Source organism: Pseudomonas floridensis, assembly GCF_002087235.1.
Classification (GTDB): Bacteria; Pseudomonadota; Gammaproteobacteria; order Pseudomonadales; family Pseudomonadaceae; genus Aquipseudomonas; species Aquipseudomonas floridensis.
Window position 1 is genome coordinate 1 of sequence record NZ_MUIO01000060.1, and the last position, 43,687, is coordinate 43,687.

32 protein-coding genes are annotated in these 43,687 nt (G+C 61.0%); 8 read left to right on the forward strand and 24 right to left on the reverse strand.

Features of this window, described 5'->3' with window-relative positions; all coding sequences use genetic code 11:
- From BZK31_RS15420 to BZK31_RS15445, 6 genes are all read left to right on the forward strand, one after another.
- A partial coding sequence (locus BZK31_RS15420; RefSeq protein ID WP_083183824.1) for a sugar ABC transporter ATP-binding protein occupies positions 1-1,149 on the forward strand: 1,149 nt, incomplete at its 5' end.
- A 10-nt stretch (positions 1,150-1,159) separates the two neighbouring features.
- Positions 1,160-1,924: an SDR family oxidoreductase gene (locus BZK31_RS15425; RefSeq protein WP_083183825.1), complete on the forward strand. Its 765-nt coding sequence runs from the start codon at positions 1,160-1,162 to the stop codon at positions 1,922-1,924.
- Positions 1,925-1,966: 42 nt separating this feature from the next.
- A complete protein-coding gene (locus BZK31_RS15430) occupies positions 1,967-2,770 on the forward strand; it encodes an SDR family oxidoreductase (protein ID WP_083183826.1) in 804 nt (267 codons plus the stop codon).
- A 93-nt stretch (positions 2,771-2,863) separates the two neighbouring features.
- Positions 2,864-3,811, forward strand: a complete 948-nt coding sequence (locus BZK31_RS15435) for a sugar-binding transcriptional regulator (protein ID WP_083183827.1) — start codon at positions 2,864-2,866, stop codon at positions 3,809-3,811.
- Between the two features lie 314 nt (positions 3,812-4,125).
- Positions 4,126-5,373 (forward strand): pectate lyase family protein, encoded by a 1,248-nt coding sequence (locus tag BZK31_RS15440; protein ID WP_083183828.1) that lies wholly within the window; start codon positions 4,126-4,128, stop codon positions 5,371-5,373.
- A gap of 125 nt (positions 5,374-5,498) precedes the next feature.
- Positions 5,499-5,936, forward strand: coding sequence for a response regulator (locus BZK31_RS15445; RefSeq protein WP_083183829.1), 438 nt, complete (start codon positions 5,499-5,501; stop codon positions 5,934-5,936).
- Between the two features lie 60 nt (positions 5,937-5,996).
- Here the strand turns inward: BZK31_RS15445 and BZK31_RS15450 are convergent, their stop codons facing one another.
- The 21 genes from BZK31_RS15450 to BZK31_RS15550 form a co-directional block, all read right to left on the reverse strand.
- Complete coding sequence (locus BZK31_RS15450) at positions 5,997-6,653, reverse strand: RraA family protein (protein ID WP_167377982.1); 657 nt, start codon at positions 6,651-6,653, stop codon at positions 5,997-5,999.
- Positions 6,644-7,420 (reverse strand): IucA/IucC family C-terminal-domain containing protein, encoded by a 777-nt coding sequence (locus BZK31_RS15455; RefSeq protein ID WP_083183831.1) that lies wholly within the window; start codon positions 7,418-7,420, stop codon positions 6,644-6,646. The genes BZK31_RS15450 and BZK31_RS15455 overlap by 10 nt, the downstream gene beginning before the upstream one ends.
- Positions 7,417-8,208, reverse strand: coding sequence for an ABC transporter ATP-binding protein (locus BZK31_RS15460; protein WP_083183832.1), 792 nt, complete (start codon positions 8,206-8,208; stop codon positions 7,417-7,419). The genes BZK31_RS15455 and BZK31_RS15460 overlap by 4 nt, the downstream gene beginning before the upstream one ends.
- 10 nt (positions 8,209-8,218) lie before the next feature.
- Positions 8,219-9,250, reverse strand: coding sequence for a FecCD family ABC transporter permease (locus tag BZK31_RS15465; RefSeq protein WP_083183833.1), 1,032 nt, complete (start codon positions 9,248-9,250; stop codon positions 8,219-8,221).
- Positions 9,243-10,232 (reverse strand): FecCD family ABC transporter permease, encoded by a 990-nt coding sequence (locus BZK31_RS15470; protein ID WP_083183834.1) that lies wholly within the window; start codon positions 10,230-10,232, stop codon positions 9,243-9,245. The genes BZK31_RS15465 and BZK31_RS15470 overlap by 8 nt, the downstream gene beginning before the upstream one ends.
- Positions 10,229-11,149, reverse strand: a complete 921-nt coding sequence (locus BZK31_RS15475; protein WP_167377984.1) for an ABC transporter substrate-binding protein — start codon at positions 11,147-11,149, stop codon at positions 10,229-10,231. The genes BZK31_RS15470 and BZK31_RS15475 overlap by 4 nt, the downstream gene beginning before the upstream one ends.
- Complete coding sequence (locus BZK31_RS15480; RefSeq protein ID WP_083183836.1) at positions 11,139-13,007, reverse strand: IucA/IucC family protein; 1,869 nt, start codon at positions 13,005-13,007, stop codon at positions 11,139-11,141. The genes BZK31_RS15475 and BZK31_RS15480 overlap by 11 nt, the downstream gene beginning before the upstream one ends.
- Before the next feature lie 3 nt (positions 13,008-13,010).
- A complete protein-coding gene (locus BZK31_RS15485; protein ID WP_167377986.1) occupies positions 13,011-13,784 on the reverse strand; it encodes an HpcH/HpaI aldolase family protein in 774 nt (257 codons plus the stop codon).
- Positions 13,784-15,676 (reverse strand): IucA/IucC family protein, encoded by a 1,893-nt coding sequence (locus tag BZK31_RS15490; RefSeq protein ID WP_083183854.1) that lies wholly within the window; start codon positions 15,674-15,676, stop codon positions 13,784-13,786. Before BZK31_RS15490 ends, BZK31_RS15485 begins: the two co-directional genes overlap by 1 nt.
- 21 nt (positions 15,677-15,697) lie before the next feature.
- Positions 15,698-17,110, reverse strand: coding sequence for a DHA2 family efflux MFS transporter permease subunit (locus BZK31_RS15495; protein WP_083183838.1), 1,413 nt, complete (start codon positions 17,108-17,110; stop codon positions 15,698-15,700).
- Complete coding sequence (locus tag BZK31_RS15500; RefSeq protein ID WP_083183839.1) at positions 17,107-18,324, reverse strand: type III PLP-dependent enzyme; 1,218 nt, start codon at positions 18,322-18,324, stop codon at positions 17,107-17,109. The genes BZK31_RS15495 and BZK31_RS15500 overlap by 4 nt, the downstream gene beginning before the upstream one ends.
- Complete coding sequence (locus BZK31_RS15505; RefSeq protein ID WP_083183840.1) at positions 18,317-20,119, reverse strand: IucA/IucC family protein; 1,803 nt, start codon at positions 20,117-20,119, stop codon at positions 18,317-18,319. Before BZK31_RS15505 ends, BZK31_RS15500 begins: the two co-directional genes overlap by 8 nt.
- A gap of 218 nt (positions 20,120-20,337) precedes the next feature.
- On the reverse strand, positions 20,338-21,714 hold the full coding sequence (locus BZK31_RS15510) for a diaminobutyrate--2-oxoglutarate transaminase (RefSeq protein WP_083183841.1): 1,377 nt from the start codon (positions 21,712-21,714) through the stop codon (positions 20,338-20,340).
- A 348-nt stretch (positions 21,715-22,062) separates the two neighbouring features.
- A complete protein-coding gene (locus BZK31_RS15515; RefSeq protein WP_083183842.1) occupies positions 22,063-24,465 on the reverse strand; it encodes a TonB-dependent receptor in 2,403 nt (800 codons plus the stop codon).
- 69 nt (positions 24,466-24,534) lie between these two features.
- Complete coding sequence (locus BZK31_RS15520; protein ID WP_083183843.1) at positions 24,535-25,500, reverse strand: FecR domain-containing protein; 966 nt, start codon at positions 25,498-25,500, stop codon at positions 24,535-24,537.
- Positions 25,497-26,006 carry a sigma-70 family RNA polymerase sigma factor gene (locus BZK31_RS15525; RefSeq protein WP_083183844.1) on the reverse strand — a complete coding sequence of 170 codons (510 nt, stop codon included), beginning with the start codon at positions 26,004-26,006 and terminating at the stop codon, positions 25,497-25,499. Before BZK31_RS15525 ends, BZK31_RS15520 begins: the two co-directional genes overlap by 4 nt.
- 135 nt (positions 26,007-26,141) lie before the next feature.
- Positions 26,142-26,855, reverse strand: coding sequence for an ABC transporter ATP-binding protein (locus BZK31_RS15530; protein WP_083183845.1), 714 nt, complete (start codon positions 26,853-26,855; stop codon positions 26,142-26,144).
- Positions 26,852-27,700, reverse strand: coding sequence for an ABC transporter ATP-binding protein (locus BZK31_RS15535; RefSeq protein WP_083183846.1), 849 nt, complete (start codon positions 27,698-27,700; stop codon positions 26,852-26,854). The genes BZK31_RS15530 and BZK31_RS15535 overlap by 4 nt, the downstream gene beginning before the upstream one ends.
- Entirely contained in the window at positions 27,693-28,544 is an 852-nt protein-coding gene (locus BZK31_RS15540) for an ABC transporter permease (RefSeq protein WP_083183847.1), read from the reverse strand. The genes BZK31_RS15535 and BZK31_RS15540 overlap by 8 nt, the downstream gene beginning before the upstream one ends.
- Positions 28,541-29,575 (reverse strand): ABC transporter permease, encoded by a 1,035-nt coding sequence (locus tag BZK31_RS15545; protein ID WP_208617207.1) that lies wholly within the window; start codon positions 29,573-29,575, stop codon positions 28,541-28,543. Before BZK31_RS15545 ends, BZK31_RS15540 begins: the two co-directional genes overlap by 4 nt.
- A complete protein-coding gene (locus tag BZK31_RS15550) occupies positions 29,572-31,149 on the reverse strand; it encodes an ABC transporter substrate-binding protein (protein ID WP_083183849.1) in 1,578 nt (525 codons plus the stop codon). The genes BZK31_RS15545 and BZK31_RS15550 overlap by 4 nt, the downstream gene beginning before the upstream one ends.
- 265 nt (positions 31,150-31,414) lie before the next feature.
- Between BZK31_RS15550 and metE the strand changes: the two genes are divergently transcribed.
- Positions 31,415-33,724, forward strand: a complete 2,310-nt coding sequence (gene metE, locus BZK31_RS15555) for a 5-methyltetrahydropteroyltriglutamate--homocysteine S-methyltransferase (RefSeq protein ID WP_083183850.1) — start codon at positions 31,415-31,417, stop codon at positions 33,722-33,724.
- 293 nt (positions 33,725-34,017) lie between these two features.
- Positions 34,018-34,686, forward strand: coding sequence for a helix-turn-helix transcriptional regulator (locus tag BZK31_RS15560; RefSeq protein ID WP_083183851.1), 669 nt, complete (start codon positions 34,018-34,020; stop codon positions 34,684-34,686).
- Positions 34,687-34,699: 13 nt separating this feature from the next.
- Here BZK31_RS15560 and BZK31_RS15565 read toward each other — a convergent pair whose 3' ends face one another.
- From BZK31_RS15565 to BZK31_RS15575, 3 genes are all read right to left on the reverse strand, one after another.
- Positions 34,700-36,703, reverse strand: coding sequence for a MacB family efflux pump subunit (locus BZK31_RS15565; protein WP_083183852.1), 2,004 nt, complete (start codon positions 36,701-36,703; stop codon positions 34,700-34,702).
- 1 nt (position 36,704) lies between these two features.
- The gene (gene macA, locus BZK31_RS15570) at positions 36,705-37,856 is read right to left on the reverse strand and encodes a macrolide transporter subunit MacA (RefSeq protein WP_083183853.1); all 1,152 of its coding nucleotides are present in this window, start codon (positions 37,854-37,856) and stop codon (positions 36,705-36,707) included.
- Between the two features lie 121 nt (positions 37,857-37,977).
- The coding region (locus tag BZK31_RS15575) for a non-ribosomal peptide synthetase (RefSeq protein WP_157900749.1) at positions 37,978-43,687 on the reverse strand (5,710 nt) is incomplete at its 5' end.

Sequence of the window (43,687 nt, forward strand, 5' to 3'; positions counted from 1 at the left end):
CGCGTCGACAGGGCCTTCATGGAAGCCGAAGCGCAAAAACAACTGGATCGTCTGGGGCTAAAGGTCTCGGCGGCCCGGAAGGTCGCCGGTCTGAGTGTCGCCGCACAGCAACTGGTCGAGATTGCCAAGGCCCTGACACTCAAGGCAAGCCTGTTGATTCTCGATGAGCCAACGGCCGCGCTGGGTGGTGAGGAAACGGAAAAGCTCTTCGCTCAGGTGGAGCGTCTGAAAGCTGAAGGCGTGTCCTTCATCTACATCAGCCACCGACTGGATGAGATCGCCAGGGTGGCAGACCGAATACTGGTGCTGCGCGATGGTCGGCAGGTTGCCGTTCACGCCACTGCGCAGGTACCGGTCAAGCAGCTCGTGGCAGAAATGGTCGGCCGCAGCGTGGACCGGATATTTCCCGTAATGAAACCTGCCCAGTCAAAGGTAGTGTTAACCGTCAAAGACCTGAAATGCCGGGAAATGGATTTTCACGATATAGACTTTTCGGTCTACAAAGGCGAAGTGTTCGGCATCGCGGGCGTCGTCGGCGCGGGCAGAACCGAGCTGGTGCGCGCCATCGCAGGTGCTGCGGAGCATATTACCGGCACCCTGATTCTTGATGACCAGCCTCAGCGTTTCGCGTCACCCCATGAGGCCATTCAGGCCGGGATCGTCCTCGTTCCGGAAGATCGCAAGCAGCAAGGCGTGGTCGTCGATCACGCGATCGAAGAAAACCTGATTTACGGCAATACCGATTTGCTGCCCAACCAGGGGTGGGTTTCGCCGTCAGGACTACGCGCATTTGCAACACAAGCCGTCGGGCGAATGGGTGTCAAAGGACAGCCGGAGCAGACGATTGCCTGCCTGTCCGGCGGCAATCAGCAGAAAGTCATCATCGCCAAGTGGCTCGCCCGCAATCCCAAGGTGTTCATTCTCGATGAACCGACACGCGGTATCGACGTCGGTGCCCGCGCCGCCATTTACGAAGTGATCGCCGAACTGGCCGCCACCGGCATGGCAGTGATCGTGGTCAGTTCTGACCTGGACGAGGTTCTGGGGCTGTCCAGCCGCGTCATGGTCATGAGTCGAGGCCGTCAGATGGGCATTCTGGACAAAGAACACGCCACGCCTGTGGCCGTAATGGAACTTGCGACAGCCTAGGAGCTGAGTTATGCGTCTGTTTGATTTGAGTGGACAAACCGCCTTCGTCACGGGTGCCGGCAGTGGTATCGGCCAGGCGATCGCCATCGGTCTGGCCGAAGCCGGCGCCAATGTCGCCTGCTTCGACCTGCCCGGCAGCCTGGACATGGCGAGCACGATTCAGGGCATTCAGCGCCATGGGCGTAAAGGCCTTGCACTGGAGGGCTCAGTCACATCGTCGACTGATCTGGAGGCAGCGGTATCGCGTACCGAGCAGGAACTGGGAACACTCGAGCTGGCAGTCAATGCCGCTGGCATCGCCAACGCTCAAGCCGCCGAGGAACTGGAACTGAGCCGCTGGCAACAGATGCTGGACGTCAACCTCACCGGTATTCTGCTCAGTTGCCAGGCGCAGGCACGGGTGATGCTCCCCCGCCAGCGCGGTTCGATCATCAACATTGCGTCGATGTCCGGAATCATCGTCAACCGTGGCCTGCTGCAGGCGCATTACAACACCTCCAAGGCCGGCGTCATCCATCTGTCGAAAAGCCTGGCGATGGAATGGGCGCAACGCGGGATCAGGGTCAACAGCATCAGCCCCGGCTACACCGCGACCCCCATGAACACGCGACCCGAGGTCGCCGAGCAGGTCAGGATTTTCGAAGAAACCACGCCATTGGGCAGGATGGCCAGCGTCGACGAAATGGTCGGCCCGGCGATCTTCCTGTCCAGCCAGGCCGCGTCATTCTGCACCGGTATCGACCTGGTGGTGGATGGCGGTTTCGTGTGCTGGTGACGGCAGGTTCGACCGACACTCACCCGCAAAAGGAGCACAACCATGAATAACAAACGCTTCGAGGGATCAACCGTCGTCATCACCGGCGCATGTCGTGGTATCGGTGAAGGCATTGCAGAGCGCTTCGCGACCGAAGGCGCGAATCTGGTAATGGTCTCCAACGCCGAGCGCGTCAATGAAACCGCCAGACGCATCGTCGAGCAGACCGGAGCCAACGTGCTGCCTGTCGTCGCCGATGTCACCAGCGAAGAGCAGGTCATCGATCTGTTCGCTCAGGCCCAGGCTCGATTCGGCCGCGTCGACGTGTCAGTGCAGAACGCCGGGATCATCACCATCGATCATTTCGACCGCATGCCCCGCGCCGATTTCGATCGAGTGTTGCAAGTCAACACTACCGGCGTCTGGCTATGCTGCAGGGAGGCCGCCAAATACATGATCAGCGATGGACAAGGCGGCCGCTTGATCAATACCAGCTCCGGCCAAGGCCGCCAGGGGTTCATTTACACGCCTCACTACGCGGCCAGCAAAATGGGCGTGATCGGCATCACCCAGAGCCTGGCCCACGAACTGGCGCCGCACGGGATAACGGTCAATGCGTTCTGCCCAGGCATCATTGAGAGCGAGATGTGGGAATACAACGATCGGGTTTGGGGGCAGATCCTGTCCACGCCCGAGAAGACTTACCGGACTGGCGAACTGATGGCCGAATGGGTGGCGGGCATTCCGATGAAACGCGCCGGTACCGCAAGTGACGTTGCCGGGCTGGTGACGTTTCTGGCTTCCAGTGACGCGGCTTACATCACCGGCCAGGCGATCAACGTCGATGGCGGTCTGATCATGTCCTGAGCCCTGCCCTGCTGCCGGATCAAGTAAAGGGTTGCTTTTGCGTTCCGGCAAATTGCACCATAGTGCCCGCAAATTGGCTAAGTTGGATCCTGGATGAGAATGCTTGAGGAGCAGCGGCTCCTGACAAAGATTGCTTCGCTGTATTACGAGGACGGACTGAAGCAGTCCCAGATATCGGAGCAACTGGATTTGTCCCAATCATTCGTGAGTCGGGCACTCAACCGCGCGCTGAAGGAAGGGATCGTCAAGATTTCGGTGCAGCGTCCGCTCAATTTCCACCTGGATCTGGAGCGTGAACTGCAGAAGCGTTACGACATCCGGCAGGTCATCGTTGTCGAGCCCACCAGCGACGACGAAGACGCCCTCAAGCAGGCCATCGGCTCGGCCGCCGCGCACTATATAGAAACCACGGTGACCGAAAAGGACCGGATCGGTATCAGTTCCTGGAGCTCGACCATTCGCGCCATGGTCGGTTACATGCACAGCTCCAAGCAAAGTGCAGCCACTGAAGTGGTTCAGCTTCTGGGCGGAGTGGGTAACAAAGGCGCCTTCGAGGCCACGTTGCTGACCCAGCAACTGGCGACGCTGCTGGGCTGTCCTTCCTACCTGCTGCCTTCGCAAAGCATTGAGCAATCAGTAGACAGCCGCCACCGTATCCTGCAGCTCGATGAAGTGCGCGAAGTCGTCGAGCGCTTTTCGAACCTGACCGTCGCTCTGGTGGGTATCGGCGAACTCGAACCCTCCAAACTGTTGCGCAACAGCGGCAATTACCACGGTGAACCCATGCTGAAACTGCTGGCCGAGCGCGGTGCCGTGGGCGATATCTGTTTGCGTTACTACGATGCCGACGGCAAACCGGTGCTGGAAGACAGCGAGGAAGTGGTGGTCTCGGTCGATCTCGAACAGTTGCTCAACATCGAGCGCGTCGTGGGGCTTGCCGGAGGCGAACGCAAGGTCAACGCGATTCGCGGGGCACTGAAAGGCGGCTATCTGGATGTGTTGATCACCGATCTTGCAACGGCTCGTGCCCTGGTCAGTTGACGTCTTGCGCTTATTTGCGCCGATTTTGTCGAGAGCGGTATCCGTGCCTCTTGCTTCTACCGGAAGTTCGAAGACGCCCGATTAAATAATTAGTCATTTGATCTTTGCCCGTCATTCGTTGATACCTCAGCGCGCCTGCCTCACCGACAGGTCATCCCCATAAATGCTTATCGCTGCACTTCATGCAGCCTATAAGTGACGCTCGTCTGTTCAAAACCGTGGAGTCGCGCCGAATGAGATCACCTGCACGCTGGAAAACCAAACGGGTTTCCGTCCCACAGGGACTGTCAGAGTTGCTGTTTTCTGGATGGATAATGGCCTGCGGGCTGCTGTTGATTGCGCAGTCATCACAGGCCGCAGACCGTCCAGACGGGTTTGCCAAGGACGTGACCGGTGGCGGTGATGTGGTGGCCACACATCCGACCACGCTGGATGAACTGCGAAAAGCGTTGTGTAGCAGTTACGACCAGCATGGCCATTGTTCGGACGACACGCCGCGCGTCATCCAGCTGGACCACAGCTTTGATTTTCGTGGTTCGGTACTGATCAACGGCCGCGCCACCACGACGGAAGAAGGTTGCGTGGTCAACCCGTGTCCCGCCGGCGGTGAGCAATTGGCAATCAATGGCTTCAATGGCTTCTGTTACAAGAGAAAATTGACCAGCGTGACTTATGACAACGCAGGTTTGACACGCCTCAACGTAGGATCGAACAAAACGCTGATGGGGGTGGGCAGTGAAGCCGGTATACGGGGCATAGCGCTGCATATTGGCGGTGGGGTCCATAACGTTATCGTCCGTAACCTGACGCTGTCTGACATCAATCCGCAAGTCGTCTGGGCCGGCGATGCGCTCATCATAGAAAATGCCGATGGGGTATGGATCAGCAACAATACCTTCGCCCGTGTCGGCAGACAGATGATCTCGACCGGCTGGATGTCGACCTCTCACGTCACGATTTCAGACAACGAATTTGACGGCCGCACGCCCTACTCTTCGTCCTGCGACGGCCATCATTACTGGGTATGGCTGTTCCTGGGCAATCCTGACACGCTGACCGTTGCGAGAAATTACGTGCACGACACGTCCGGACGTGGACCGCATGCGGGCGGCCTGGGCAACGCCGACGTCACCGTGCAGTTAGTGAATAACGTGTATTCCCAAGTGAGCTATCAAGGCGCGATCATGCCTCGTACCCCATACTCGCACCTGCTGGTGGAAGGCAACGATTTCGAGTACGTAACGCACCCGTTCTTCTATGACGCAGAGCAACCCGGTAAGGCATTTGCGCTGTTTGCGCCGGGCACCGATGCTCAGAACAGCGCGTGCCAGAATGCGATCGGCAGACCCTGCGTGCCCAATCAGCAGCATTTCAGCGGCGACGATTATCGCCCTGAAGATGTGGAGGCGCTGCAGGCATTCAGCCAACACCTCGATTACCTGATCACCCCAATGTCCGCCGATACGGCCCTGACGCAAGTGCCGCAAACCGCGGGTGCCGGCAAGATCGATGCCGCCACTCTGCAGGCTAAATCCGGGACCGGCACCGCCGCCCCACAATGAGAACAGCAGATTTTCAGAAAAATATGAATTTTTCCTCCCCTGTTTTGCTCATATCAGCATGAGCAACGATTCAATCCAGCGTTGCAGTGTTTTGAAATGCGAATGCAAGACTGAGGGAACGAGAAATGGCTCAATCAGAGCAGTACGGGAAGTCAGCTCCAGGCGAAGGTCTGGTACTGGTCGTTGAAGACGAACAGACGATCCGCGACTTCGTTTGTGAGATCCTCGAGACGGACGTCGGTCTGCGCACCAAAGCCGTGGAAAACGCTGACGAAGCAATGCTCTATCTCACGCAGCATACTGACCGGGTCGCGCTGCTGCTGACCGACGTGCGCATGCCGGGCAGCATGGACGGTATCGCACTGGCAAACGCGGTGGGCGCGCAGTGGGCGCACATCCCTGTGGTGGTCATGTCGGGCCATGGTACGCCGGGCAGTGATCAACTGAAGGATGACGTGCTGTTCATCGCCAAACCGTGGACCATTACACAATTGGTCAACGGCATCATGGACAGCCTGGGTGCAGACGGCATCGCCCAGGTATCCATGGACGATCCTCGCTGAGGCCGGAATCATCGGTGCGCACAGGAAGGGCTTGCCTGGATCGTGCGCATCCCGGTGGTGCTAGAGACGCGGTCGTGCCGACAGATTCATCCGCTTTACCGTCAGCCTTTCGAGCAGTTCATCCCGACGAGTGCGGTCAGCCTGCTCCTTGCCCAACAGTTCGGGGAGCAGTTCGCTCGCCTGTTGTGCGGTCAGAATGAACACGCCGTCATCGTCGCCCATCGCAATGTCGCCTGGCTTCACCGTGACGCCGCCAATGCTGATGGGCTGATTGAGCGCCCCGCTCTCACCCAGGCTGCGGGTGGTCACGGCGCTTACCTCACCACCGAACACCGGCAGACCGTGCTGGCGTAAAGCGGCGATATCGGTAACTGCGCCTGAAACGACCACGCCAGCCAGTCCTTTGATCAATCCGGCCAGGGTGCGCAATTCGCCCCAGCAAGCGCAGTGTCCATCGCCCACGCATTCAATCACCAGAACGTCGCCCGCTTCGCTGTTGATCAACGCGTCTCGCAAAATACTGCCATCGGGCAGATCGACCCTGACGGTCACAACGTTTCCAACCATGCGTGCGCCCTCAAACATCGGCCGGATGCCACGCAGATAGCCGGTTTCGGTCAGGTGGCCAACGGTAGACGCGGCGACCCCTTGGAGCTGATCGAGCACGTTGCTCGCGGCATGTTGCTGGCGCGGCGCGATTCGCTGGTTCATCGACATTTCTTTGGCCTCAATAGCGGACAGGTCGAGCAGTACTCAACGGGATTGCTGGCGTCGTAATAAAAACAGCAGGTGCGCCGAAAGCGGATGCTCTGCCCGGACTCCAGTGGCGTTGGCGGTCGTCTGAAGTGTTTCAGCGGGTTGTAATCCAGTCCGAACAATGCCGGTTCGGCGTGATTCAACAACCAGTCGAAATCCGCTTCACAGCGCGCCCGAATCACCGGATCCTCGATCCTGGCCATGCGCTTCTCATACAACGAGTACACCCTTACGGCGGTGTTTTCCCAGAGAATGCGCCGGGAAATACCGCTGACCCGATTGAAGGTTTCCCAGAGCGGCTTCAGCAAACCGGCGAACAAGGCGCTGACAATGGCGGCTCGCCAGTCGTCCCGCATACCTGCCTGGTAGCCAATGGGCGCCAAATCCGCCAGGGGCATCGCTGATGTCCACAGCCCGTTATCGTGTGCGTACTCGACCACACTGTTGTCCAGCGACAGCAACAAGCCTTTGTCATACACCGACATGGCGTACAGACAGCCACCCGTGCTAAGAAACGAAAAACGCTTGGCCAGCAGCGACGCGGTGATCGCGCGTGTCGGAGAGCCGATGACCGGCCCCACGTTATCGAGCATCTGCGCACAGGTCGCCTCGTCCAGCAACGCACGCGCCAGTGTCGAGCGCGTATCGCGGGCTTCGGCCGCACGCAACTGCAGCGCGCCGCCGAGTACCGCCCATTCCGCGTCACTGAAGGCTGGCAACCCGCTCATTGCGGCAGTTCCCTGCCGAACGGAATGCACAGCGGCGTGCCGAAGAACGGGTCGGCGATGATCCGGCAGTTGAGGTCGAACACCTGCTTGACCAGCGCCTCGCTCAGAATGTCGGCGGGACGTCCTTGCGCGAATGCCGTGCGTTCGTGCACGGCAACCATGTGATCGGCATAACGGCAGGCCAGGTTCAGGTCATGCAGCACCATGATGATGGTTTTGCCTTCCTGACGATTAAGGTCACGCAGCAGGTCCAGCACTTCGATCTGATGGGCCAGGTCGAGAAACGTGGTCGGCTCGTCGAGCAGTACGATATCGGTGTTCTGCGCCAGGGTCATGGCGATCCAGGCACGCTGACGCTGCCCACCCGACAATGCATCCACGGGACGGTCGGCCAGCGCCTGCATGCCGGTCTGCAGCAGCGCCTTGTCGACCATCGCTTCATCCTCGGCCGACCATTGCTGCATCCAGTTCTGGTACGGGTAACGTCCCAGGGCTACCAGTTGGCGGACCGTGATGCCTTCCGGAGCACTGGGCATCTGCGGCAGGATCGCCAGTTCACGGGCAACGGTCGCGGTGGACTTGCGATGAATGTCATCACCGTTGAGGACCACGCAGCCTTGCTGTGGTTTGAGCAGACGGGCGAACGACTTCAACAGCGTGCTTTTGCCGCAACCGTTGCTGCCGATCAGCACCGTCACCTGGCCTTGAGGCAATTGCAGGTCGAGGCTGTCGATGATGATCTGGCCCTGATAGCTCAGGATCAGGTCATGGGTTGCAATGGACGCCATCCGAAATTCCTTAATGCCGCTGGTTGATCAATAGATACAGAAAGAACGGTGTGCCGAGCACCGCGACGAAAATCCCTGCGGGCAGGTCCAGTGGCAGGAACAGCGTGCGCCCGGCCAGATCGGCCAACATCACCAGATTGGCCCCCATCAGTGCAGACATCAGGGCCTGTCCGGCAAAGCCAGGCGGCACCAGACGTTTGGCAATATGCGGCGCAATCAGCCCGACAAAGGCAATGGCCCCGCCCCAGGCGACCGCCAGTCCCGCCAGCGCAACGCTGACCAGCAACAGGCCGGCGCGCAGCCACTGCACTCGTGCACCAATACCTCGGGCCAGATCATCATCCAGTTGTTGTATCCGGACCTGCCGGGCAAGCAGCACCAGCAACGGCAACAGCAGCGCCAGCCAGCCTGCCAGCGCACGCGGTTCTGGCCAACTGGCACCATACACGCTGCCGGTCAGCCAGACGTAGGCCGACAAGGTCGTGGTCAGCGGGCTGAAGACCAGAATGAAGGTGGTCACGGCCGCCAGCAGCGCTGACACACCGACGCCGATCAGTACCAGCCGCAACGGCGACGCACCCTGGTTCCAGGCCAGCAGATAGATCGCCAGTGCCGCAAGCGCCGCCCCCGACATCGCCGCCAGTGGCAGAAACTGCGCGCCAAGCGCGACCGAGAAGAACGACAGGTAGGTCACCGCCGCTGCACTGGCGCCGCTGGTGATGCCCAGCAGATCAGGCGACGCCAGCGGATTGCGGATGATGCTCTGCAGAATCAGCCCGGACACCGCAAGCGCCGCTCCCACCAGCGCCGCCAGTGCCAGACGTGGCATGCGCAATTGCTCGACGATGAACACCAGACTTGTGTCCGCACGACCGAGCAACACGTCCAGCAGCGTGGCCGGTGACAGATTGATCTTGCCCAATGCCAGTGAGGCCATCATCACCAGCAAAGTGAAGGCCAGCGCCAGAAGCAGTCGCGTCAGCCCGGCCAGACTAAGCCGTCGGGAGAAACCGTGATAACGCAGGGTGAGGTACTTATCCATAACGCGCCCCTCGACGAGCCAGCGCGATGAAAAACGGCGCGCCAAACAGCGCTGTCATCACACCGACCGGCACTTCCTGCGGCAGAATCACCACGCGGGACAGGGTGTCGGCCAGCAGCAACAACGTTGCGCCCAGCACCGCGCAGCCCGGTAACAGCCAGCGATGGTCGATGGACAGCGTCTTGCGCACCATATGCGGCACCAGCAGACCGATGAAGCCGATGCTACCCGCCAAGGCCACGGCGCTGCCTGCCAGGACGATGATCACGATGCTCATCAACAGGCGAATCAGGCCGGTGCGCTGCCCCAATGCCGTGGCAATGGTTTCGCCGGTATTGAGCACATTCACCTGTCCGGCCAGCAACAACGCGGCGATCAGGGCCAGCACCACCCCGACCAGCAAAGGCGCAGCGGTGGCCAGATCGCGCTCCGACAACGAGCCCGCGAGCCAGAACAACACGGTGTCCAGGCCGTCCTGATTCACCACCAACAGTGCCTGACTGAATGCGGTGAACAACGCGGTGATTGCCGCGCCCGCCAGAACGATGCGCAAGGGGTTGAGGCTGCCCTGCCCCCGGTTACCGATGACCCACACCAGACAACCCGCCACGGCCGCACCGAGAAAGGCGCACCACAACCACTGACTCATCGAGGTCAGTGTCAGCAACGACGAGCAGACAATGATGGAAAACGTTGCACCCGCATTGATGCCGAACAGCCCCGGCGACGCCAGCGGATTGCGCGTCAGGGCCTGCATCAGCGCGCCTGCCACTGCCAGACTCGCCCCCACCGCCAGCGCCATCAATGTGCGAGTCAACCGACTGTCGAGCAGGACATGCTGGCTGGCCGTCAGCGCGTCGGGCTGCCACAGGCTGCTGATGAGACTGGCGGGTGAAATCCAGCTGGCGCCCGAAGCGAGGCTCAAGCCCATGCATACCACGAGCAACACCAGAGCGGTACTCAGTCTGCCTGCCTGGCTCATGAAGAACTGTTCCCGAGCGCCACCCGGGCTATCTCGTCAAGCATCAGGTTGGCACCCAGAATACCCCCGGACAGGCTCCAGGCCACCGCATCGACGCGCCAGACCTCGTCATCCTGCGGTGCCCGCAGCTGTTTCCAGAACGGGTGCTGAACGAGCTTTTGGTAATTGTTCAACGCGGCCTTGTTGTCACCGCGCTGGAAGACGAAGAACAGGTCAGCATCGACCACAGGCAAACTCTCTTTACTGCTGAGTTTAAGGGAAACACCCGGTGCTTCACGGGCGGCGGCTGTCCAGGCAAACCCCAGCTCACTGAGTACCGAGCCTGCGAAACTGGCTGGCAGGTAACTGCGGATATGGTCCTCACGGATGTCGAGCACCGACACGGTGACCGGCCAGCGCCCGGCAAATTTCGCCTGTAATTGTTCGCGCAGTTGCACGACCCGGCGTTGCCACTGCGCGAGCAGGTCCGCAGCCTGTTGCTGACGATGCAAGGCCGCGCCCATCATTGCCAGGGTGCGTTTGAACTCGAACACCTCGTCCAGCATCACCAGCGGCGCGATCTGCTCCAGCAGCGGCGCGATGCGTTGATGACGAAACCGTGACGCGACGATCAGGTCGGGCTTGAGCAGAACGATATCTTCCAGGCTAGGCTGGGTCTCCAGACCGACGTGAGGCACCGCGGTCAGCGCAGGACGCAGGTAACGGTACATCGGTTTTTCGCTCCAGGAATCCACCACGCCGCACGGGGTTACACCCAGCGCAACGGCGCTGTCGGAGGCCCCCTGAAACAGGGTGACCACCCGCAACGGTGCTGCCCGGGCAAGGCCGGGCAGCGTCATTCCAGGCAGTATCAGTAACCCCAGCGACAGGCGCAGAACACTGCGCCGGGAACGATGCAAAGGCCCGTCAGACGTCACGTCGCAACCTGTGGAACGGGTTGACCACTTCGCCCTTGCCGAAAGGCATGCTGCCTGGACCGCCTGCCCGCGCGATCATCGGTGTCAGCAGCAGTTTCTGTGGCCAGTTCGGTACTTCGAACAATTGATGACGGAGCATGGTGCGGGTCTCTTCGTCGAATTCAATGGTGGTGATCAGGTTGTCCAGTACGTCGCGCAATACCGTCCACAGTGCAGTGACCGGTACGTCGTAGACCTGGGCCAGGGTGTCCATGATTGCCCGGACATTGACCTCAATTCCCAGCGTCTGCAGCCAGAACAGCAGATCTTCAGGGCGCTCATGGTACAGGGTATTGGCGTGACCTTTCTTCATCCGATAGACCGGATCCTGCATACCGTTGCGTTCCAGCCACGGCACGAAGATGCGCAGCGAGTCATGATCACGCAGCAACAGCCCCTGCGCCTGCCCGGCTTTCCACACCAACACCGCGTTTTGCCCGTGTACCTCGCCGAGCATGCCGAGCCGCAGCATGCGCAGGTTGATGTCGAAGAAACTGTGGCTCAACTCGCGGAACAGGGTCAACACCGAGGCCTGGTTGTGTGGCAGATCGCGACAGGTCATCCACTCATCGAAGAAATGCCGGTTGCTGCCCGGCAACGGCGTTCCCAGCGCGGCCATTGGCAGCAGGCGGCACTCAGGATCGTTGAGCAAGGCTTCAGGATAGGAGCGCACCATTGCGGAAAGGTGGCGCGGACCCTCGTCGAACAGGCTGGCGTCCTTGGGCATGAACGCCCACCATTTGCGCTCATCACACAGGTGCAGCGAACGGCTCAGTGTCGCGTCCTTGTCGACCACCTGACGCAACAGCGCCTCGCTGAGGTTGCCGTTGATCATCTTGACCGCTGGCAGGTAGCGCGACGCACCCAACGAGTAAATCGCCATGGGCAGCTTCAGATAGTCGGCGCTGTCGAAACAAGGTGTCATCGAGCGCAGCGACGAGGTGGCGAACACCGAGGCGTCGTTGAAATCCAGCCGTTGGCAATCGCCCCTGGCAATCGCGTCACCCACCTGGCCTTCCAGCACGTGTTCGAACTGCCACGGATGCACCGGCAGCGCCACATGGCTGTCTGCAATACCGCGTGTTTGCATCTCCCGCTCAAGTCTGGCCTGCAAGTCTTCCGGCAGCAGGTAGCGCGCCGGGAAAGACGCCTGCAAATCCCCCACGCCCTCGCCGCACTGCAGCAGCGTCTTGTCGACGGCCACCCAGTTCAGCGCAACCGGCTTGGCGAACTCGGCCTGATAATCGCGGTACTGCTGCTCGTCCAGTCCCTGTTTGGCCTTGGCCAGCGGGTGATAAGGCCGGTCGCGCAACGAGGCCCACTGCTCCATGGTACGGAAGAAGGTCGCACCGTCCTGCGCCATCAGGTTGCGGTCGTCGACCTTGTGATCCAGCGACAGGGCGGTCTGCCAGACGCTGATCCGCAGCACATCCAGAAACAGCGCGAGGCCTTTTTCATTATCGGCGAAACGTGTCGCCATGCCGGCGAACACCCATTTCATGAAGTCTTCGGGAGCAAGCTGCGTCCAGCGCTGATCCTGACGACCCAGCACCGGCGTACCCGGAACCTTCTCCCACTGCTGGGTGATGCCGGGGCGCAGCGCGATACTGATGAAGCGCTGCTCGGCCGCGTCGCAGCACCACTCCCAGACTTGCTGTTGCGGGCTTTGCTCGATCAGTTCGGGGCCTTGCGGATGACGCGATTGCCAGTGCGCGGTGTCTTGCAGGCTGAGGTTGTCGCGACCGAAGAAGTCTTCGGCCAGCAGGCAATCGACCAGGTCCTGCATGACCAGGTCTGCGGCGTGTGCAGTGAAATTCATCGGTCAGTTTCCTTCTACAGAATGTTGAGTCAGGCGGGCCTGAAGCGCACGGAAAGCAATCCCGCGCTCGTCCCCCAGAACAAAGGCGTTAACACTGCGAGCCTGCCAGCGGGCGGCGTCGCCGGGCTGACGAGGAATCGCGCAATACGGAACACCGGCGGCCTTTGCGGCTTGCCACGCGTCGAACAAGCCCTGCTGCACGGCGGGCTGTTCGATCTGCCAGGGTGTGCCCAACGACTGCGACAGGTCGGCCGCGCCTTCCAGAATCATGTCCAGCCCCGGCACTGCGGCAATCTCGGCAGCCCGGCGTACGCCTTCGGCGCTCTCGATCATGGCCACCACCATGATCTGTTGGTTGGCCGCTTCCACGTACTGCGCCAGGCTGTGTTTGCCGAACGAGCCAGGACGACCCGCGTTGAGGCTGCGATGCCCCAGCGGGTGGTACTTGCAGGCGGCGATGGCGTCGGCCAGCTGTTCGGGGCTTTCGATCATTGGCAAAACGATGCCCTGAGCACCGCCATCAAGCAGGCGCAGCAGAGTTTTCGGGTTCAGATCGGCGACCCGTACCAATGGCGTCAGGTTGTAGCTCTCGGCGACGCGGATCATGTTTTCCACGGTTTCCGGGTTGATCAGCACGTGCTCCATGTCGATGATCACGAAGTCGAAACCGGCTTCGGCGATCAATTCTATGGCGACAGGTGCCGGAATCGAGCTGATCAGGCCGTACACCGGCTGACCGCTACCGAGCCTGCTTTTGAGGGTATTGGTCCTGAGCATCATTGCGGCCTGTAAACGTGCAACGGGTTGGGCACTGACCTGAAGCGACGTTCACCATCGCCCAGCAGGCGGCGCTTGGTCAGCTCTTCCACTTCGTAGGTCGGCGCAAACACATCGAACAGTGCATAACGGTTACGGTGCTGCGGATGCGCTTGCTGGTAGGCAAGGATGACCTCGGCGGTCATCTGCCAGAACATTGCCTCCTCCAGCTCGTAGTGCTGGCGCAGGAAAATGGCCATCTCGGCCAGGCAGATAAAGAAGAAGCAGTCGCAGGAGAAGTCGCGCACCGCATCGACATCGTCGGTGATGATGAACGAGTTGCGATTGAGCCTTGCGTGGCTGGCAGGCAGCGGTACCAGTTCCGGACACAGCTCTGGGCGCGCCAGATGGGCCGGCGAGTAGCGCACGCCGTCATGGAAGTCTTTGAGCGCAATCCGCTGCGGCCAGCCATCCTTGACGATCAGCACAATATTCTGACCGTGGGATTCCATGCCGATGCCTTCGGCGTAGAGCATGTGAATGATCGGTGGCACTGTGACCTGCAACAATTGCCGGGTCCACTTTTTCAGTCCGTACTGACGGACCCAGGCGTCAATGAATGGAGACTGCTTGCCCGTGCCATAGCGGTTTTCCACATGGCTCAGCCCATTGAACGGCACCGCCTGCTCGTCGGCTCTGAGGTACTGATGCAAACTTTCGCGCCAGATCGCGCCCAACGTGCCGTAGGTTTGCGCCGAGCGCGATTCCGGCAGATGACGGTAGTCGAAGCTGACACCGGCCACCTCACCAAGGATCACGAAATCCAGCTCGCGAGCGGTGCTGTCGGTGCCAATCAGGTGTTGCAGCCAGTCGGCGATGATCGGCCCGTTCAGTACCGTATGCCGGGCCAGAATCCGCGTACTCGAAGTGTTGGTCATGCTCATAGACAGCTTGACGTAAGGCTTCTTCGGGTCGCTGACGTTGGCAAGCGTGCGGATCGACTGCTGAGCCTGGTACACATCGGCTGACGTGCCCAGGTAAATCAGCTCGCCGCTGGCCAGTTCCGGGAAGAAGGTCGACACCGTGAGGTTGTCCCATTGCCATGGGTGCACGGGCATCAACTGGTAGTCGTCGATGGATTTGCCCTGCGCGGCCAGCTTCTGCTCGAATGTCTGCCAGCGCTGCTCGCCCAGTTCCTCACGGACGAACGCCGGAAAATCCATGCTGCGAACGTGGCCGACCGATGCATGGGGCCGGGCAACCGCCAGCCAGACCACGGCAATGGGCGACGCGAATTCAGGCCCGTAGCGAACGTTGTCAGCCAGCGAAAAGCCGATTCGCGACTTGTAGCACGGGTGATAACTGTGGGCGTCCATGAAGTGCTGTTCCAGCGCATCGACATCCAGCTGATGCGCGGGTTTTGCTGGCTGATAGCCCTGGTTACGGGCTTGCAGGTCCTTGAGCTGGGTCTGCTCGATTTCCTGAATGAAACGCGCCAGGTGTGGACTGTCCTTGAACGGGCTGAGCAGCTCGGCCAAGGCCAGATGCAGGTCCGGCACACTGCGCCTGCCATTCTTGTCGACGCGCTCCAGGCTGGCGTGATCCAGCCGGATCAGTTCGAAACTGGCACTGAGCAGACCGTTACAGCGGTACTCCACCGGACTCTGCTCGGCATCCTGCAAGGCAACCACGAACATGTGTCGCTGCTCGTTCAGTGACACGCAGGTGTAGGGCAACGCAGCCTCGTAGAGCAGCGTCTGCAACAACTGGCCAATGACACGGCGCTGGACCTTTTCATAGATCCCCGCGTCAATGCCCGCCAGCCACGCGCCGGTGACTTGGGTCGGTGCGACTTTCTGACTCGGCGACGACGACATCAGTGGTGACGGATTCAGCGGTAAAGGGGTTGCCATGTTCATACCTCGAACGAAAAATTATCGGGTTTCCACGGCGTCGGGCTGGGCCTCGGCGCGCGTGTCGTTAAGGGGGAAGCGCCAGGCACAGGGCAGTGCCAGCAGAATGAGTACGCCGGTGGCGATGAAGACTTCGCTGATCGCCGACGGCGTGGCGGCCGGCCCACCCGAGTTCAGGCGAAATTCCAGCCAGAGCGAGGCGATGACGATGCCCAGCGACGCGACAAGACGCCGGGAAATGTTGTTCATCGCGGCACCTTGCGTGACCATCGGCTCGGGCAAAACGTTGAGGCCGGCCGTGGTGACAGGCATGTAAGACAGACCCAGACCGGCACCACGAATCATCATCAGGACGAACACCACGCCAATGGCCGCGTCGGCCTTGAGCAGGCCCAGCGCGAGGGTCGAAAAACCGGTCAACAGCAGACCGATGGCGACCACCGTGCGTGGACCGTGGCGGTCCAGCGCCCTGCCGCCCCACTGGCCGAACAGGCTGGCAAACGCTGCGGTGCACAACAGTGACAGCCCGGTCCAGATCGGGTTGTAGCCCAGCACGGTCTGGACCAGCAAAGGCAGCAGCACCAGACACTCGAACATGCCGACCGATTGCACCACAGCGATGATCACGCTCATCCGGTAACCGCGCAGGTTGAACAAACGCAGGTTCAACAACGGCGCCTCGCGACGCAATTCAACGTGCACGAAAGCGATCAGGCAGACCACGGCCACCAGCACCATCATCTGATTGAACGGATCCCGCAGCGCTTCGGCATGGTGCATGCGACTGATGGCAATCATCAGCAGCCCGATGCCGCCGGCAATCAGCAGGTAGCCCACCAGATCGAACGGCTTGCGTTCAGGCGGCTCGGAGGCTGGCAGCACGCCGATACCCAGCAGTAGAGCCAGCAGGCCGATGGGCACATTCATCAGAAACAGCGAGCGCCAGCTGAACCACTCCAGCAGCAAGCTGCCGCACAACGGACCCAGTGCCGGGGCCAGCATCACGGCCGCGCTCCAGAGCCCGGTCACCCTGCCCCGTTCATGCTTTTCGTAAACCGCAAAGATGATTGCCAGCGACAGCGGAATCATCAGGCCGCTGGCCACGCCCTGCACCACCCGCGCCGCGATCACCCATGCAATCGAGTCGGCCAGCGCGCCCAGCAGCGAACCTCCGATGAACAGTGCCACACCCCACAGATACAGGCGCTTGCGCCCGACCCTCTGGCTGAGAAAACCGGTCAGCGGCATGGTCATGCCCATACTGGTCATGAACGCGGCGACGATCCAGGTGGCCATCATCGGGCCGATCCGGAACGCCTCCATGAACGTGGGCAGCGCCGGGTTGAGCGAGCTGTTGCTCAGGCTCACGGTTAGCGTGCCGAGCAGTACGTTGATCACCACCCAACTGCGTGGGACGTTGAAGCCGGGCTTCACCGATCGCCCTCCGTAACCCGTTCACCGCCGCGCACGAAGTGCTGCGCCGGGCGCGGATGGCAGAGGAAATCCACATGGGAAATGTTGAAGCCGTAAGCGCCCGCCAGCGGCAGCACCAGAATATCGCCAATGCCGACCCCCTTGAACGGATGCCTGCGACTGAGCACATCCTTGGGCGTGCACAACTGACCGACCACGGTGCAGGCCCGCTCTTCTGACTCGGCAGTCTGCGGTATGCCTGGCAGGTGAATCACCGGATGATCGTGACTCTGGGCAACCGGCAGCCGGAATTGATGGGTACCGCCCCGACAGACCAGAAAGTGCTCGCCGTGACTGGTCTTGATGTCCAGCACCTCAATCGCGTAGTAGCCACAGTAGGCGCTGATGAAACGACCCGGTTCGAAGCGCAGCACCGGTGCATCGGCCTGCTCGCCCAGGCGTTTTTCCAGATAACGGCAAAAACGCTGCCAGTCGAAACGTTGTCCGGTGAGGTAATCCACACCAATGCCACCCCCGACATTGAAGTGAGTGACCTGATCGGGATGGCAGGTCAGCGCCTTCCACTGTGGCCAGCGTTGCAGGTAGAAATCGATCAGTTGCTCGTGACGTTCGACCGACAACTGGTGCGACATGGCGTGCACATGAAAGCCCTTAAGCGTCAGGTGGCTGGCACTGTCGACGCGCTGCACGGCTTCGGCGAGATCCGCTTCGTCGATGCCGAACGGCGTGGCGGTGCCGGCCATCGCCAGTTTGCTCGACTGCTGCGGCGGCAGTTGTGGATTGATCCGGATGAACACCGGCTGCACGCGCCCGACCTCGCTCGCCAGGTATTGCAGGCGTTCGATTTCGTTGAGGCTCTCGACATGCAACGCTTCAACCTTGTTGAGCAAGGCCCAGCGCAGGTCGGAGTCCAGCTTGCCAGGACCGGAGAACACGTAAGGCTTGCGTATCGGGCAGGCCATCACCCGCTCGATCTCGCCTCCCGAGGAGATTTCAAAACCGCTGACCAGCGGAGCCAGCGTCGCCAGCACCGGCGCTTCGCTGTTGGCCTTGATCGCGTAATACAGCTCTACGCCTGAGGGCAATGCGGCCATCACGTCGCTGACATGCCGTTCGAGGGCGTCCAGGTCATAGATGAACGCTGCAAGCGGATCGGTTTCAAGGGCGCGCGCCTCGTCAATCGCGACACGTACTGCGTCCGGCAACTTATGCATAACGCGCCTCCTTGGCATAACGTGCGTCCTCACCCCAGGGTGATGCGAGTCGCACATAGTTGGCCTCGCGATCGGCCTTGGCCGCCAGACGCACCTTGAGGTTGGTCTTGCAGGCAATCGAATCGCCGGCGATGAGCGCATCCAGTTCCGGTGCCGGGCGCACCAGTTCTTCGCGGATGCAGCGCAATTGGCGTTCGACCCGCTGCCACATCAGCGGCGCAAGGTGCGCGCGATCCCAGCTCAGGGCCAGCACAGCTTCGGACAGGTTATTGATCAGCAGGCAGTAAGTGATGCGGCTCCAGCCCTGCTCGCGGCTGTACTGCAGCGACTGGCGGATGCGCGGGTGCAGACCCGCCTCGATATTCTTGATGCCCAGTTCGTCGGTCAGTTTGACGCCTTCGAAATCGCGCAACAGCAATTGCCGAGGCTGGCCGTTATCGTGGATCAACACGGCATTCTGCAGGTGCGGCTCCATGACTATGCCGTGGTTGAAGAACAGCGCCATGACCGGCCGCAGCAGCAGCGCCTGGTAAGCGTCGAACCACAGGAGCAGGTCGTCATCGGTAAGCGCAGCACCTTTGAAGCTCTGCAGAAAATCGTGCACCAGCGGCCGGGAACGCAGGTCGCGGGCAAACAGAGTGCCGGCCATCACGCTGCGGTCGGCACCGGCACGACGACAGAAGTTCTCACGCAGAATCGCCCCGGTCTGTTCACGAAACCAGTGCGCATCGGTTTCACTGGTTCCTTTCGGTGCCCAGCTCATGGAGCCCGGTTCGGCGACAGCGGACAATCCGCCGAGGGTTTCCGGCCGGGTCTGCTGCAGGCGCTGGAACAACTCATCGATGATCAGCGTGCTTTCCAGCTCGTACCAGGCGTTCTTGCGCACGCAGTTGGTGATACGTACGTTCAGCGAACCCTTGATGAAATAGTCGTGGTCTTCGATGTACCAGGTGCGCATGGAAGCCGTCGGGCTGGCCAGCGGTCCGCTGGTGCCAAGGTCGGTGAGTTCGCCCAGCTCCAGCAAGCGTTGCACACGACGGTCCTGCATGAACAACTCGGCCTGCACCGGATGCATGCAAATCAGCGCATGGCCTGGACGCGCCCGGGTCTGATCGACAAACCCGGCCATGACCTGGCTTTCGCTCAAGCCGTTGGCGGTAATGCGTAGCCCTTCCACCGGTACTTCGAACAGGTGTAGCGCGGTCCTGGCCTGAAATTCGGGGGCATAGGTTTCCTGCGCCAGGTGCTTGGGCCACAGGCGCGCCTTGGGTGCCGGATGATTGGGATGTCCGAACCACAGACCTTGCTCGCTGGCCAGATAACCGCTCAACGGCTGCGGGTGCTCGCCAGTCATGTTATGCGCCACGATCGCAGCGGTGAGCTGCTGGCTCTGCATCACTTGATCCAGTAGTTCATCGTTGCTGGCCCGGGTCATGTACTCGCAGGCGCTCAGCAACTGCTTGACGAAATCAGCAAATGCCGGGCATTGCCAGACCCCCTGCCCACGCCGTGCATACACATCGGACAGGTAACGATGGCTGCCCAGACCGTCGCGACGGTCGACCAACACGAAGAACTGTTGTTGATTGGGCAGGCTGATGGTCAGCGGAATGCCTTTCCATTGGCCGCCATCGACAAAGCTGCCGGGCGCAATGCCCTGCATACCGAGTGGCCAGGTGTAACGAAGGCAGTCCTGCGGCAGTGCAAATTCCTTTATCAGGCAATTGAGTAACGCGCGTGTCGTCGCCAGCTCGCTCACCATGTTAGATAAAACGGTGCGATCGGTATTGGTCATGTCTGCTCCACAGTCGCTTTACGCTTACTGTTTAAGTGACGTTGCAACACGGCGGTGAATATTCACCTGCTGCAATAACAACGTGGGGACTTTAATGAAGCATCAGGCAGCAACACGCCACCCGACAGGACTCCAGAAACAAGTACACCCTGTGTGCTGATTGAAAGTTTGCGGCATGACAATGCCTGTTCATTACAGGCTGTCAGTGCACGTTGCAGTTAATAGCGCAACTGGGAAATTGCGGCCTTGATTGCATCGTCGAAACGCTGGATTACCAACGTGCATTGCTCATCGGTGATGATCAACGGTGGCAATAACCGGATGACATTACCATTGCGTCCACCCCGTTCAAGCAGCAGGCCATGTTTGAAGCACTGTTGTTGAATGACCAGCGCAAGTTCCGGGTCCATGGGGAAACTGCCGATACGGTCGGCGGGTTTGCGCTCGTCGACGATCTCGATGCCCAGCATCAGACCGCGCCCGCGCACCTGACCCATCGCCGGGTAACGCTGTTGCAGAAGGGTCAGTTGATCCTTGAGCCACTGGCCGCGCTTGTCGGCCTGGTAGGCAAGGTTCTGACGTTGCAGCACTTCGAGGGTCGCAAGACCGGTGGCCATCGCCATCTGGTTGCCGCGGAAGGTGCCGGAATGATTGCCCGGTGCCCAGGCGTCGAACTCGCGCTTGATGCCCAGTACCGCCAGCGGCAGGCCACCGCCGACGGCCTTGGACATGACGATGATGTCCGGCTCGATCCCGGCGTGCTCGAAAGCGAACAGCTTGCCAGTGCGCCCGAAACCGGCCTGTACTTCATCGAGAATCAGCAGAATGCCGTGCTTGCGGGTCACCTCGCGAATCTGCCGCAGCCAGCTGTCAGGCGCGGGATTGACCCCGCCCTCGCCTTGCACTGCTTCCAGAATAACCGCCGCAGGCAACGACACACCGCTCTCGACATCTTCGATGAACTGGGTGAAGTAGTAACTCAGCGCCTCGGTTCCGGCGTCGCCACCAATGCCCAGCGGGCAACGGTATTGGTGGGGATACGGCAGGAACTGCACGCCCGGCATCAGACCGCCGACCGCATTTTTTGGCCCGGTGTTGCCGGTCAGCGCCAGCGCGCCGTGCGTCATGCCGTGGTAGGCACCGGAAAAGCTGATGATGTTCTGGCGACCGGTGGCAGTCTTGGCCAGCTTGAGCGCGGCTTCCACCGCATCCGCTCCGGACGGCCCACAGAACTGCAGGCAGTAATCGCGGCCTTGACCGGGCAGCAGGCTGAGCAGCATTTCACTGAATGCATCCTTGACCGGCGTGGTCAGGTCCAGGGTATGCATGGGCATTCCCGAAGTCAGGAAGCTGTCCAGGCTGGCCATGATTGCTTCATGGTTGTGCCCCAGCGCAAGCGTTCCGGCACCCGCCAGACAGTCCAGGTAAGTGGTGCCTTCAACGTCCGTGACCCAAAGCCCATGTGCCTTCGCTATCGCCAATGGCAACTTGCGCGGATAACTTCGCACATTGGATTCAAACTTGGCCTGACGAGCCAGATAGTTGGCATTGGTTTTCTGCGACGTAGTAGAGTGCAATAAGCCATCATTCAACATCTGTTAACCCTCGCTAAGTTCGGGATGAAAACTATTCTCATTTCCAGGAAAGTGCAAGTGTGTGACGAGAATTAATCTTGAATTTAACAGTGTGGCGCTCCGCATCGGATACTTGATTATTACGCGCGCACTTAAACGCCGATCAACATGTCGGTTATTATCAAAATGCCACTTTCCCGCGACTTGATATTCGAGACGAATCACGCCGGTATGACCGGCGCACACGCCCGCAGTTATATAAAACCTTTTAACGATTGACGTACATGGCGTTCTCTCTCCCGCAGAGTCGGTCCGCAGTGGATTCTGAAGCGCCGGAGCCCGTCCCTGGGCTGCGCGTTATGAGCGCCGTCAGAAACCGATGGTGGCTGAAAGCAGGTAAGTTCTCGGGGTAGCAAGTGTCAGGCCGGGCTCGCTGTCATCCGACGCGCCTGCCGAACTCCAGTAGCGCTTGTCCATGACGTTCTCGACGTTGGCCCGCAGCGTGACCGTCTTCTGATCGACCTTGAAGGCGTACCGTGCACCGACGTCAAAACGCTCCGAAGAATCGATTTCCTTGCTGTTGGCCTGATCCAGATACTGGGAGCTGGTGTATATGCCCCGCCCGGTCAGCGTCAGACCCTGAACGGTCGGCACGTCCCATTCAGCCCCGACGTTGACGTTGTATTTGGGTGTGGCCGGCGCGCTGTTGCCGTCGAACGCGCCGCCGGTGGTGTTGGTCAGCTCACTGTCGATGTACATCACACCACCCAGCAGACGAAAGCCCTTGAGCGGTTCGCCGAACATGGTCAGCTCGACACCATTGTTTTCACGCTTACCGTTGGGGCCAAACACTCGCGACGTTGCGTTGGTTTCATAGGCTGGCTGCTTGATGCGGAATGCGCTGGCGGTGAAGGCGAACGATCCCAGGTCATACTTGGCACCGACCTCGACCTGACGACTGATGAAGGGCGGGAATATCTCGTCTTCGTTGATCGAGGTCGACGGCGCGATCTTGCCCTGGCTCAGACCTTCCATGTAGTTGGCGTACACCGACAGCTCATCGGTCACCTTGTAAAGGATGCCGCCGGAAGGTGAGACTTTTTCTTCATCGTAAGACGTGTCGCCTTTGACGTTGTCGGTCCAGTCGTCGACCTGGACGCGCTGCCAGCGGGCTCCTAGCGTCAACAGCAGACGGTCATCGAAGAAACCCAGTGTGTCGGACAGCGCCAGGCCGCTGAAACGGTTTTCGGTGTAGACCTCGGCATCTCTGCGTGTCGGATTGGCCGGTGTCGGGGTGTCGACGGGATTGAACAGGTTGCTCGGCGCGGCGGCGTAGCGGGCTCCGCCGTTTTCGAAGTCCATGTAGAAATAGCTGGCGGCCAGGTTAACCTCATGGCTCACCGGACCGGTCTTGAACCAGTTGCGTACACCGGCCGTGGCGGTGCGCACGTTTTCGTCACGGGTGAAATCGCGGGGCTGCACACTGAAGTCGCCTGCGTTATTGGTGATCGATACCGCGTGGCGCAGGAAGTCATGGTCGCTTTTGCGCGCGCCCACGCCGCCGTACAGCATCACCGAATCGTTGACGTCGTACTCGGCGTTGACGGTGCCGAAGGTGTCTTCGGTGCGCGCCTTGCTCCAGGCCTGCGCGTAGTTGTCACGCACGTCGTTGGCATTGGGCACCTTGGCGTTGGGGCCAATCTGCACGCGCTCCTGCGGCGCATCGGTGTTGCGCTCGGTGTGTCCGATATCGGTCGAAAGTCGCAGACGCTCGCCGCGAAAGTCCAGGCCCAGCACGGCCATTTCCCGATCTACGCTCTGGTGGTCCCAGGTGGTGTCGCCGGACTGCTTGACGCCGTTGAAGCGGATACCGAACTTGTCTTCATCGCCGAACCGGCGGCCGATGTCCACCGCGCCGCCGACCTGGCTGTCGGAGGCGTAGCTGCCGGTAAATTCAGTGATCGGCTTGTCGGTCGCGCGCTTGGGGACCACATTGATGCCGCCACCGACGCTGCCACGCGGCGAGATGCCATTGACCAACTGGCTCGGGCCTTTAAGGATGTCTACCCGCTCGGCCATTTCCATGTCGATCGTATACGTCGGCAACACGCCGTACAGGCCGTTGTAGGAGACGTCACTGTTGAACAGGCTCAAGCCGCGAATCGTGAACTGCTCGTAACGTCCGCCTGCCGGGTTGGTTGCACGTACCGAAGGGTCGCTGGCGATCAGGTCACCCAGTGTGCGGGCCTGCTGGTTCTTGACCGCTTCCTGGGTGTAGGTGGTCATGCTGAACGGCGTGTCCATGAAGTCACGCGAGCCGAGCAGACCTTGCGAACCACGACGTGCCACTTGACCTCCGGCGTAGGACTCGCCGTCCGTTGTGCCTCCAGCGCCCAGAATCGAGGTTGGTGCCAATTCCAGGCTGCCGCTGCTCGGGGCCGGAACCAGCGTGTACGCCTGTTCGCCCACCGGCATCAGTTGCAGACCGGACCCTTGCAGCAGTCGTGCGAAGCCCTCCTCGACGGCAAAGTCCCCAGAAAGCCCGGCGCTGTTGCGGCCGTTCACCAACGCCGGGTCTACCGACAGGTTGACGCCCGCCAGACCGGCGAAGCGCGTCAGCGCGGCACCCAGGCTGCCAGCCGGTACTTCGTAGGCGCGCCGACCCGCACTCTCGGCCCAACTGGTCGAAACGAACAGCGGGCTGGAACTGAGCGTCAGCAGGAGGCTGAATTTCAACAACGGACGTAAACGATAAGGAGACACTGCGGACATGTAGGGAAGCTCTCGTAATTTTTGTTCACTAACTGGAATGACCAGTGAGGCAAAAAAAAGGGACAGGCTTCACGCACTATTTTTTACGGAAAGATTTTTGCGCGGCACCAGCGTGACCCAATAGCGGGTTCGCATGTGGACGTCCACCGGCAGACTGGCCGCCAGCAACGAGAGAATCCGGTCGGTATTGTCGAGCCGAAAACTGCCGGTTACCCGCAGTGTTTCCAGCTCGGGTTCCCAACGCAGCAAGCCCGGCCGGTACCGACCGAGTTCGCGCAGGAAATTGCCCAGCGTCTGGTTCTGCGCGGTCAGCACGTCGTCGCGCCAGCCAGGCAGCATGGCATCGAAAGCACCGACCTGACCTGCTCCGTCGCGCCGCAGGCTGACCTGTTGGCGCGCATGCAGGTCCATGAGCGGACCTTGCAGCGGCTGCAACTGCACCGTGCCGCTGACCACCGAGACCTGGCAATCCTGCTCGTTGAGGCGGACACAGACTTCGCTGCGGCTGACGACGATGCGCCCGTAAGGACTGTCGATGGTCAGCGACGCACTGCCGGGCACACTGAGGGCAATCTCGCCACGGACCAGCGTGACTCGACGGGCGTTCAGGTCGACATTCACTGCACTGTCGGTGTTGAGTTGCAAGGTACTGCCGTCGACCAGCGACATGCGCTTGTGCTCACCGATGGAGGTTTGCAGGTCGGCGCGCCATACATCCAGCGGCAACTGGCGACCAAGCAGCCACGCGGCTGGCACCAGTGTGGCGACGCCCAGTGCGCGCTTGAGTGCGGCGCGGCGTGCCTTGTCGGGACGATCCAGGGTGGCCATCGCCAGATTGGCAGGCAGACCAAAAAAGCGTTGGCGCAGCTGTTGCGCCTTTTGCCAGGCACGCTCATGACTGCTGGCGCTGTCACGCCAGTGCTGGAGTTTGACATGGTCTTCGTCGCTCGCCCCGCCGGACTCCAGCAGTGCCAGCCATTGCGCGGCCCTGCGTGCGACTTCGCGTTCCTCGCTGGAAGGTGCCGGACGAATCACCAGTCCACCAGCAGGCAGTGCTCGTAAGCCTGCGCCATGTAACGTTTGATGGTGCGCTCGGAAACCTGCAGGCGCTCGGCGATTTCGCGGTAACCCAGGCCTTCGAGCTGGCTTAATAGAAATGCGCGACGAACCACCGCGGACAAACCGTCGAGCAGTTCATCCAGCGCTTGCAGGGTTTCCAGCAACAGCCAGCGCTGTTCGGGAGAAGGAACGCTGTCTTCGGGCAACTGCGCCAAGGCTTCGAGATAAGCCTGCTCGAGGCTGCGGCGCGTGTAGAAGTTGCTCAGCAGGCGTTTGCCCACCGTCAGCAGATAGGCGCGAGGCTCGTGCATGTCGGCGATCTGCTGCGAGCTGGACAGCACACGCAGAAACGTATCCTGGCTCAGATCCGCAGCATCCCAGGCATTGCCCATGCGCCGCCGCAACCAGCTTTCGAGCCAGCCATGGTGATCGCGGTACAGGGAATGTAAGGAGTGGTCCGTTGACGTCGCTGCTTCGATCATGTCGAGAGGCCTTGCGCTATGGATGTGTCAAATGAGACTCATTCTAATTAGTGTTATATCCCGAGTCCACGCTCTTTTTCCATAAATGCCCAGCCGCAGGCCCTGTATCGCTCGTCACAGATGGGTCATCGGGCTTCAGGCGCCACCCGCCAGATGAGACAGGGCGTCACGATCGAGGCGCTGCTGCACACGGCCCTGACTGATCAACAGCGCGCGGTCGCACAGGTGCGCGACGGTGTTCATGTCATGGCTGACCAGAATCATGGTCATGCCCGTCTCACGGCGCAGCGCTTGCAGCAGATTGAGTATTTCCGCCTGCACGGTCATGTCCAGCGCCGACGTCGGCTCGTCCAGCAACAGCAATCCGGGGTTCAATTGCAACGCACGGACAATCGCCACCCGCTGTCGTTGACCGCCGGACAATTGGTGCGGATAGCGATCAAGTGTTTCGGCAGGCAGCCCGACATGCTCCAGTGATGCGATAAGGCTGGCGTCGTCGAACGGCAAGCCATTGACTTGCCTTGGCTCGCGCAGACTGCGACGAATCCGGTGCAGCGGATGCAGCGACGCATAAGGGTCCTGAAACACCATTTGCACCTGCTGACGCAATGCGCCCTTGAATGCGCGCTGTGCCACGAGCGGCTGCCCGAGCAGTTGCACCTGGCCTTGCCAGTTGCGGTGCAATCCGGCAAGCACCCGCAACAGGGTCGACTTGCCGGAACCGGAACCGCCAATCAGACCAAAACATTCGCCGGACCCGATCTGCAATCTGTCGATTTCCAGTGCGGTGAAATGGCCGGTTCCGCGCTTGAAGGTGACATTCAGATGGTCAATATCCACCGCGTTCATGACAGTTCCTCGATCAGACTGCGGTCCAGAGTCGGCAATGCATGACCATACGTCAGCGCTGAAGGCTGACAACTCCACAGCGTACGCGTGTAGGGATTGTTCGCCGCGGCCAATTCCGTAGCGCGGCAGCGGTCGACGATGGTGCCGCGGTACATGACCAGCGCCCGGTCGCAGTATCGCGCCACCAGCGGCAGGTCGTGACTGATCAGCAATAAGCCCATGCCGCGTTGCTCGACCAGCCCCAGAATCAATTCGAGCATCTGGTCCCGAAGATTGCTGTCCAGCGCCGAGGTAGGTTCGTCGGCGATCAGCAACCTGGGATCGTTGATCAGCATCGCCGCCAACATCACGCGCTGGCCCATGCCTCCGGACAATTCGTGCGGGTAACGGTCGTACAGCGCCTGCGGATTGGGCAGGCCGACGGCGTCGAGCATATCCAGCACTTTCTCTCGACGCTCACGACGCCCCAGACGGGTGTGCAGTACCAGTGTTTCCTCGACCTGAGTGCCGATTCTGAGCACCGGATTGAGCGAGTATTTAGGGTCCTGCAACACCAGTGAAAGCCGTGTGCCGCGCAGACGCTGCCATTGGCGGGGGCTCAGACCACGCAAGTCCTCACCGGCCAGACTCAACTGTTCGGCCCTTACCTGGCCCGGGCGGGCAACCAGGCCCATGATCGCCCGGGCAGTCAGCGATTTGCCCGAACCTGATTCTCCGACCAGTGCGACCTTTTCGGTGCCGACGGTAAAGTCGATGCCCTTGACCACTTCGATCGGTTGCGCCTCAGGGCCGGGAAACGCGATGCGTAGACCGCGTACTTCGAGTAACGATGATTCATCAGCCATGACGGGGATCCAGTGCGTCGCGCAGGCCGTCGCCCAGCAGGTTGAACGACAGGCTCGTCAGCAAGATGGCCATGCCGGGGGCTGCGGCGACCCACCATTGATCGAAGATCACCCGACTGCCCTCGGCCACCATCGACCCCCATTCCGCCATCGGCGGTTCGACACCCAGTCCGAGAAAGCCAAGCCCTGCGGCAGCGAGAATGATGCCGCCCAGGTTCAATGCCACGCGCACGATCACCGAAGGCAGGCACAGCGGCAACACATGTCCGATCAGCAGACGCCAGCCTCGTATGCCCTGTAAATGCGCGGCTGCCAGGTAATCGCTGTTGCGCAGCACGCTGGTTTCCGCCCGTGCCTGACGTGCATAGGCCGGCCAGGCCGTCAGGGACAACGCCAGCGCGCCATTCAGCAGACCGGGGCCCAGAATTGCCACGAACGCCAGGGCCAGTACCAGTTGCGGAAACCCCATGACCACGTCGGTCACACGCATCAGCACCCGTTCAGTCCAGCCACCATAGAAGCCTGCCGTCACGCCGATCAAGACACCGATCGGCAGCGTCAACAGCAACACCAGTGAGACCAGCAATAAAGTAGGCCGTGTGCCATGCAGCAATCGGGTGAACAGATCCCGGCCGAAGGCGTCGGTGCCCAGCCAGTGCGTCGTCGAGGGCGGCAGCAGGCGTTCCTGAATGTTCTGTGCATTCGGATCAAAGCCACTCAACAGCGACGCGAACACTGCAACCAGGACCAGCAGGCCGATCATCGACACGCCGAGCGTCAGTGCTGGCGAGCGACGCCAAAGGCCCGAAACAGAAACGCCATTCAGCGGTATGGAAAGACTCATGACACCCCTCGCGTGCGCGGATCGATCATTGCGGCCAAGACATCGGCGACGCCGTTGACCACCACGAAACACAGGCCGATCACCAGTGTGCTACCCAGAATCGCCGGCACATCCCCGGCAAACAGTGCGGTCGTCAGGTAGCGCCCGATGCCCGGCCAGGCGAACACCGTCTCGGTGAGAATCGAGCCTTCCAGCAGACTCGCATAAGACAATGCCACCACCACGACCAGCGTCCCGGACACATTGGGCAAGGCGTGGCGCAGCAAGACCCGGCCACGCCCTGCCCCTTTGGCCAGTGCAGTGACTACGTATTCCTTGCCCATCTCGCCCAGCAACGCCGAGCGCGTCATGCGGCAAATCCCGGCCATGGAATGAAAGGCCAGCACCAGCACGGGCAGCACCAGATGAGCGAAAGCATTGGCCAGCGCACCTGTTTCGCCCGATCGCCAGGTGTCCCACAGCATCCAGCCGCTGCTGAGCTCGATGCTGTACAGAAACGAGTCGTCCAGTCGCCCCGGCCCGCCTGCCCATTGCAGACGGGCATAGAACAGCAGAAGCATGAGCAGCCCGAGCCAGAATATCGGCACCGAATAGCCAATCAGCGAAACCAGCCTCGCCGCCCCGTCGACCCAGCCGCCCGGTCGCCAGGCGGCCAGCAACCCTAGCGACAGGCCAAGGCTGCTGCCCAGCAGGATGGCCAGCGTGGCGAGTTCCAGCGTGGCGGGCACGGCGCGACTCAGGCCCTGCATCACCGGCTGGCCGGACGTAACGGAAACACCCAGATCACCGTGCCGCAGATCGTTCAGGTAATGAACGAACCGCGCCGGCCATGCTTGATCCAGCCCCAGGTCACTGCGCACCTGAGCCAGTGTCGATTCACTGGCGTGATCGCCGGCAATCCGCAATGCGGGATCGACCGGCGACAAGTTGGTCAGCATGAAGGTGAAGAACAACAGGCCGATCAAGGTGACCGACAGCGACAGCACGCCACCGACAGCCACGTTGACCCTGCGCGACGCCCCTGCCCTCACTTGGATTTGCTCACCTGGTCGAAGTACGGCAACGACACAGTGAGGTTCTGCAGAACACCTTGCACACCTTCATGCACCGCCACCTGATTCTGCCCTTGCAGCGCGACCACGAAGGGCGAGCTGTCCTGCACCGCTTTCTGCAACTGGCCATACAGCGCGAGACGTTTTTGCGGGTCGCGTTCAGCTGCGGCTGCGCGGGTTTCCTGACTCAACTGCGGGATGTCCCACTGAGTTCGCCAGGCCAGGGTTTTCGGCCCGTTGGCCACGTTGTAGGTGAAGGTGCTGGCGTTCGAGTGCGGGTCCAGGTAATCCATGCCCCAGTAGGTGAAGATCAATTGGTAGTCACGACTGCGCATCTTTGCCCACAGTTCGCTTTCGACCAGTGGCCGTACCGAGATATCGATGTCGGCTTTGGCGAAACTGGACTGGAGCGCCTGGGCGATATCGGTGTAGGGCGGTTGGTTAAAGACGCTCAACTCCACTTTGGTGCCGGCTGCGATCCCACCGGCCTTGAGGATGGCCTTGGCTTTGTCCACGTCCAGCCTGAACGGCTTGTCGCTCAACGAGCCGGCAACGCCCGCCGGCAGAAATGCCTGATGCACGCTGTACTGGTTTTTCAACAGGTCTCTGGAAATGCCCTGATAATCCACCAGCCAGCGTGCTGCTTCCCAAAAAGCCGGATTCTTCAGTGCGGGAACCTGCGTATTGCCGGTGTTGACGCCCAGGTAGTAGATCATCGATGACGGGAAGCGCTGCACGCTCACGCCCTTCTGGGTTTCCAGCGCACTGAACTGGTCGGCGCCCAGATCGAACGCCAGATCGGCATCCCCTTGAACCACCAGCAGGCGCCGCGTCGCCGGATCGGTCACGTTCTTGATGACCACCGTCTTCAGCTTCGGCGCCTGAGCGGCATGCGGATTGGCCTGTAGCACCAGCGCTTCATGAGGGATGTAAGTGCGTAATGCATAGGCACCGGTCCCGGCGGAATGGTTTTTCAACCAGCCGTTGCCCAGGTCCGTGCCTTGCGCGTGCTTCTCGACTTCTGCCGCATCGACAATGAAACCCACCGGAGTCGCCGACAGGATGCTCAAGGCGAATGAGCTGCCCACCGCCGCAGGCCAGGTGATCTTGACGTGACGTTCATCGACGCGGGTCAGGAAGCTGTCGACGTTTTCCGCGGTCCAGCCCAACTCACCGAGAATGAACGCAGGCGTCTTGTTCAGCTTGACCACGCGGCCCAGTGAATAGATCACATCTTCCGGGCGCACCGGATTGCCGGAAGCGAATGTCGCACCGTCGCGCAGTTCGAACACCAGACTCTTGTCGTCACCGCCCGCCTCCCAACGCGCGGCCAGCGCCGGGACCAGACTGGAAGGATTCTGGCGGTCAGGCTCTAGCAGACGCTGGTAGATATTGGCCAGCGTGTTGGTCGCGGTGATCTCGAAACTCTCTGCCGGGTCGAGACTGGCGACATCGTCAATCGACCGCGCTACCACCAGTGTGTCCGGAGGCGTCAGCGCCCAGGCTGAACTGCTGAGTGTGATCGCCACTGCCAGTGCTGTCAGACGCCGCATCGGGTATTTCCTTATGAAGATGAGTTATTGGCGGATGACGATATAGCGCATTAAGTAATAAAAAAAAGACCGTTTAGTCATTAACTTATGCCGCTTGGCGATGAAAACATTTGCGCGTGACGGGTCATTGGTTCACTGCAAGACCACACTTCATGACACGTTAGAACATGAGTACTCTTCATGAAAAACAAGAAAACAATGAATTTGTCTCACGATCAGTCAATGCCGACAATGCACCCACTTATCGCACTGGAGATGTATTGCTATGGCATTGGCTCATTCCCTCGGCTTTCCCCGCATTGGCGCTGACCGAGAACTCAAGAAAGCGCTGGAAGCGTACTGGAAAGGCGACATCGATCAGCATGCGTTGCAGGCCGTGGGCCGCGATCTGCGCGCCCGGCACTGGGCATTGCAGCGTGATGCAGGCATAGAGCTGCTTGCTGCGGGCGACTTCGCCTGGTACGACCAGGTCTTGAGTCAGTCACTGACGCTTGGAGTGATTCCGCGGCGGTTTGCCTCGACACTGGACGCCAATGCGCTGCCGACGCTGGATACCTTGTTCGCAATGGCACGCGGCGCAAGTACGGCCTGCTGCGGTGAACATCCCGCGACGCAACATGCTCAGGAACTGACCAAGTGGTTCGACACCAACTATCACTATCTGGTACCCGAGTTCACAGCCGATCAGTCTTTCCGGCTGAGCTGGAACCAGTTGTTCGACGAAGTCGATGAAGCACGTGCATTGGGCCATGCCATCAAGCCCGTGTTGATTGGCCCGTTGACCTTTCTGTGGCTTGGCAAAGCCAAAGGGGATGACTTCAACAAGCTGCAGTTGCTGGATCGGTTGCTGCCGGTCTATGCCGAGATTCTCGAACGGCTGGCAGGCAAAGGCGTCGAGTGGGTTCAGCTCGATGAGCCGATCCTCGCGCTGGACCTGCCCGCCGACTGGCAGGATGCATTCGGACAAGCTTACCGGGCGTTGCAGGGTTCTTCGGTCAAGACCCTCGTCGCCACCTATTTCGGTGGTCTGGAAGACAACCTCGCGCTGGCTTCCCACCTGCCCGTCGACGGTCTGCACATCGATCTGGTGCGAGCCCCCGAGCAACTCGCTGGCGTGCTGGACGCCCATCCGGTCGACAAGGTGCTGTCGGTCGGCGTGGTCAACGGCCGTAATGTGTGGCGATGCGATCTGGACAAGGCGCTGACGCAACTGCACACGGCTCACCAGCAGTTGGGCGAGCGCCTGTGGGTGTCCAGTTCCTGTTCGTTGCTGCACAGCCCGGTGGACCTGGCGAGCGAAGACAGCCTGGACCCGGAGTTGAAAGAGTGGCTGGCCTTTGCCGTGCAGAAATGCGCTGAAATCGCGGTCCTGAGCAAGGCAACCGTCGATGCCAGCGCCCTCGACGTTCAGCAGGCGCTGCACGCCAGCCGAGCCGTACAGGCGAGTCGCGTGCGCTCGAAGCGAATTCACAAACCCGAGGTTCAGGCACGGCTGGCAGCGGTTGGCGCGGCCGACAGCCAGCGTCATTCCGCTTTCGCCCGGCGAATCGAACTGCAGCGCGCCCGATTGGCATTGCCGCCATTTCCGACGACCACCATCGGCTCGTTTCCGCAAACGTCCTCCATTCGTCTGGCGCGGCAAGCGTTCAAGCAGGGCAAGATTTCCGTAGGCGACTACACCGATGCCATGCACCATGAAATTCGTCATGCGGTGCAGGTTCAGGAGCGTCTGGGGCTGGACGTGCTGGTGCATGGCGAAGCCGAGCGCAACGACATGGTCGAATACTTTGCCGAACAACTGGACGGCTATGCATTCACCCGATTCGGCTGGGTTCAGAGCTACGGTTCGCGCTGCGTCAAACCGGCCATCATCGTCGGCGACCTGAGCCGCCCGCAGGCCATGACCGTGGAATGGATCCGCTATGCTCAGGCGCAGACCGACAAGATCATGAAGGGCATGCTCACCGGGCCGGTCACGATGCTGATGTGGTCATTCCCGCGTGAAGATGTATCGCGCAAGGTCCAGGCCCGACAGTTGGCGCTGGCCATTCGCGATGAGGTGGTCGACCTGGAAGCGGCCGGCATCAAAATCGTGCAGATCGATGAAGCCGCATTTCGCGAAGGCCTGCCGCTGCGACGCGCGCAATGGAACGAGTACCTCGACTGGGCCGTGGAAGCGTTCCGGTTGTGTGCTTCTGGCGTGCGCGACGACACGCAGATCCACACCCATATGTGCTACAGCGAATTCAACGACGTGATCGAATCCATTGCGGCCATGGACGCCGATGTCATTACCATCGAAACCTCGCGTTCGGACATGGAGCTGCTCGACGCGTTCGAAGCCTTCGACTACCCGAACGACATCGGGCCCGGTGTGTACGACATTCACTCGCCGCGTGTGCCTGAAACCGCCGAGATGGTGAACCTGCTGCGCAAGGCCGCCAGACGCATCCCTGCGCAACGGCTCTGGGTGAACCCGGACTGCGGATTGAAAACACGAGGCTGGCCGGAAACCGAAGCCGCGCTGGCGGGCATGGTTGCGGCGGCGCAGCAATTGCGCACTGAGCTGGCGTAGCGCTGCCCCAGGTCCCTGACACAAGGCTGTGTCGGGGGCCACCCGATAATGTCCCGGCGGCCGGCTTTCGGCAGCGGTTCAGGCCCGCCTTTGAGAACCGAAAGGCTGGTTTTTGACGCATCATCCCGGCAGTAAAAAAACAGTGCATGTCGGGAAACTTAATGTTTACATGCTCTAAATCGTCATCTTTTTCAGGTAGATTAGTTCAACTAACTAAGAATATTAGTGTGTGACCGGAAGCTGGTACGTGCGTCTTAGAGACGTCAGTAGTTCCGAAATCATGGATGAGAAAGATGACCCCTACACTACTTCCGCACATCGGCAGGGCCATAGCCAGCATCGGCAACAGCAACTTTTCGAGCATGTTTCATGCACTGATCAACACTCAGATCACGGTGGATGCCACGCACCTCTACTTGCTGCCCAGGCCTTGGCAATCGCCACAGGCCAGCGTCGCCACGGTATTCAATGAAACCGTGACATCGCCCCGCGCGGCCGCGCGCTTTACCGATTCGATCCAGCTCAACCCGGCTCAGGAATCACCCAGCTATTGCTGCAAGATCACGGCCTTTCGTGGTCGCCCGTCTCACGATTTTTCAGTCACCGAGCGTCGTCGTCTGGAAGATATATCGCCGCTGTTATTCTCGATTCTGGAAAAACATGTCGACGCCCTGCAGTTGAACACGCTCGAAGCTGAATCGAAGAAGCCCGAAGGCGTTGAAGACCGGTTCCACGAGCGCTTGCGTGAAACCGGCCTGATGCTGTCCGAACGCGAGCTGCAGGTCTGTCTTGGGCTGCTGGCTGGTCAGACCGCCGTGGAGCAGGCCGAACGTCTGGCGCTCAAGGTCAGCACCGTGAGCAGCTACCAGCGCCGCGCTGCGGTCAAGTTGGGGATCAGTGGCCGCAATTCGCTGATGCGCTGGATGTACGCCTCGCCCGAAGGTGTTTTCGCAGGGGTGTGAGTACAGCGATCGGTCAATCCCGTGCCAGCGCCTCGATAGGGTCCAGCCTTGCAGCGTTACGCGCTGGCACGAAACCGAACAGCACACCGATCAGCGTCGAACAGGCGAAGGCAGTCACCACCGAAGCCATCGAAAAGACCATTTCCCATTGTTTGACGAACAGCGTGAACAGGTAACCGATGCCATACGACAGGCCGATGCCGATCACCCCGCCGATCAGACAGACCATGACCGCTTCCACCAGAAACTGCTGACGGATATCCGACTGCCGCGCACCCACCGCCATGCGGATGCCGATTTCCCGGGTCCGTTCAGTCACCGACACCAGCATGATGTTCATCACCCCGATACCGCCAACCACCAGTGATATCACCGCGATCAGCGACAGTAGCAGCGTCAGCGAGCGACTGGTTTTCTGCACCGTCTGCATGACGCTGTCCAGGTTGTTGGTGAAGAAATCCTTGGTGCCGTGGCGTTGCAGCATCAAGGTCTTGATGTGCTCTTCCACCACTTTGCTGGGCATGCCGTCCTTGATACGCACGCTGATGCTGTCCAGATGGCGCTGGCCGAGTACGCGACCAGCAGCGGTTTCATAGGGCATCCAGATGTTGAGCGTGTTGCCGGCGATGAACAGGTTCTTGTGATCGCTGGTGACGCCGATCACGGTACAGGGCAGCTTGCCGATCAGAATCACTTTTCCGAGCGGATCGACGCCAGGGCCGAACAGGCGCTGAGCGGTGTTGTGGTCCAGCACCACGACCTGAGCCTGACGACGTGCATCCTGATCACTGAACGTGATCCCTGCCGCCAGCTGGATATTGCGCACCTGGAAATAGCGGCTGCTGACCCCGTTGAGCTGAGCATCGACGTCAATGTTGCGATAGCGGATCAGCATGCTTCTGCCGACCACCGGCGTGGCGCTGTCGATGTAATACAGCTGATTGAGCGCCGTGACGTCGGATGGCAGCAGCGTCTCGATCGACTTGGCCCGGCTGTCACCGAAATTGCTGCCGGCATAGATATCTATGGTGTTGCTGCCGATCGACTGAATGTCCTTGAGTACGTAACGCTTGGCCCCTTCGCCGATTGCCGAGATCGACACCACCGAAGTGATGCCGATGATAATGCCGAGCATGGTCAGCAACGTGCGCATGCGGTGCGAAATCAGCGCGATCCAGGCCATATTGAAGGCTTCACGAAACAGGCCGAAACTGGCGACCAGCCGACGTTGTGACGTGGCGGGCAGCGCAAGTTCAGGTTCGGCCATCACCCGGGCGGCGGGCGCGGTGCGCCGGTCGCTGATGATTTCACCGTCGCTGACTTCGATGATCCGCTGGGCGTTGGCTGCGACCTTGGGGTCGTGGGTCACCAGAATCACCGTATGACCGGCCGCATGCAGCTCCAGCAGGATACGCATGACTTCCTTGCCGCTGGCGGTGTCCAGTGCACCAGTGGGTTCGTCAGCAAGAATCACCTGTCCGCCATTCATCAACGCCCTGGCGATACTCACACGCTGTTGCTGACCACCCGACATCTGGCTTGGTCGATGTTCGAGATGCGCGCCCAGCCCCAGACGCGTCAGCAGCTGCTCGGCGCGCTCATGTCGGCGGGCTTGGGGCGTGCCGGCATACACCGCCGGAATCTCGGTGTTGTGCACGGCGTCCAGATGCGGCAATAAGTGATAACGCTGAAAAATGAAGCCGAAGTGGTCACGGCGCAGCGCTGCCAGTGCATCATCATCGAGGTCCCGGGTTTGCTGACCCGCGACCCGGTACGTGCCGCTACTGGCGTTATCCAGACAGCCGAGAATGTTCATCAGCGTGGATTTGCCCGAACCCGACGCGCCGATGATCGCTACCAGCTCGCCGGTATGGATCGTCAGGTCGATTTGCTTGAGAACAGTGACCTCGCGGTCTCCGGCCATGAAGCTACGGCTCACATTGTCCAGTCGCAGCAACGGTTCGTTCGTTTCAATCGCGGCTTTGTGCAGGTCGGCGATGTCTACCTTCTGATTCATGTCAGGCCCCTGCCACGACCGATGTCGGATCGCCGATCACCACCTGATCGCCTTCGACGAGCCCATCCTTGATCTCCACCTGCACGTTGTTGTTGATGCCGGTCTGCACCTTACGCTCCTGAGCGAAACCCTTGACGTCCAGCACGCGCACGATGGAGGTGCCCTGCGCAGTACGCGGACCAAGGGCTGCAACCGGTACAGCGATCGCATTGCGGGCGGTGCCGAGGACGATGCGGACCTGGGCGGTCATCGCGATGCGCAGCCGCTGATCGAGATTGGGCACCTCGAACAACGCGTTATAAAACACCGCCGAATTCTGCCGCGATGACGAGCCGCCGCTCTCGGTTTCCAGGTAATCCTGCGGCGCAGGCTCGGTACCGCGCAGCATGGCGTAGTAGCGCTTGTCTTCACCCAGGATCGTGAAATACACCTCTTGCCCCGGAGTGATGTGAATCACGTCCGCTTCGGACACCTGGGCCTTGATGGTCATCGTGTCCAGATCGGCGAGTTTGAGCAGTACCGGTGCGAGTTGCTGGGCAATCACGGTCTGGCCTTCCTGAGTCACGATGCCCACCACGTCGCCATCGATGGGCGCAATGATCCGGGTGTAGCCCAGATTCACTTTGGCCGTGTCGATCTGCACCTGAGCGCTTTTGATCTCGGCGTCCAGCGCGCGCACGTTGGCCTGCTGCATCTCATAGTCGGACTCGGCGCTTTCGAAGTCCTGTCGAGATACCGACTGATCGGTCTGTAATTGTTTGTAGCGGTCATAAAGACGCTTGGCCTGCTTCATCTGCGCCTGAGCGGAGTTTCGCTGAGCCTTGAGTTTTTCCTCGTCCACTTCGGCCTGACGCAAGGTGTTGCGCAGCACCAGCGGATCAATCTCGGCCAGCCACTGACCCTTTTTGACCTTGTCGCCCAGTTTGACCTTGAGCGACTTCAACTGCCCCGACACCTGAGCCCCGACGTCCACCTGTTTGATGCCTTCCAGCACGCCAGTGGCAAGCACTGCATTCTCGATGTCGCCGCGCTCGGCACGGGCGGTGATGTACGCGGGGGGCTTGGCCGGGGCCTCCACGGCATAGAAGACGGCGCCTGCTGTCAGCACCAACGCGGTGATCACTCCAACCTTGCGTAATTTCGACTTGTTCATAAATGCCTGCTGATCCTTGAGATCGCGCCCGCTGATGGAGCGCCTTTTTCGCGTTTTCCGTGCACCTGCCCCGGTGCCAGCCAATAACGACGCTGGCACCGGAAAACCTTCATTCACAAGGTCATGAGAGCGGTTCCCTGATGCCCAAGGCCTGGCCGTCGTACCACCAGGCCGCCAGGCTGTAGACGTCAGGGGTTTTGAGGATGCTGAAGTGGTCTCCCGGTCCGCTCCACAGCCTCAGTTGTGGCAATAACTGCTGCCAACCCTGCGTCATATCGGCTTGTTCGGCGCGATTGACCGCGGTATCCAGACCGGGATCGGTCAACAGCACCAGGCTGGCGGGCCCGGCGTAGCTTTCGACTGGCCGGTACTGGGTGCGCAACGCGCTCGAGAAGGTCCGCACAATGCCATTCAGCGCCTGCGGAGCAATCTTCGAAGACAGCAGACCAACACGCACCATGGCTTCGCGAAGCCGATGCAACTGGGTCGAATCGTCAGCGTTCGCGAAGACCTGCGGATCCAGTTCCAGATCCTTGCCGCTGGACAGTTGCAGCGCGTTGATCAGGCGCTGCAAGGCCGCCGTCGCGGTATAGGGCGTGCTGTCTGCGGCATTGCCTGGGGCTTCGCTGTCAATCAGGGTCAGCGAAAGCACGTCCCGGCCTTGGGCCTGAAGCCTGCTGGCCATGGCATGCGCCACCCAGCCACCGAAGGAATGCCCGACCAGATGCAACGGACCTTGCGGATACTGCTTCTCGATTTCCCGCACGTAGCATTGCGCCGCCGCCTCGACCCGGCTGTGAGGCACGGATCGCCCGTCAAGACCCCGCGCTTGCAGCCCGAAGATCGGCCAGTCCGGGCCTAGCGCTTCAGCCAGACCGATGAAGCTGGTGACGCTGTCACCGGCACCCGGCACGCAGAACAAAGGCGCTCGCCCACTCTGTCCGCTCTGGATCGCCAGCAAGGCCTGATAGACCGGAGCTGGCTGAGCAGCGTCCGGCCTGGTTGTCAGCGCGCTGCCAATGGCCTCGCCGAGCAGTTGAACGTGAGGCGCCTGCATCATGCTCATGTGATCGCCCGGTACGCTGACGCAGTGCAGTTGCCCGGCTGACACGACCTCGTCCCAGCCATAACTCCAGTCACGCACTGCGTCAGGCGCCGCAGTCGCCTCGGCCGCTGTGTTCAGCACCTGTTCGGCACGGAACAGGTGCACAGGCAGATTCAGCGGCTCCAGCCGGTAATGGGCCAGAGCATGGCCGTGCGCCAGTTCCCGCTCCAGGTAGTGCCGCAATTGCAGATCACTCGCCTGCGCCAGTTCCGGATACAGCAGCTGTTCGTCCCTGCACAGCTGCAACAGGTGCTCAAACATCGGCATATCAGGCTGTTCCTGCAAGGCCACCAGCCGCATCAGCGGCGTGACACCCTGGCTGCCTTGCGTCTGCCAGTACGCCGAACAGTGCGCCAGCAACTCGCGTTCGAGCAGATTCGGACCTTGCCAGCGTGCCTTGCCCTGATCGGTCAGGCGCGGCACATAACTGTCCAGCAGACCAAGGAAAGACACGTTTTCGTCCATGCCCAGCAACTGCGTGGCGACTTCGTACGCCAGTACGCCGCCGAACGACCAGCCCGCCAGGCGATAAGGCCCATGCGCCTGCACCGTGCGGATCCGTGCCACCAGCCGTGTTGCCAGCCCTTCCAGAGTCCTTGGTTGCGGCTGCCCCAGCGCGACGCCCGGCAAACCGTAGATCGGGAAATCACCCGGCAGGTGCAGCCCCAACACCGGGAAGTAAGCGTCCAGTCCCGTGAAGTCATGGATCAGGAACAACGGCGTTTCAGTGCCGCCCTCACGCACCGTGATCAGTTCCCGGACTTCGCTCGCCCCGTCGGCACGCCCTTCCAGCAACCCGGCCAGTGCGGCAACGCTTGGACGCTGGAACAGCTCGGCCAGACTCAGCGATAGACCGGATCTCTGCATCAGGCTGACCAGACGAATCGCCAGCAGCGAATGCCCACCCAGTTCGAAGAAACTGTCGTGACGCCCTACCCGCGCCACTTCCAGCACGCCTGCCCACAGTTCGGCCAGACGTTTTTCCAGCGGCGTTTCCGGTGCCTGATAAGACGCCGTCGCCAACGCCTCCAGACTTGGCATCGGCAGCGCCTTGCGGTCCACCTTGCCGTTTTGGGTCAGTGGCAGTGCGTCCAGCAACACATAAGCGGCGGGCACCATGTATTCCGGCAAACGCTCCGCCAGCCAGGCACGCAATGCCGTTGCTTCGAGCGATGCATCGCGTCGAGTGAAATACGCCACCAGACGCAGCCCCCCTTCTTCCAGACGCTGCGCCATGACCACGGCCTCACCGACGCCAGGGCACGACGCCAATTGCTGTTCGATCTCGCCCAGCTCGATGCGCACGCCACGGATCTTCACCTGATCGTCGTTACGGCCGAGGTATTCCAGCGTGCCATCGGCCAGCCAGCGCACCAGATCGCCCGAGCGGTACATCCGCGCATTCGGCCGGTGGCTGAACGGATCCAGCAGAAACCGCTCGGCGGTCATGTCCGGACGGTTCAGGTAACCGCGAGCGACACCGCTGCCGCCGATGTACAGCTCGCCAGGTACGCCCAACGGCACCGGCTGGCGATGTTCGTCCAGCACGTAAAGCCGTGCATGGGATACCGGGCGGCCGATGTGCAGCACTTCACCCGGCGTCATCTGGCCCGAACTGGCCACCACTGTGGTTTCGGTCGGCCCGTAGTTGTTGATCACCGCAAAGCCCGGATCGCGTGGAAACTGGCGCAAGCGGTCGCCACCGATCAGCAATGTGCGCAAAGTTGGATGGCGCAACTCGCGGCTGAACGCATATTCCGCCACCGGCGTCGGCAGGAAGGCGACCTGCAACGGCTGCGCGACCCACCAGTCGAGGAGCGCGTCGAGCTGTTCGTTGCCAATTTCCGCAGGTGGCAGGTGCAACGTCGAACCGGCACACAACGCTGGCCAGACTTCCCAGGCCATCGCATCAAAACCGAAACCGGCGACGCTGGCGGTGTGACTGCCGGCATGCAGATCGAACGCCTGGCAATGCCAGTCCACCAAATGGTTGAGGGCACGATGCTCGACCATCACGCCTTTGGGCAGGCCCGTGGAGCCCGAGGTGTAAATCACGTAGGCCAGATGGCCTGTGGTCAGCTGCGTAACCTGCGGATTGTCGGTGCGCAAAGGCCAGTCGGCGTGATCCAGTGCGATGACTGGCACGGTCAGGTCTTGCACGCGTGCCAACAGGTCCGCTTGGGTCAGCACGACCGCTGGCGCGCTGTCTTGCAGCAGATAGCCAATGCGCTCGCCCGGATGCGCGGGATCGACCGGCACGTAACCGGCACCGGCTTTGAGCACCGCCAGCAGACCGATCAGCGTGTCCAGCCCGCGTCGGGCCATGACCGCAACCCGGTCATCAGGACGTACGCCCAGGCCAATCAGATGATGGGCCAGTGCGTTGGCTCGTTGGTTCAACTGCTCGTAGCTCAGGCGCTGATCACCCACCTGCCCGGCGACGGCATCAGGCGCGAGCGCTGCCTGACGCTCGACACGCTGGTGGATAGTGAGCTCGCTGTCGGCCTCGATGCGAGTGGCGTTGAAGCCCTCCAGCAATTCGGCTCGCTCGGTTGCAGGCAGCAGATCCAGGGTTTCCAGAGCACGTTGCGGTGTCTGCGCCAAGGTGTGAACCAGGCTTTCCACGGCGCGCAGCATGTAAGCGCAGACCCGGCGTGCGTCGATTCCGGCCGAAGTCAGCGCGGTCAGGTCGAACCCTTCACCCAGATCGTCGACGCTCAGAGTCAGCGGGTAGTTGCTGCGCTCTTGCGCATTCAGCAACTCGATACCTTGCCACGCGGCACTGGCGCTCGCGTTATCGGCTTGAGGTACCGCGCTGTGGCGATAGTTGAGCAATGCACTGAACAGCGGTGCACCGGCTGGCAGCGCGCTGCAGCGCTGGGCGAGGGCCAATGGTGCATGCTCGTGGGCCAGCAATCCACTGAGGCGACGATGCGCTTGCTGCACAGCGTCCTGCGCCGACTTGCCAGCCAGATCGATGCGCAACGGCAAGGTGTTGATGAACACCCCCAGCGTACGTTCGACGCCTTCACCTCCCTGCAACCGACCGAGCAGAACGGTGCCGAACACCACCGTGTCGCGCCCGGACAACCGGCCCAGCACCTGCGCCCAGGCCAGATGCATCAGGCTGGCTGCGCTGACCCCGAGCACGCGGGCCTGATCGCGAACCTGACGGCTCAATCCGGCATCCAGCCGTTGCCGGGCCTCACCCGGCACTTGCGCGCCCGGCAACCCGCCCTGACCGTAAGGCAGCGTCGGTTCGTCGAGATCGCCCAGCTGTTCACGGAAGAAGGTTTCATGGGTTTGATCGCCCTGTTCCCGCAAAGTGTGAGCGATGTAATTGCGATACGGCACCGGCGCAGGCAGGTCCGCTTCCTGATCGAGCAATAGGGCTTGCAGCTCATGGCTCAGCAGTTCCAGCGCCATGTGGTCCATGATCAGGTGATGGAACAGCAACACCGCGATAATCCGCCCGTGGTCCGGGTCCTGGGCATGTATCAGGCGCAACAGCGGCGCCTGCTCCAGTCCAAGCGGCGCAGTATCTGCCAAGGCCTGTGGTTCCACTTCGATCACGGTCAGCTCAGCATGGCGCCACACGACTTGCACCGGGGCTTCAAGCCCCTCCCAGCACAACGAAGTGCGTAGCACATCGTTGCGGGCGATAACCCGTTGCAGCGCAGCGCAGAACGCATTCAGGCGCGCACGGTCGGCAAAGGCAAACCGGGCCTGCAATTGATACGGATCGTCGCCGCCAGCTGACAGGTGGTGATAGAAAATACCTGCCTGCAACGGCCCCAGCGGGTAGATATCCTGCACATTCGCCACGCCACCGGGCACGCTGGCGACGATCCGGTCGATATCGCTCTGGTCCAATGCCACCAGCGGCAGCAGGTCCGGTGTAATGCGGGAGCAATCGGCCTCGATCAGGTTCGCAGGGACACGCGCCTGATCAGGGCTGCCGATCGCACTTGCCAGTGCGGACAGCGTGGGTTGCGCGAACAGCGTGCGAATGTCGGCATCCAGCCCTTGGCGACGCATCTGCGCGATCAGGCTGACAGCCAGCAGCGAGTGCCCGCCCAATTCGAAGAAGTGATCGTGACGACCGACCCGCTCGACCTGCAGCAACTCGCTCCAGAGATCAGCCAACGCGCTTTCTACCGCGCCATGCGGTGCTTCGTAATCGCGACCTGGCAGTGCTTCGCGGTCCGGCGCTGGCAAGGCACGACGATCGACCTTGCCATTGGCGGTCAACGGCCAGGACGCCAGGCGTACAAAGGCGCTCGGCACCATATAGCCCGGCAGCACCGCCAGCAGTGCGGCCCGCAGCTCGGAGACCGGGGTCGACAACGCGCCGTCACGCTCAATGAAATAGCCCACCAGCCTCGGCTGCCCCGGCTCGTCCTCACGGGCCAGCACCAGGGCCTCTTCGATGCCCGGCAACCGGCCCAGCTGGCTTTCGATCTCGCCCAGCTCGATGCGCACGCCACGGATCTTCACCTGATCGTCGTTGCGGCCCAGGTACTCCAGCGTGCCGTCGGCGTTCCAGCGCGCCAGGTCGCCGGTGCGGTACATCCGCGCCCCGGCCTCGGGACTGAACGGATCCCGCAGGAAGCGCTCGGCGGTCAGCGCCGGACGGTTCAGGTAACCACGCGCCACGCCGTCACCGGCCACGTACAGCTCGCCCGCCACGCCCTGTGGCACCAGCTGCTGACGCGCGTCAAGCAGG

Coding starts and splice junctions, on each gene's coding strand:
- BZK31_RS15515 (WP_083183842.1), bottom strand. CDS start 24,465: ATGTCCGCAGTGTCTCCTTATCGTTTACGTCCGTTGTTGAAATTCAGC.
- BZK31_RS15460 (WP_083183832.1), bottom strand. CDS start 8,208: ATGGCGTCCATTGCAACCCATGACCTGATCCTGAGCTATCAGGGCCAG.
- BZK31_RS15530 (WP_083183845.1), bottom strand. CDS start 26,855: ATGAACGCGGTGGATATTGACCATCTGAATGTCACCTTCAAGCGCGGA.
- BZK31_RS15440 (WP_083183828.1), top strand. CDS start 4,126: ATGGCCTGCGGGCTGCTGTTGATTGCGCAGTCATCACAGGCCGCAGAC.
- BZK31_RS15540 (WP_083183847.1), bottom strand. CDS start 28,544: ATGAGTCTTTCCATACCGCTGAATGGCGTTTCTGTTTCGGGCCTTTGG.
- BZK31_RS15535 (WP_083183846.1), bottom strand. CDS start 27,700: ATGGCTGATGAATCATCGTTACTCGAAGTACGCGGTCTACGCATCGCG.
- BZK31_RS15425 (WP_083183825.1), top strand. CDS start 1,160: ATGCGTCTGTTTGATTTGAGTGGACAAACCGCCTTCGTCACGGGTGCC.
- macA (WP_083183853.1), bottom strand. CDS start 37,856: ATGAACAAGTCGAAATTACGCAAGGTTGGAGTGATCACCGCGTTGGTG.
- BZK31_RS15455 (WP_083183831.1), bottom strand. CDS start 7,420: ATGAGCGGGTTGCCAGCCTTCAGTGACGCGGAATGGGCGGTACTCGGC.
- BZK31_RS15465 (WP_083183833.1), bottom strand. CDS start 9,250: ATGGATAAGTACCTCACCCTGCGTTATCACGGTTTCTCCCGACGGCTT.
- BZK31_RS15480 (WP_083183836.1), bottom strand. CDS start 13,007: ATGAATTTCACTGCACACGCCGCAGACCTGGTCATGCAGGACCTGGTC.
- BZK31_RS15485 (WP_167377986.1), bottom strand. CDS start 13,784: ATGCTCAGGACCAATACCCTCAAAAGCAGGCTCGGTAGCGGTCAGCCG.
- BZK31_RS15505 (WP_083183840.1), bottom strand. CDS start 20,119: ATGACCAATACCGATCGCACCGTTTTATCTAACATGGTGAGCGAGCTG.
- BZK31_RS15560 (WP_083183851.1), top strand. CDS start 34,018: ATGACCCCTACACTACTTCCGCACATCGGCAGGGCCATAGCCAGCATC.
- BZK31_RS15490 (WP_083183854.1), bottom strand. CDS start 15,676: ATGGCAACCCCTTTACCGCTGAATCCGTCACCACTGATGTCGTCGTCG.
- BZK31_RS15450 (WP_167377982.1), bottom strand. CDS start 6,653: ATGTCGATGAACCAGCGAATCGCGCCGCGCCAGCAACATGCCGCGAGC.
- BZK31_RS15470 (WP_083183834.1), bottom strand. CDS start 10,232: ATGAGCCAGGCAGGCAGACTGAGTACCGCTCTGGTGTTGCTCGTGGTA.
- BZK31_RS15445 (WP_083183829.1), top strand. CDS start 5,499: ATGGCTCAATCAGAGCAGTACGGGAAGTCAGCTCCAGGCGAAGGTCTG.
- BZK31_RS15550 (WP_083183849.1), bottom strand. CDS start 31,149: ATGCGGCGTCTGACAGCACTGGCAGTGGCGATCACACTCAGCAGTTCA.
- metE (WP_083183850.1), top strand. CDS start 31,415: ATGGCATTGGCTCATTCCCTCGGCTTTCCCCGCATTGGCGCTGACCGA.
- BZK31_RS15435 (WP_083183827.1), top strand. CDS start 2,864: ATGAGAATGCTTGAGGAGCAGCGGCTCCTGACAAAGATTGCTTCGCTG.
- BZK31_RS15500 (WP_083183839.1), bottom strand. CDS start 18,324: ATGCATAAGTTGCCGGACGCAGTACGTGTCGCGATTGACGAGGCGCGC.
- BZK31_RS15510 (WP_083183841.1), bottom strand. CDS start 21,714: ATGTTGAATGATGGCTTATTGCACTCTACTACGTCGCAGAAAACCAAT.
- BZK31_RS15525 (WP_083183844.1), bottom strand. CDS start 26,006: ATGATCGAAGCAGCGACGTCAACGGACCACTCCTTACATTCCCTGTAC.
- BZK31_RS15565 (WP_083183852.1), bottom strand. CDS start 36,703: ATGAATCAGAAGGTAGACATCGCCGACCTGCACAAAGCCGCGATTGAA.
- BZK31_RS15430 (WP_083183826.1), top strand. CDS start 1,967: ATGAATAACAAACGCTTCGAGGGATCAACCGTCGTCATCACCGGCGCA.